This is a genomic window from Saccharibacillus sacchari (assembly GCF_037722395.1).
GTDB classification, from domain to species: Bacteria; Bacillota; Bacilli; order Paenibacillales; family Paenibacillaceae; genus Saccharibacillus; species Saccharibacillus sacchari_A.
Window position 1 is genome coordinate 115,344 of the sequence record NZ_JBBKAR010000045.1, and the last position, 57,671, is coordinate 173,014.

At 53.8% G+C, this 57,671-nt stretch carries 51 protein-coding genes and 1 pseudogene (2 of these 52 cut by a window edge); 14 read left to right on the forward strand and 38 right to left on the reverse strand.

The window, feature by feature from the left end:
- Positions 1-1,199, forward strand: the 3' portion of a protein-coding gene (locus tag WKI47_RS17250) for a putative bifunctional diguanylate cyclase/phosphodiesterase (RefSeq protein WP_340228404.1). Its footprint begins 1,123 nt before the window's first position; the window shows 1,199 of its 2,322 coding nt (coding positions 1,124-2,322); its start codon lies off the left edge, out of view; it ends in the stop codon at positions 1,197-1,199.
- Between the two features lie 451 nt (positions 1,200-1,650).
- Here WKI47_RS17250 and WKI47_RS17255 read toward each other — a convergent pair whose 3' ends face one another.
- Both WKI47_RS17255 and WKI47_RS17260 read right to left on the reverse strand, forming a co-directional pair.
- On the reverse strand, positions 1,651-2,193 hold the full coding sequence (locus WKI47_RS17255; RefSeq protein ID WP_340228405.1) for a GyrI-like domain-containing protein: 543 nt from the start codon (positions 2,191-2,193) through the stop codon (positions 1,651-1,653).
- A 107-nt stretch (positions 2,194-2,300) separates the two neighbouring features.
- Complete coding sequence (locus tag WKI47_RS17260; RefSeq protein ID WP_340228406.1) at positions 2,301-3,251, reverse strand: YafY family protein; 951 nt, start codon at positions 3,249-3,251, stop codon at positions 2,301-2,303.
- Between the two features lie 415 nt (positions 3,252-3,666).
- On the opposite strand from WKI47_RS17260, the gene WKI47_RS17265 reads away from it, so the two are divergent.
- The 3 genes from WKI47_RS17265 to WKI47_RS17275 all read left to right on the forward strand — a co-directional run bounded on the left by WKI47_RS17265 (position 3,667) and on the right by WKI47_RS17275 (position 5,862).
- Positions 3,667-4,290, forward strand: coding sequence for a DedA family protein (locus tag WKI47_RS17265; protein WP_340228407.1), 624 nt, complete (start codon positions 3,667-3,669; stop codon positions 4,288-4,290).
- A gap of 77 nt (positions 4,291-4,367) precedes the next feature.
- The gene (locus WKI47_RS17270; RefSeq protein WP_340228408.1) at positions 4,368-4,664 is read left to right on the forward strand and encodes a putative quinol monooxygenase; all 297 of its coding nucleotides are present in this window, start codon (positions 4,368-4,370) and stop codon (positions 4,662-4,664) included.
- A gap of 205 nt (positions 4,665-4,869) precedes the next feature.
- Positions 4,870-5,862 (forward strand): catalase family peroxidase, encoded by a 993-nt coding sequence (locus WKI47_RS17275; RefSeq protein WP_340228409.1) that lies wholly within the window; start codon positions 4,870-4,872, stop codon positions 5,860-5,862.
- A 520-nt stretch (positions 5,863-6,382) separates the two neighbouring features.
- Here WKI47_RS17275 and WKI47_RS17280 read toward each other — a convergent pair.
- From WKI47_RS17280 to WKI47_RS17295, 4 genes are read right to left on the reverse strand one after another with little or no spacing between them, the layout of a single operon-like run.
- On the reverse strand, positions 6,383-6,805 hold the full coding sequence (locus tag WKI47_RS17280) for a macro domain-containing protein (protein WP_340228410.1): 423 nt from the start codon (positions 6,803-6,805) through the stop codon (positions 6,383-6,385).
- A 52-nt stretch (positions 6,806-6,857) separates the two neighbouring features.
- Positions 6,858-7,748: a TIGR02452 family protein gene (locus WKI47_RS17285; protein ID WP_340228411.1), complete on the reverse strand. Its 891-nt coding sequence runs from the start codon at positions 7,746-7,748 to the stop codon at positions 6,858-6,860.
- Entirely contained in the window at positions 7,741-8,307 is a 567-nt protein-coding gene (locus WKI47_RS17290; RefSeq protein WP_340228412.1) for an NADAR family protein, read from the reverse strand. The genes WKI47_RS17285 and WKI47_RS17290 overlap by 8 nt, the downstream gene beginning before the upstream one ends.
- Positions 8,304-9,299, reverse strand: a complete 996-nt coding sequence (locus tag WKI47_RS17295) for an NUDIX hydrolase (protein ID WP_340228413.1) — start codon at positions 9,297-9,299, stop codon at positions 8,304-8,306. The genes WKI47_RS17290 and WKI47_RS17295 overlap by 4 nt, the downstream gene beginning before the upstream one ends.
- Positions 9,300-9,529: 230 nt before the next feature.
- On the opposite strand from WKI47_RS17295, the gene WKI47_RS17300 reads away from it, so the two are divergent.
- A complete protein-coding gene (locus tag WKI47_RS17300) occupies positions 9,530-10,372 on the forward strand; it encodes a YkgJ family cysteine cluster protein (protein ID WP_340228414.1) in 843 nt (280 codons plus the stop codon).
- 209 nt (positions 10,373-10,581) lie between these two features.
- Here the strand turns inward: WKI47_RS17300 and WKI47_RS17305 are convergent, their stop codons facing one another.
- Positions 10,582-10,743 (reverse strand): DUF3934 family protein, encoded by a 162-nt coding sequence (locus tag WKI47_RS17305; protein ID WP_340228415.1) that lies wholly within the window; start codon positions 10,741-10,743, stop codon positions 10,582-10,584.
- A gap of 190 nt (positions 10,744-10,933) precedes the next feature.
- Here WKI47_RS17305 and WKI47_RS17310 point away from each other — a divergent pair, with 190 nt between their 5' ends.
- Complete coding sequence (locus tag WKI47_RS17310; protein WP_340228416.1) at positions 10,934-12,571, forward strand: SEL1-like repeat protein; 1,638 nt, start codon at positions 10,934-10,936, stop codon at positions 12,569-12,571.
- A gap of 60 nt (positions 12,572-12,631) precedes the next feature.
- Here the strand turns inward: WKI47_RS17310 and WKI47_RS17315 are convergent, their stop codons facing one another.
- From WKI47_RS17315 to WKI47_RS17330, 4 genes are all read right to left on the reverse strand, one after another.
- Positions 12,632-13,624, reverse strand: coding sequence for a radical SAM protein (locus WKI47_RS17315; protein WP_340228417.1), 993 nt, complete (start codon positions 13,622-13,624; stop codon positions 12,632-12,634).
- A 196-nt stretch (positions 13,625-13,820) separates the two neighbouring features.
- Complete coding sequence (locus tag WKI47_RS17320) at positions 13,821-15,404, reverse strand: histidine kinase N-terminal 7TM domain-containing diguanylate cyclase (protein WP_340228418.1); 1,584 nt, start codon at positions 15,402-15,404, stop codon at positions 13,821-13,823.
- Positions 15,405-15,672: 268 nt separating this feature from the next.
- A complete protein-coding gene (locus WKI47_RS17325) occupies positions 15,673-16,689 on the reverse strand; it encodes an SDR family oxidoreductase (protein ID WP_340228419.1) in 1,017 nt (338 codons plus the stop codon).
- Positions 16,690-16,821: 132 nt separating this feature from the next.
- Entirely contained in the window at positions 16,822-17,409 is a 588-nt protein-coding gene (locus WKI47_RS17330; protein ID WP_340228420.1) for an NAD(P)H-dependent oxidoreductase, read from the reverse strand.
- A gap of 122 nt (positions 17,410-17,531) precedes the next feature.
- Between WKI47_RS17330 and WKI47_RS17335 the strand changes: the two genes are divergently transcribed.
- Positions 17,532-17,960 carry a MarR family winged helix-turn-helix transcriptional regulator gene (locus tag WKI47_RS17335; RefSeq protein WP_340228421.1) on the forward strand — a complete coding sequence of 143 codons (429 nt, stop codon included), beginning with the start codon at positions 17,532-17,534 and terminating at the stop codon, positions 17,958-17,960.
- Positions 17,961-18,027: 67 nt separating this feature from the next.
- On the opposite strand, the gene WKI47_RS17340 is transcribed toward WKI47_RS17335, so the two are convergent.
- The 6 genes from WKI47_RS17340 to WKI47_RS17365 form a co-directional block, all read right to left on the reverse strand.
- Positions 18,028-18,696 (reverse strand): Type 1 glutamine amidotransferase-like domain-containing protein, encoded by a 669-nt coding sequence (locus WKI47_RS17340; RefSeq protein ID WP_340228422.1) that lies wholly within the window; start codon positions 18,694-18,696, stop codon positions 18,028-18,030.
- A 73-nt stretch (positions 18,697-18,769) separates the two neighbouring features.
- Complete coding sequence (locus WKI47_RS17345) at positions 18,770-19,666, reverse strand: YafY family protein (RefSeq protein WP_340228423.1); 897 nt, start codon at positions 19,664-19,666, stop codon at positions 18,770-18,772.
- 181 nt (positions 19,667-19,847) lie between these two features.
- Positions 19,848-20,345 carry an SRPBCC domain-containing protein gene (locus WKI47_RS17350; RefSeq protein WP_340228424.1) on the reverse strand — a complete coding sequence of 166 codons (498 nt, stop codon included), beginning with the start codon at positions 20,343-20,345 and terminating at the stop codon, positions 19,848-19,850.
- A gap of 57 nt (positions 20,346-20,402) precedes the next feature.
- Positions 20,403-20,723 (reverse strand): metalloregulator ArsR/SmtB family transcription factor, encoded by a 321-nt coding sequence (locus WKI47_RS17355; protein WP_340228425.1) that lies wholly within the window; start codon positions 20,721-20,723, stop codon positions 20,403-20,405.
- Between the two features lie 582 nt (positions 20,724-21,305).
- Positions 21,306-22,370 carry an LLM class flavin-dependent oxidoreductase gene (locus WKI47_RS17360; protein ID WP_340228426.1) on the reverse strand — a complete coding sequence of 355 codons (1,065 nt, stop codon included), beginning with the start codon at positions 22,368-22,370 and terminating at the stop codon, positions 21,306-21,308.
- 136 nt (positions 22,371-22,506) lie between these two features.
- Positions 22,507-22,755, reverse strand: a complete 249-nt coding sequence (locus WKI47_RS17365) for a hypothetical protein (protein ID WP_340228427.1) — start codon at positions 22,753-22,755, stop codon at positions 22,507-22,509.
- A 291-nt stretch (positions 22,756-23,046) separates the two neighbouring features.
- On the opposite strand from WKI47_RS17365, the gene WKI47_RS17370 reads away from it, so the two are divergent.
- From WKI47_RS17370 to WKI47_RS17380, 3 genes are all read left to right on the forward strand, one after another.
- A complete protein-coding gene (locus WKI47_RS17370) occupies positions 23,047-23,691 on the forward strand; it encodes a helix-turn-helix domain-containing protein (protein ID WP_340228428.1) in 645 nt (214 codons plus the stop codon).
- The gene (locus tag WKI47_RS17375; protein WP_340228429.1) at positions 23,669-24,115 is read left to right on the forward strand and encodes a hypothetical protein; all 447 of its coding nucleotides are present in this window, start codon (positions 23,669-23,671) and stop codon (positions 24,113-24,115) included. The genes WKI47_RS17370 and WKI47_RS17375 overlap by 23 nt, the downstream gene beginning before the upstream one ends.
- A 158-nt stretch (positions 24,116-24,273) precedes the next feature.
- Positions 24,274-25,191 (forward strand): aldo/keto reductase family oxidoreductase, encoded by a 918-nt coding sequence (locus WKI47_RS17380; RefSeq protein WP_340228430.1) that lies wholly within the window; start codon positions 24,274-24,276, stop codon positions 25,189-25,191.
- Between the two features lie 191 nt (positions 25,192-25,382).
- Here WKI47_RS17380 and WKI47_RS26220 read toward each other — a convergent pair whose 3' ends face one another.
- From WKI47_RS26220 to WKI47_RS17410, 7 genes and pseudogenes are all read right to left on the reverse strand, one after another.
- Positions 25,383-25,682 carry a transposase gene (locus WKI47_RS26220; protein ID WP_425355478.1) on the reverse strand — a complete coding sequence of 100 codons (300 nt, stop codon included), beginning with the start codon at positions 25,680-25,682 and terminating at the stop codon, positions 25,383-25,385.
- Positions 25,683-25,845: 163 nt separating this feature from the next.
- Positions 25,846-26,085, reverse strand: a pseudogene (locus WKI47_RS17385) (LLM class flavin-dependent oxidoreductase); the annotation flags it as partial.
- A 299-nt stretch (positions 26,086-26,384) separates the two neighbouring features.
- Positions 26,385-27,029 (reverse strand): RloB family protein, encoded by a 645-nt coding sequence (locus tag WKI47_RS17390; protein ID WP_340228431.1) that lies wholly within the window; start codon positions 27,027-27,029, stop codon positions 26,385-26,387.
- Positions 27,019-28,314: an ATP-binding protein gene (locus WKI47_RS17395; RefSeq protein WP_340228432.1), complete on the reverse strand. Its 1,296-nt coding sequence runs from the start codon at positions 28,312-28,314 to the stop codon at positions 27,019-27,021. The genes WKI47_RS17390 and WKI47_RS17395 overlap by 11 nt, the downstream gene beginning before the upstream one ends.
- Positions 28,315-28,597: 283 nt before the next feature.
- The gene (locus tag WKI47_RS17400) at positions 28,598-29,641 is read right to left on the reverse strand and encodes a glycosyltransferase (protein ID WP_340228433.1); all 1,044 of its coding nucleotides are present in this window, start codon (positions 29,639-29,641) and stop codon (positions 28,598-28,600) included.
- 71 nt (positions 29,642-29,712) lie between these two features.
- On the reverse strand, positions 29,713-30,312 hold the full coding sequence (locus tag WKI47_RS17405; RefSeq protein WP_340228434.1) for a TVP38/TMEM64 family protein: 600 nt from the start codon (positions 30,310-30,312) through the stop codon (positions 29,713-29,715).
- 59 nt (positions 30,313-30,371) lie between these two features.
- The gene (locus WKI47_RS17410; RefSeq protein WP_340228435.1) at positions 30,372-31,571 is read right to left on the reverse strand and encodes a glycosyltransferase family 4 protein; all 1,200 of its coding nucleotides are present in this window, start codon (positions 31,569-31,571) and stop codon (positions 30,372-30,374) included.
- A gap of 396 nt (positions 31,572-31,967) precedes the next feature.
- On the opposite strand from WKI47_RS17410, the gene WKI47_RS17415 reads away from it, so the two are divergent.
- On the forward strand, positions 31,968-32,996 hold the full coding sequence (locus WKI47_RS17415) for a CdaR family transcriptional regulator (protein WP_340228436.1): 1,029 nt from the start codon (positions 31,968-31,970) through the stop codon (positions 32,994-32,996).
- Positions 32,997-33,092: 96 nt separating this feature from the next.
- Here the strand turns inward: WKI47_RS17415 and WKI47_RS17420 are convergent, their stop codons facing one another.
- The 6 genes from WKI47_RS17420 to WKI47_RS17445 form a co-directional block, all read right to left on the reverse strand.
- Entirely contained in the window at positions 33,093-34,241 is a 1,149-nt protein-coding gene (locus WKI47_RS17420; RefSeq protein WP_340228437.1) for a glycerate kinase, read from the reverse strand.
- Positions 34,242-34,272: 31 nt separating this feature from the next.
- Complete coding sequence (locus WKI47_RS17425; protein WP_340228438.1) at positions 34,273-35,568, reverse strand: GntP family permease; 1,296 nt, start codon at positions 35,566-35,568, stop codon at positions 34,273-34,275.
- A gap of 623 nt (positions 35,569-36,191) precedes the next feature.
- Positions 36,192-36,650 carry a GNAT family N-acetyltransferase gene (locus tag WKI47_RS17430; protein WP_340228439.1) on the reverse strand — a complete coding sequence of 153 codons (459 nt, stop codon included), beginning with the start codon at positions 36,648-36,650 and terminating at the stop codon, positions 36,192-36,194.
- Between the two features lie 32 nt (positions 36,651-36,682).
- On the reverse strand, positions 36,683-37,624 hold the full coding sequence (locus WKI47_RS17435; RefSeq protein WP_340228440.1) for a pentapeptide repeat-containing protein: 942 nt from the start codon (positions 37,622-37,624) through the stop codon (positions 36,683-36,685).
- Between the two features lie 361 nt (positions 37,625-37,985).
- Positions 37,986-38,330, reverse strand: coding sequence for a zinc ribbon domain-containing protein YjdM (locus WKI47_RS17440; RefSeq protein ID WP_340228441.1), 345 nt, complete (start codon positions 38,328-38,330; stop codon positions 37,986-37,988).
- A 125-nt stretch (positions 38,331-38,455) separates the two neighbouring features.
- On the reverse strand, positions 38,456-39,703 hold the full coding sequence (locus tag WKI47_RS17445) for a Zn-dependent hydrolase (protein ID WP_340228442.1): 1,248 nt from the start codon (positions 39,701-39,703) through the stop codon (positions 38,456-38,458).
- A 492-nt stretch (positions 39,704-40,195) separates the two neighbouring features.
- On the opposite strand from WKI47_RS17445, the gene WKI47_RS17450 reads away from it, so the two are divergent.
- Positions 40,196-41,098: a diacylglycerol kinase family protein gene (locus WKI47_RS17450; protein ID WP_340228443.1), complete on the forward strand. Its 903-nt coding sequence runs from the start codon at positions 40,196-40,198 to the stop codon at positions 41,096-41,098.
- Between the two features lie 278 nt (positions 41,099-41,376).
- Here WKI47_RS17450 and WKI47_RS17455 read toward each other — a convergent pair whose 3' ends face one another.
- From WKI47_RS17455 to WKI47_RS17490, 8 genes are all read right to left on the reverse strand, one after another.
- Positions 41,377-42,555, reverse strand: coding sequence for a hypothetical protein (locus tag WKI47_RS17455; RefSeq protein WP_340228444.1), 1,179 nt, complete (start codon positions 42,553-42,555; stop codon positions 41,377-41,379).
- A 105-nt stretch (positions 42,556-42,660) separates the two neighbouring features.
- Entirely contained in the window at positions 42,661-43,914 is a 1,254-nt protein-coding gene (locus tag WKI47_RS17460) for a VWA domain-containing protein (RefSeq protein ID WP_340228445.1), read from the reverse strand.
- Between the two features lies 1 nt (position 43,915).
- A complete protein-coding gene (locus WKI47_RS17465; RefSeq protein ID WP_340228446.1) occupies positions 43,916-46,417 on the reverse strand; it encodes a DUF5682 family protein in 2,502 nt (833 codons plus the stop codon).
- The gene (locus WKI47_RS17470; protein ID WP_340228447.1) at positions 46,414-47,511 is read right to left on the reverse strand and encodes an AAA family ATPase; all 1,098 of its coding nucleotides are present in this window, start codon (positions 47,509-47,511) and stop codon (positions 46,414-46,416) included. Before WKI47_RS17470 ends, WKI47_RS17465 begins: the two co-directional genes overlap by 4 nt.
- Before the next feature lie 51 nt (positions 47,512-47,562).
- On the reverse strand, positions 47,563-49,416 hold the full coding sequence (locus WKI47_RS17475; protein WP_340228448.1) for a HEAT repeat domain-containing protein: 1,854 nt from the start codon (positions 49,414-49,416) through the stop codon (positions 47,563-47,565).
- A 60-nt stretch (positions 49,417-49,476) separates the two neighbouring features.
- Positions 49,477-51,321 carry a hypothetical protein gene (locus tag WKI47_RS17480; RefSeq protein WP_340228449.1) on the reverse strand — a complete coding sequence of 615 codons (1,845 nt, stop codon included), beginning with the start codon at positions 51,319-51,321 and terminating at the stop codon, positions 49,477-49,479.
- Positions 51,322-51,346: 25 nt separating this feature from the next.
- Positions 51,347-52,786: an SWIM zinc finger family protein gene (locus WKI47_RS17485; protein WP_340228450.1), complete on the reverse strand. Its 1,440-nt coding sequence runs from the start codon at positions 52,784-52,786 to the stop codon at positions 51,347-51,349.
- A 1,061-nt stretch (positions 52,787-53,847) separates the two neighbouring features.
- Positions 53,848-56,232 (reverse strand): carbohydrate-binding domain-containing protein, encoded by a 2,385-nt coding sequence (locus tag WKI47_RS17490; RefSeq protein ID WP_340228451.1) that lies wholly within the window; start codon positions 56,230-56,232, stop codon positions 53,848-53,850.
- Between the two features lie 281 nt (positions 56,233-56,513).
- On the opposite strand from WKI47_RS17490, the gene WKI47_RS17495 reads away from it, so the two are divergent.
- Positions 56,514-57,350 (forward strand): AraC family transcriptional regulator, encoded by an 837-nt coding sequence (locus WKI47_RS17495; protein WP_340228452.1) that lies wholly within the window; start codon positions 56,514-56,516, stop codon positions 57,348-57,350.
- Positions 57,351-57,494: 144 nt separating this feature from the next.
- Positions 57,495-57,671: the 5' portion of a hypothetical protein gene (locus WKI47_RS17500; protein WP_340228453.1), read on the forward strand. Its footprint extends 18 nt past the window's final position; only the first 177 of its 195 coding nucleotides appear in the window; it begins with the start codon at positions 57,495-57,497; the stop codon falls past the right edge of the window.

The following is a 57,671-nucleotide window of genomic DNA, read 5'->3' on the forward strand; positions in this document are numbered from 1 at the left end:
TCGAAGAAACGTTCGCCGTCGCGTTTATCGACCTGGACCGTTTTAAAAACGTGAACGACACGCTGGGCCACGACGTGGGAGACCGGCTGCTTGTCGAAGTCGCAAAAAGACTGAAGCGCTGCATTCGCGAATCGGACTTCGTGGCCAGGCAGGGCGGCGATGAATTCACGCTGATTCTGCGCGATATCGGGGATCGGGAAGGAGCACGTGCCGCGGCGGAGCGGATTCTTCAAGTCTTGATTCCTTCGTATCGGGTCGACGGACATGAGATTTCCACGCCGCCCAGCATCGGATTATCCGTGTATCCAATCGACGACGATACGCCGGGCGGCCTGATGAAAAAAGCCGACATTGCGCTTTATCAGGTCAAGTATGGGGGCAAAAGCCACCACCGGATGTATTGCGAGACCGATCCGGCTTTTTCGCGCAAATTCACGCTTGAAAAAGATCTGGAAACGGCGCTCGAACAACAGCAATTGTTCCTGCATTACCAACCGCAGATCGATTCCGAAACGCTCCAACTGAATGGCGTCGAAGCGTTGATCCGTTGGAATCATCCGGAATTCGGCCTCGTGTCTCCCGCCGAATTCATTCCGATCGCGGAAGACAGCGGCCATATTCTGTCGATCGGCGAGTGGGTATTGCGGCAAGCCTGCTTGCAGGCCAAGTCGTGGAGCGATTCCGGTCGGCCAATCAAGGTCGGCGTCAATCTGTCGCCGACTCAGCTTCGAAAACCGGACGTGGTCGAACGGGTCCGGGAAATTTTGCAAGAAACGGGTCTGCCGCCGGAACTGCTGGATCTGGAGATCACGGAGTCCGCGGCGTTGAGCCAACCGGAACTGGTCCTTGAGAAGCTGCATGCTTTGAAAACGCTCGGTCTTACCCTCTCGATCGACGATTTCGGCACAGGCTACTCTTCGTTGTCCCATCTGGAGACGTTCCCGATCGATAAGCTGAAGATCGCCAGACAGTTCACCAGCAAACTGGAAGACCGCCAAGTGAACCGCAAGATCGTTTCCCATATCATCGACCTGGCCCGCACGCTGGAAATGAGCGTGATCGCCGAAGGGGTGGAGAGCGAGAATCAGGCTGCCATTCTTCGGGCGATCGAATGCGTGGAAATGCAAGGCTTCCTGTTCGGACGTCCGGTTCCGGCGACGGAGATTGATCGTCTTCTCACTTTGACGCCGTCGGAGTAAGGATGGCTGCGTGATCCTTGACTGCGCAGAGAAAGTCCTGTTCGGGGGGCGAAGCTGGGCGTTACGGGGGAAGTTTGTTTCGGTCGCGTGTTGAAATCGAGAAAATAGACTGAAACTATGTATAGGTTTTTCTCGATTTCAAAGGCGAACGCTAACGCTCCTACACTAAACTTCCCCCTCCACTCTTGCTTCGCTCAGCGAAAAGACTTTCGCTACAGATCAAGGATCGCTTGGCAATCCTGGGGGCTCCTTTTTTCGTTTTGTATAAAAAAACAAACAAGCCCTGCCAACTCCGGCAGGGCTTCTATTCCTTACAAAACTGAAGCGTGGTAGCGGAGGGAGAAATTCAGTTCGAAACGCTTTTGAACCCGGAAAGCCATTCTCCGAATCCTCGTCTCGCTTTCCAAGCGAGACAGCGTTTCGAACGGATTTTTCCCGCAGCGCCTCCGATTTACATCACCGCGATATAAATCGATACTTCGGCCGCTTCCGGGTCGAAATCGCGGGTATCGTACAGTTCGAAATCGCCGCTATAGGCCCGGCGTTCGGACGATTGCTCGTAGTACGCCCAGATCTCGCCCCAGGTCTCGGCCACGACTTCGGAGATCGGGCCTTTCCGGGTGCGGAAAATGCGGTAGCGGCTGTCCGGCACCAGAGCGCGCAAACGTTCGGTCTCGTCTTCGGAGAAGCGTCGGCGTTCGATCGGCGTCGGGCCGTCGGCGGCCGCGGATTCGTGGCCGATGACCAGCGTGTAGGCGCCGGAAGCGTCGCTTTCGTAATCGGTGTACAGCGCATAGATCAGATGCGGCTTGCGGATCGAGGAATCCAGCGGCAAGCCGCTCTGGTAATACGTACGCCACAGTTCCGGGATTTTGCCGTACGGTCCGAACTCGGCCGCGTTGGTCGTGCGCGCCGCGAAGCCCGTCAAGGCGAAAGCCGGCCGATAAGTGAAAATCTGCGATTCGTGGTCGGGCAGGAATTTGGCGATGCTCACGGAAATCTTCCTCTCTAGCGTTCGTTTTCCGTTATCATACGCTTATAACGCGGACACCCCCATGTCCACGTTGTTACACGATTCCGACCGATCGCCGTCGGCCGAATTCAAGATCGAAGCGGCATCTCCGCCGCCTGCGCGTAAGCTTCGACGATCCGTTTCGCCCGGTTCACCAGTTCGTCCGCCACTTGCCGCGGCGATTCGACCGCGACCCGATCCCCGTAACTGAGCAGCATTCCGTAAAACCATTCGTCCGCCGTGAAATTCCCGACGATCCGCACGCTTCCGTCTTCCAGTTCATGTACCAGCGACGGTTCGAATCCGTCCGTCACCCGCAGCCGAACCTCCGCGCAAAAGCGCAGCGAGACTTCCGTTCTCGGCGCATTGTCCCAGTCGTCTCTCCATTCGTACGTGTCGATCACCGGCGCGACCTTCGGCACGAACGGCTCGCCCGTCTCGCGCAGCTCCAGCATGCGGGACAAGCGGAAGATGCGGAACTCCCCGCGCAGCAGGCAGTACGCCTGCAAATACCAGATGCCGCCTTTCATCAACAGCATGGCCGGCTCCAACACGCGCCGGCTTTCTTGTCCGTTCATGTTCAGATAACGCACCTCTACCCGCCGCGCTTCGCGGGCGGCTTCTCTCAGGCATTCGACCCGGTCGCGAGTCGACGCATGGCCGCTCCACGCATTCAGATCGAAGATCACCCCCGGCCCTCGCGCTTCCTTTCCTCCGCCAAGCAGGGCCTGCACCTTGTCCGCCAGATCGGCAAAGGTCGGATCGTCCAGCACGCTCGCCGCCCCTTTTACCGCAGCCCTCAACGCTTCGATCTCGCCCGGACTCAGCATCTGACGACCGATCGTATACCGTTCCATCAGTTCAAACCCGCCGCTCATCCCCTGATGCGAGACGATCGGAATCCCGGCGCGGCACAGCGTCTCAATATCGCGATAAATCGTCTTGGTCGATACTTCGAACCGCTCCGCTAACGCGCCTGCGTTAATTCGTTCCCGATTCAATAACAAAATGGTCATCGCGAGCAATCGATCGATTTTCATCGGGCAGGCTCTCCTTTCGCAAAAGTACAAGTTTTTCCTATGACCTCTATTATAAAGCAAACAAGCGTTCGCTAAAAGCGTAAAATAGAGCGGCTTCTCCATTTTACGGGTAGTGGGAGCCTCCAAACTTGCAACCGCCTTCTCGCATCCTTTAAGATCATGAGGAGGACATCGCGGCGGGTACCGGGCCCCCTGCCCTCAAGCGCCTTCTCGTACGCAGAATTGAAAATTTCGTTCTTTTTCTGAAAATATATCGATATTTACATATTCATACGAGATGCCGAAACCGACACCAAAGCCTGCACGACCGCCAAACGCCTGAGCCGTGTTTCGCCTAACTACGCTCTATAGCGTGACGGCATGCAAGTCCGGGAGCCGGAATCCCGTCAAATTCGAAAGTCGAGGTGAACAGAACGTGGAAAATTGGATTACCGACTTTATGAACGACTGGGGTTACTTCGGCATCTTTTTGCTGATTGCTCTGGAAAATATTTTCCCGCCTATTCCGTCCGAAGTCATTCTGACGTTTGGCGGCTTTATGACCACGCAGACGGATATGAGCATCTGGGGCGTTATCGTCGCGTCTACGTTGGGATCGGTCGCCGGTGCTGCCGTCTTGTACGCGATCGGCGCCGTCATGAAGCAGGAACGCATGGAGCGCCTGATCGAGAAATACGGCAAATGGCTTCGCTTGAAAAAAGAAGATGTTGGCAAAGCCTACGGCTGGTTCGACCGATTCGGCAAATGGGCGGTCTTCCTGTGCCGCCTTGTACCGCTCGTGCGCAGCCTGATCTCTATCCCGGCAGGCAGCGTGCGCATGAATCTGTTTTCCTTCTTGCTGCTGACGACGGTCGGCTCGCTGCTGTGGAACACGATCTTGACCTACATCGGCAGCGCCGTAGGCGAGTCGTGGGAAAGCGTCGTCGGACAAATGGACGTCTTCTCCAACGTCGTCTATGTCATCATCGGCGTGCTGGTAATCGGGGGCACGGCGTTCTTTTTCTGGAAAAGAAGCAAAAGCGTCAAAAGCGGCTCCTGAGTCAATCCCGCTCGATCGAGTTAATGGCTTAGAAGAACGCGCAAGCGACAATTTCTTCATAAACGGAGGAGAATTCGATGGAAGCGATCACTGTAACCGCCATTATCAAAGCCAAGCCGGGTCGGGCCCATGACCTGCGCGGCGAGCTGATCAAAGTCGTTGGCTTGAGCCGCGCCGAACCGGGCTGTCTGGAATACGTGCTGAACGAGTCGCTCGAAGATTCGCATACGTTCGTTTTTTACGAGCGTTGGGAAAATACAGAAGCCGCGCAAGCGCATCTGGACAGCGACCATTACAAAGAATATCGGAGCGCAACGGAAAAGATGGTCGCAAACCGCGAGGTCTACCGGATGCAGCCGATCACGGCGCCGTAAACGTTCAACGATCAGACAATATCCGAACCGCCCTTTGCCGATTTCGGCGAAGGGCGGTTTACGTTTACAGAGTTACCGGGTATAGAGAGAATAACTCTGTGTGTGCAGAGCGGCCATTTCCATCATCAAGTCCTTTGTCACGTCCCGATCGGAGGTTTGCGTTGACGAAGGACCAGCGATAGCAAACGAGAGGAGAAATACCGCGATGTTCAACGATTCCGAATCCGAATATGCAAAATCTTCGTCCGGCGGCAAAGCCGCTTCGTTCGATAAAAACGATCAATTATACGTCACGGAGGCGGAAGCCGCGGTCGACGAGCTGGAGCGCGTATCCGGCGTACATCCCGGTTACCGGCGCGCCCATGCCGGCGGCTTCTGCTGCCGGGCTTCGTTTCTTCCCAGCGGCAAAGCCGCTCCGTTCACCACGGCTCCGCATCTGCAAGAACGCGAAATCAAAGCGGTCGTACGCTTTTCCGGCAGCTCGACCGATCCGGCGCTGGCCGACCTGCTTTCGCCCGCCAAAGGCATGGCTGTTCAGTTCAAGCTTCCCGCGGGCGGCGTGACCAATATGGTCGGCGTCACCGTTCCTGTCTTTTTTGCCCGGACGCCCAAATCGTTTATGGATATGCTGACGACGCTCAACCGCACCAAAGCGGGCAAAATGCCCAAAGCGGAAGCGTTGCGCAAATTTGCCCGTTATTTCGGCGAAAGCCGGCAAAGCCTGCTCGCGCTCAAACGGCTGAAGCCGCCCGCAAGCTATGCCACCAATCTGTATTACTGCATCCATGTGTATATGCTCGTCGATGCGGAAGGCCGTCGGCGTCCGGTCAAATTCGAATGGATTCCCGATCTCGGCGTGCATACGCTGTCCGTTCATGACGCGGCGGCCATGCCTGACGATTATTTGGAACGCGAGCTTGAGCTGCGTATGCTGTCCCAACCGCCTTCGTTCAAGCTGAACATCGTGTTCGGCGAAGAAGGCGACCCGACCGACGATCCGACCAAGCGCTGGCCGAGCGACCGCGTGCGCATCAACGCCGGACGCCTGGTTCTGCTCGAACCGATCGCGGAACCGCGCGGATTGATCATGGACCCGACCGCCGTTCCCGAAGGCATCGCGCTATCCGACGATCCGATCCTGAATTTCCGCCGCGACACTTACGCCGAGTCGATGAAACGGCGCAGCGGCGGGCATTGAGCATAACCGATGCAGCCGACATTATCGACGCCGACGATCGGCTCGATCTGGTCAAGCTATTTCTTCCAACAAATCAAACCGAGTCTAAAAAAACAAGGCTGCCCAAAAAGCCCCCTTATTCCGTATCGTACGGAACAAGGGGGCTTTTTGGGCAGCTCGCTTGTGAAATAAATGCGTATATGTATTTATTTTTTGCCAATCGTCCGTTTTTGGCAAAATAAGTGCGCAAATGTAATTATTCCGGTGAAAAAAATCGAGATAGCGAGCAAAAGTGGAAATTAAGTGCATATGCGCACCTATTTGAGCAAAACGCCGAATTTTCCGCGGAATAAGTGTATATACGCACTTATTTCGCACGGCTCGGAATTTTTAAGTGCGCAGATTTTGGACGAACGCGTACGGACTATGTACAGGTGCGCAAGGACTTTGGACCGACGTGTAGAGGCTTTGCGGCAACGTGCGCGGAACGTTCTACAGGTCATACGAAGTTGGCCGATCGTATTCTATTCTGGTCGTACGTCTACAAAAAACAGACAACAATCTCGATCTCGGTATCGGCAAACTCGCACTTTACGATCTCACGTACCTTTTCCCAGCGCAGTCGATCCAGTCCGCTGCCGATCCGCGGCATCGCCAATTGGGTGAGGCCGGCGGATTCGCAAGCTTCTCGCAAGGAATGAACGGCCTGCGTCAACGAAGCATAAGTCGGCTTGTTGAAATATTTCGCTTTCGTCACCAGGTTCATCACCCGGCCTGCCCGATAACAGACGCCGATCTCAAGCGGCTGCGCGGTGGCCTGTTTTTGCAGCGGTTCCAGCTCGAATCTCCGCACGAACTCCGCAGCGATGCCTTTGCCCATTTTCGCGTCGGCCGAAATGCAATGTGCCAACACATAGTCAGCCGGCAACGCAAACAAATCGCCTTCGATCTCTTCAAAACGCATCCGGTATCCCTCCTTTCTTATTGCTCGTAAGCGCGCAGTCTCTCAAGCCGATTTACAACGCGCGTCCCCAAATTCGTTCAAACGGACGCAGCGTAGCGGTATCCTTCGAACGGTCCAACACGGCAAAAACGATATGATCAAAGTGCGTCGCCCAGCCTTCGCCGTCCAGCAAACGCCGCCACCAGGACGCTACTTCGGCCGGATCGTTACGGAACACGCCGCAGCCGTAAGCGCCCAACACGAGCGTACGGTCGCCTTGTTCCGCAAAGATCGCGAGCGCCAGTCTCATTCTTTCCAGCATCACGGTCTTGGCTTGCGCCGCGTCTTCGCCTTTGAGCAGCACCTGTCCATAGTTCACGGCAGGCAATGTCAGTACGGAAGCATACGCCGGAGGCGCCGCCAATTCAAAACGTTCATCGCGGAAAAAAACGACATCCGGCGAATAAATGGCATGGTGGGTGTACATCATCGTTCCGCTGGCCCGATTCGCTTCGTAATAACCGGAGTGGCGCAGTTGGGACGGATACAATCCGCTGGTCGCGGCCAGATTTTCTTCTTGGGCATTCGCGCCGTTCAGGAAGCCGCCGCCCGCGTTTTTCGCGCTGGCGAAGTTCAATACGCCGATGGATGCCGCTCCGCTCGCCGCCAGATCGTGAACCGTCTTCACCGCCGATTCGTTGACCACCCGGTAGTCGGTACGCGAGCTATCGCTTGCAGGGCGCCCGGGCGCGGTCCGCTGCACGATCTCGGCTCCCCGATGGGGCGTAATCAGCAGACTGTCGTTTTCGGAATGCCGCTGCGCTTCGCCGATCTCGATCGTTTCTCCCCGGTACACGTAAGAGCCGCGCTTGGCGATCTCGACCGTCTCGGCCGCGATTCGGCGCATCCGGTCGCGTACCGCTTCGCGGTAGCCTGCCGTTAGATTGTTCATTTGCTTATTCATTCGAAGCTTCCTCCTTCCGCAGGTTATCCCGCGCTTCGCCCAAAGCAAAACCGAGCAGATTGGTTCCGCGCCATTTGAACGGATTTTCGATATTGGGGTCCTGCTTGTCCAGGCCGATGCCCCAGATCCGATCGACCGGACTTGCTTCGACCAGAACGCGATTTTTGGTGTTCGACAGAAATCCCCACAACTCGCGATTTTGCCGGAATTTTTCTTCGCTCGCCCGTCGTACAATGCCGTAAGCTTCCTTTTTCCACACTTGATCGTCGAAGCCCCGTACTTCGCGGCCGAAAGCTTTCATCTGCTTGGGATGCTTGGCTTGCAAAATGTTGCGGCGCGCTTCTTCATCGCGGAACAGCCGTGCTTTTTCGGCCATCATATACTGCTCGGCACAACTGTACTCGATGCCTTCGACCGTAAATCGACTCGGCCACCATTGACTCAGACAACTGGCATCGATTTCGCTTTCCGTTTTCGCCGTATGTCCCCAGAAAAACAAATATTTGATCCGCTGCCCGGCGCTATGCGCCTGACGCAGTTGTTCCAAACTATAGATCACCGATAATCTCCCCATTCTTCGCGGCTTCGCCGATACAATCTCGAAGGGCGATGCCCCGCGTTTTCCGTATATTGATCCGTTTTCTCCACGAGCGGTTCCGCTTTGCGGCGGAAAGCCGCTTTGAGCAGTTCGCGATCCAGAATCGCTTCGTAAGCCTGTTGCAATTCGGTTAGCGTAAAAAGTTCCGGCATCAGATGCAGCGCCAGATCATGATCTTCCACGCGTCCGCGTAGCCGTTCGATCGCCATGCCGATAATCTTCGCATGGTCGAAAGCCAGATCTCCGCGATCGGCGACCCGATACTCCTCGATCGACGCCCGGCTCGTTCGCGTTACCCGATGCTCGACGGTCGCGGTCAGCTCCAGCTTTCCCGCCGCATTTTTCATAGAGTCCGTATTCGCCCCGTTCCGATCAACCTCCGGCGACTCTGCCGTAAGTTTCAATTCGTAACGCCGAACATGCAGCATGCCGCCTTCCTCCAGCCGTTCCCGGCTTTCGCTGTTCAACCGGTACGAAAGCTCGAACCACGCGGCCCGATCGGCATCGTCGCCTGCCTGCACCTGTAAGCCGCGACTGTCGACCAGCGCCATATAGGAGCAACTGACCACCCAGGTACGCGGATCGCGTCCGACGTCACTGAACGTATGCAGCTGTTCCAGATAGACGCGATCGACGCCCGTTTCCTCCCGCAATTCTCTCGCCGCCGCCTGATCCGCCGTTTCGTCGGGACGCACGAATCCGCCCGGTAGCGCCCAATGCCCCAAAAAGGGATGCCCGGCGCGCCGGATCAACAGCACGCGCAGCGACTGCTTCGGCAGCTTGCGGTAATTGTCTTCCTTTTCGCCCGCCACCGTAAAAATCACCATGTCCGTCGCAATAGAAGGCCGTTCGTAATCCCCCGCGTCGTACCCGGCAAGAAACTCCTCTTCGGTCAATCCGCTCGCGTCGCGAAGCGGCTTTGGTTGATTGGGTTCGTTTCGGTTCTCCTGCATCTTCAACTCCGTTCTCCGTCAAACGCGCAGATCGCTAGTCGCCAAAACCAAGCAAAAGCTTATCCCGTTGGACGGTATCGTTATTTTCTTTTTGTTATTATCTAAATGTTACTATCAAAGATAATGCTTTTCTTTTGCTCTTGTCAAGCCTCGTATCTTATCCGTATTCGATTAACCCAAACCCGAAGCGTATAATGGGAACAGAATCCAACTTCGAGGAAGTGAACCCCATGCCGAACACGCCCGAGGCGAAGACGCACAGCCTGACGGACGGCAACGAGCCCTGCTTCTGCGGCAGCGGGCGCAAGATGAGACTTTGCCATAAGACCGCCTCGCCCGACAGCCGCGCCGCGCATGTGGTGCGACTGTATCGGGACGTCGAGCAGACGATCGGCGATTACCGGGCGCATAGCCTCAAGCAGCCGCCGTGCCGGGAAGGGTGCAGCAATTGCTGCTCCGACTATTTCCCCGTTTCCCAGGTGGAGTTCGAGCTGCTGCTTGTTTATATGGAACGCCATTGGAGCAAGGCCGAGATTACCGAAGCGTTCGATCGCGCGGAAGAAAATCTGCTGCTTTTGGAAAAAGAAAACCCGGATATGCACGCTTCGCTCACGCACAATATCGACCGCAAAGGCGAGCTGGACGCGGTGCGCCGCCATGCGGGACGCAACAGCTTTCCTTGCCCGCTGCTCGACCGGGAAAACGGGCGCTGCCGGGTGTATCCGGCTCGCCCGTTCCTGTGCCGGACGCACGGCAGCTCGCATACGTTTTACGGCGGCTGGCGCGAACGTTTGCAGCCCGGGCAAGTGTGCGAATATATCGACGGCGGGCGGGCGCATCGCAAGATCACGCCGAATATCGCGGATTACTGGCCGCTTTACGAAGAACTGGCCGATGTGCGCGTAGGCAAAGAACGTCGCCTGCTGCGTCAGTATCCGATCTTTTACTGGCTGGTGCTGTACGGACGCCACGGCGGCGGCAAAACGACCGAGCTGGGCAGCCGCGACAACTTCGACCTGCCGCTGGCCGAGCATAATGCGAGAATGGCGGCGCATGGATCATCGGCGAATTGAACAATGAAGCACCCCCTCGTTGCGTACAAATCCGGCGATGCTTCGAGTACCTTCCGACCTGACAACGGATCTTTTGCCTGCCTTTTCCCTATCAAAAAAAGACCGATTCTCCTCTATCTTGAAGATAGCGACGGAATACGGTCTTTTTGGGTTTCTTGCATGCGAATAATGCCGACTCTATATCCATCGGCCACGTACGGGGGACCGCTTTATGGCTTGTCCGTTCCGCAGTCTCCGGATTTACTTTCGGTGTCTTTACCTTTGCTTTTATACGGTTTGGGTGCGTTCTTTTTGCGGTTCTCCGCTTTTTGCCAACGGTTCCATCCTTTTTTGCCGGTTCCGCGGCCCGTACCGCCTTTTTTGCTGGCCATGCTTCGTTCGCCTCGCTTTCGCGTCCCTCGCCTTCCGTCGCGGCTAAACCGGCCGGTTCGATGCGCATGGACGTCTGTCGTTCTATCCTACGCGATGAAGCGGTCCCGGCACAAGAAAAATCGCCGGATTAGAGAAGATTAAGCAAACGGATTTTGAGGTAAAGTCAGAAAAAGGATCGTATTCGGGAGCTTGAGGGAGGCCAGTCATCTGCGTACGTTCGAAAAACAGGAAAAGTTTATCCGCATCGGTTGGGCGCGGATCGAAAAGGGACAGTTTAAACGTGCTTTGCGTGCCTTCAACCGAGCCAACCGCCCTCCCAATGCCGAAGCGCTGCTTTTTATCGGATATGTACAGGAGCTGTTGAACGAAGCAGAAGCAGCGGAAAAGGCGTACCGGAGGGCGGCAGAGAACGGAGATCCCGAAGGCTGGACTGCTTTGGCTGCCGTGCTGGTTCGTACCGAGCGGCGAGATCAGGCTTTTGAGATTTTGGAAAAAGCAACCGCGCAGCAAGTCCCTTCCGCGTTTTTGCTGCGTGCCGGTCTCTACAGCGAAGACGCAAAAACGAACGAAGCGCGGATCGATTATTTGCGTGCGGCCGAGCTGGGATTGACGGAAGGGTGGAACGGATTGGCTTTGCACGAATTTAATCAGGGGCATATCGAGGAAGCGCTATCCTGCTGCCGGGAAGCCGATCGTCTGGGAAATCTGAACGCCGCGCACAATATGGGCTTGCTGCTACTGAATCAAGACAGGACTGAGGAAGCGAAAACGTGGCTAATAAAGTCGGCTGAGAGCGGCATGGCGAATGCCATGTATCTGCTCGGCGAGCTGGCGCGAGACGACGGCATGTGGAATGAAGCCAGAAGCTGGCATAGCCAAGCCGCCGAACGCGGACACTTCGACGCGCGTTACGGCCTGGAAGGCACGTATACAGACAAATTCGATCGCAAAATCCGCCGAGTGCTGGAACAGCGTTGGACCTGGGACAAACAATCCGCCGAACAGCTGGGCATTTTATACATGAACAACAACCAGCTCGAAAAAGCGCTGGCGATTTGGAACGCTTTTGCGGATTACGGCGATCCTATCGGACATTACAATCTAGGGGTCATTTACCAGCGGAAAAACCAAATCGAAAAAGCGCTGGAACATTATCGGCTGGCGGCAGCGGAAGGGAATACGGAAGCCGCTTATAATTTGGGCGTCCATTATCAGCAAATCGCGCAAAATCCCCAGCTTGCCAAACATTGGTACGAACGCGCGGCCTCGGCAGGACATCTATATGCGGCATACAATCTGGGCAATATCTACTCCGAAGAAAAACGATTGGATTACGCGAAAGAAATGTATGAAAAAGCAGCGGATCGAGGATTTGTTAAAGCTCAAAACAATCTGGCGGGCGTATTTTTGGAAGAAGCCGAAATGCGTTACGAAGAACGATTGAAGCAGCAGGAAAAAGGCGTGCCCTCAATTCCTTTATTCGGCGCGAACGGATTGGCCCGCCGTCTCGAAGCCGTTCCGCAGCCGGAGCGAGACTTGATCGAACAGGCCGAAAATTTATATCGGAAGGCAGCCGATAAAGACTTGGATATCGCTTCCATGAATCTAGCTTCTCTTCTGCATGATCTGGACAAGCTGGAAGAATCCGAGCACTGGTATAAGATTGCAGTCAAGCAAAACGACCCGGAAGCCCAATTCGGTTACGCCGAGCTTCTCGTTGAGCTAGGCCGGGAAGCTGAAGCTTTGCGCCTGTATCAAGCTTCGGCCGATCAAGGCTGGCAACAAAGCGTTGAGCATGTACAAAAGTACGCTCAAAAAAAGACGTAAGCGCAGATTTTCGCGTTTTACGTCTTTTTGCATTTTGATTCCATCAACGAATAGGTCGAATTACAACTCCGTGGAAGAATGAAGCTCTTCGTCCGCCGGGAACAGCGCGTCGTAAGCCGGACAAGGCAACTTTTCCAAAAACTCGTCCAGCGCTTTCGGCCGATTGGCGTAGATCGTGCGCAGATCCGTTCCTTCGTACACGTTCCCAATGATCTCCGGGCGGCACAGCTCGCAGATCAGAATATCGCCGTTGCCGTGCAGATGAAGCTGCTTTTTGCCGTCCACGCAATTCGAGAAGTACACGCCCGGTTCTTCCTTGAAGCCCAATTTGTCCAGAAAGCGGTCCATGCACGTCAGATACAGATCGGTGTCCGGGCGGCGGTTCGCGATCAATTCCCGCACCGAACGCACCAGCGATTCGCGCGACGCGACGGCGTTCCAGCCCGGCCGCTCGGCATGATCCATGACGATGCTGTTCTGAATCTCGTGGATGCGCACGCCCAGATCATGCACCATCGCGCTGATCGCCGGCATATTTTCCTGGGTCGGGCCGAACAGCAACGTCTCCAGCACCGTTTCCAGACCCAGCTCCACGCACAGACGGATATTCTCGATCACTTTTTTGTACACGCGCGGGTCCATCCCGTAATACGCCGCAAACGACTCCGCATCGGTAAAGTTAAACGACAGATGGATATTCGACAGCCCGGCTTCTTTCAAACGGCGAATACGCTCCGGGCTGAGCAGGCTCCCGTTCGTATTAAGCTGCGTCGCGATTCCATTCTCCGTGCAGTAAGCCACGATCTTCACGCAATCCTCGAAACGCATCGTCACTTCCCCGCCGGACAAGCGCACGCGCTTCAATGTCGGAAGTTCGCGAATCAAGCGAATCGCTTCTTCCGCGCTCAATTTCGATCCGTCGTTCCGGCGGTACGCGCAGCAATAATCGCATTTGAAATTGCAATTCGACGTCACGCCGATCTCCAATCCTTCAAGTTCGTACAGCCCCGGCGTCTCCAATTCGAGCGCCTTGTATTTGTTTTCCGTTAGCAATGCCGTCAACCTCTTCCGTCCGAATTTTCCGCGGCTTCGCAAGCCCGGAATCCTTCGCTATTATAACGAACGGCTTGCCGTTTCCGGTGTGACAAAGCTAACGTCCGGCATCGCGCAAAAAAGCCGAATCCGCCGTCGAAGTTCCGCTATTCCCGCGAAAGTCCGACCGATTCGGCTTGCGTCCGTTCGTCCCGCATCAATTCGCTTCGAGCGACTCGCTTTCTTCGTCCCGATACAGGCTTGCCTGGTTGCGGCCCAGCTTTTTGGACTGGTACAGCGCATGGTCGGCGCGCCGCATCAGCAATTGCATTTCCGGCGCGCCGTATTGAAGATGCGGGGAAGGCGTCAGATGCGAAACCCCGAAGCTGGACGTGGCGCGAACGGCGCGGCCTTCCACCGTGATCTCCATCCGCTCCACGCCGGCGCGAATGTCTTCCGCGGCGATCCGCCCTTGTTCGGCGCACGTTTGCGGCAAGCAAAGCACGAATTCGTCTCCGCCGTACCGTCCCGCGATGCCGCGCCCGTCCAACACGCGACGAATCACGTCGGAGACTCCGGCCAGTACGCGGTCGCCCGCTTCGTGCCCGAACGTGTCGTTGACCTTTTTGAAATGATCCACGTCGAACATGATGACCGAGACGCCGGGCCCGCCCGGCGCCAGTTCGCGCAAAGCCTGCTCGGACTTTTCGATTAACGCGTTTTTATTGAACAAGCCCGTCAAGCCATCGGTGCTGGCGAGCTTTTTGAGCTTTTCTTCCAAAACGACGCGTTCCGTGATGTCGATAAACGTCACGATACGCCCGGAGCGGCGGGAGTCGCGGTCGCGAATCGGCGCAAACCGCGCGTGCACGTAAAAAGGATGCACGGTATCCAACTTCAGATCGTGCTCGCTGCCCAGTCTTACGCATTCCGCTATCGTCGGATGCGACGCAAGCACTTCCGACGCGCCGCGCCCGATACTGCTTTTGCTCAATTCCGGCACGAGTCGCAACATCGCCGGATTGTAATCCACGACGAAGTCTTGTTCGTTCAGCACCAGCACGCCGTCGCCCATGCTTTCGAACACGATCTCGCGCGCGATCGGCGCCACGTTAAACATGCGGAACCGGAAGATCGCCATGCTGTGAAAAACAAACGACACGCTGATAAACACCGGTCCCAGATCGATCCCGTACGGACTTTTGCCGGCCAGATAATACAGGTTGCCGGCCACCGGCACCAGCATGCCCGCCGTCATGGCGAGCATCTGCAACCGGAAACGCTGGCGCGCTTTGAGCATCCGCATAAGCAGCACGGAGATCGATACCGCCAAGCAGCCGTACAGATACACCGTATGCACGAGATACCACGGCCCTTTTCCCAACTCGACTACCGGGAACGGCGCGTCCGCCCGCAGGCCGACCGACGTGTAGTACAAATGATGGAACTCGTTCGTATGCTGCAACACGAACGTCAGCATGGGGATAATGAACAGCGCCCGTCTTTTCCACGGACCGAGACGCATATCCGTATATTCCAGACACATGAGCAGCGTGAACACGGGCAAAAAAGGCAGCGAAAAATATTCGATCCCGATCCAGAATTTGATCTGGTTCAGGTCGCCGCTCGTCAATTCGAACGCGTACCCGAACGCCAGAATCGAAGCCATGAGCGCGGCCAAAATATAATAACGCCCACCCGGAGCATTGCGGAAACGAAGCATGGCGTACATCGCCAGAAAAAGGCTCAGCGCTCCCCCTATCAGAATGACCGACACGTATACGAGTAATTGCTGAGACATTTTCACCTACTCCATCCGATAATGATCCAAGTTTTAGACATCAGAACCGACGTTGCCTGTAAGCCGATTCGTTTCCGGCGCAGGCCTCGGTCTTCTTAACCATTTCCTGTCTATACATATCATACGTATTATAAAGCAATTTAGCTTACATTAACCAAAAAGATATTGCGGATTGCTTGTCATTTCGTCGTCAAAACGTCGAAAACCGCTTCGCATTCGATGCAAAGCGGTTGAGTATCGCCTATAAACCAGACCGGATTTCGATCAATCAGCCTTTGATCTCCGCGATCGCCCGATCCAGAGCGGCCGCGATGCGATCGCACAATGCGTCGAATTCCGGGTCTTCTTTTTGCGCTTCCGGGTTCGCCAACGCATATTCGACGGCTTCCCGCAGTCCTTGATCGCCGCGCGTCGTCGCGACGAAGTCAGGCACCAGCCGCTTCAGCTTCGCGTTATCGAACACGACGGTATTCGCTTTGTCGCCGAGCAGGCTGCCGCGATAATCCTCGTCGCTGACCGCGTCCAGGAAAGTCGACGGCACGTATAGCGGGTTCAGCTTCACGCCCAGCGCCGACGCGATGATCTCGTGAATCTGATTCCAGGTCAACGATTCGTCCGACATGATCTGCACGGCTTCGCCGATCGCGCGGATATTGCCCATCAGTCCGACGAAGCCTTTGGCGAAGTCGCGGCTATGCGTGATCGTCCAAAGCGACGTGCCGTCGCCGTGGATCACGACCGGTTTGTTTTCCAGCATTCTTTTCAACACGACCCAGGAGCCGTTCCCGCCGTGCACGCCGACCGGGACCGAACGCTCGCTGTACGTATGGCTCGGGCGCACGATCGTCACCGGGAAGCCTTGTTCGCGATACTGCTTCAGCAGATAGTCTTCGCAGGCGATCTTGTTGCGGGAATATTCCCAGAACGGATTCGCGAGCGGCGTGCCTTCGTTGATCCGGTAATCCGCCGGCGGCGACTGGTAAGCCGAAGCGGAGCTGATAAAGATATATTGTTTCGTTTTATCCTTGAACAGACGGTAATCCCGTTCCACCTGCTCCGGCGTGAACGCGATAAACTCGGCGACCACGTCGAACTCCAGATCGGCGATCAGTTCCGCCACCTTGGCTTCGTCGTTGATATCGCCCGTCAAGATCTTCGCGCCTTCCGGCAGCCCTTCGTTGCGATTGCCCCGGTTCAACAGATACAATTCATGCCCCTGCGTCAGCAGCAGCTTGGTAATCTCCGTACTGATGGTGCCCGTTCCCCCGATAAACAGTGCTTTCATAAATGATTCGCCTCCGCTTAAGTAAGTTGGACAGTCCGGCCTGTTGGCCTTCCGTTTTACCTTAGCACGCAGCTACCTCGAATACAAACCGGAGGGGTAGGATTTACGGGTTTAAAACAAAGCCGTATCGACTCAGTTCGTAACCGCCCGGAAATACCGATACACCTTGTCCAGCTTTTGCCCATGCTTGCCTTTCGGGCTTTCCATATTGCCGAATTCGAAAAACTTCACTTTCTTGATTCCGACGTAGTTGAACAGCGCTTTGCGCATCAGAATGCGATGGGCATTGCCCAGCCACAATTGCAGGTAGCCGGTCGGCCCTTTCATCACGGACACGCAGACGACCGATTTGCCTTTGAGCAGGCCTTCCGGCAGCAGGCCGCCTTTGTCTCGGTACGCAAAATTCGAAGCGAACATTTTGTCGATAAAGCCCATCAGCATCGCGGGCGGACGTCCCCACCAGATCGGATAGACGAACACGATCTTATCTGCCCATAACATCAGCTCGCGGTGACGTGTCAGCTCGGGATCGGCGTGCATGTCCCGTCTTCTTTTTTCCTCGTTGAACATCAGTACCGGGTCAAAGCCTTCTTCGTACAAGTCGAGCACTCGGGTTTCTTTGACTTCTCTATTCTCGTCCGCGCCGCGCAGCACCTGCTGCATAAACGAATAACTCAAGCTTTTATGGTTGGGATGTGCATAGATCAACAATAGGTTCATAGGGAAGTTCTCCTTTTACTTATCTTTTGATAACAAAAAGGTAGCACGTACGAACTATAGTTGTCAAATGATAATTGTATATGGATAAGTTTTTTGCTATGTTGGACGCAAGAGGTGAGAACATGGATCATGGTGCTTTATTTCAAAAATTCGTTGCGTTTACGGCAGACGTGCATGAAGTCAGCCATGAATTGACCCGGGGCGTGAAAAGCGAAGACGTAACGCCTGCTCAATATAAAATTTTGGAACATATGATGGTCAGTCAGCCCGTAACGCCGAGCGAGATCGCGGATTGCGTGGATCTGTCGCTGCCGAACACAAGCCGTGAATTACGCAAGCTGATGGAAAAAGAACTCTGTGAAAAAGCCACGGATGACGCCGACCGGCGCCGCCAGCTTTTTCGGCTCTCGGCAGACGGACAGGCGATGATGGGACGCGTGTTCGCGCAAGCCCAGCAAGGGTTTGAGCAGCGTATCGCGGGGTTGACGGAGCAAGAGTTGAAGGAGTTGGAAGCGGCGCTTGAGCTGCTTCAGAGGAAAGTTTTTCGTTAAAAAAAGCGCAGGTTCATCCCGAAGTCTTTTCACTTCGACACGAATCTGCGCTGTTGGCCTGTCCTCGTCAGAGCGTTTCCGACAACTTCTGAATATTCGAGCGCGAAATGAAATATACGGAACCCAGGACGTCTATTTTGCCGTTTTTTACACGAATCGCACTCTCTTGTTCTGCCGCATAAATGCCGATCTTTTCGGACAACGGGAACAGATAGCCTTGGGCAAATGTAGCATGGTCGCGCTTGGCATGGGTTTCGTAGGCAAAACGATCCAAGCCGATTCCTTCGTAAAGAGTTTGTGCTGCCGCTTCGTCTTCGGGGTCTTCCGTTCTTAACCATGCTGCGGACAGGTTCAACGATCCGGCGCTGGCCGCCATAATCACCGCCTCGCTTTTTTGGATCGCGCCGGGCAAATCATATTCCGCCAAAAAATCATGTTGCCGAACCGGATCGCCGCCGCATAAAAAGACGACGGAAGCTTCCGCAATCAATCGCGCGGCTTCTTCTTTTTGCGTCCGGTAATCGATAAAATGGCATTCCTCAAAAATAAGATCCGCTTGAGTCAGCCACGTCAACTCCGAAATATCCGCATAGTCGACTTGGTCGCCTGCGTAATCGGAAGGTTGAGCGCTGATCAGAACCAACGATTTTCGGCCTTGTATGTCTTCATGCAGACTCCGGACCAGCTTCTCGGGCAAAAAACCATAAAACCAACTGAAATAATATCGGGTACTCAAACTTAATCCTCTCCATTCTTTGCGGCTTGCTTGGATGCTTTCACTATAAAGCACAATGACTGACACCAGGGCGTCAGTCATTGTAAAAGACAAGCATATTTTGCATATAGCGCCGCAACTCTGCACGCAGTTGGGGAGGTTCCAGCAGCTCGCATTCTTTGCCGAAGCTTAAAACGAACTTCAACAGACCTTCTTCATGAGGAAAAGCATCCGCGACGAGGAAGAATCCTTCTTCATCCCGGCTGATCTTTTCTCCCCGGAAATATTCGGTAAGCCGCGCCCCGATTTGCGGAGTGAATCTTAAGAGGACCGGAATATCGCGCCGCAAATAGCTCTGCTCGATCACCTCCGCGATTCGTGCTTCCGACAGCTCTCTTTTCACGAACGGCGGCCCTTGTTCCAATCGCTTGATGCGCACGAGCTTGAATCTGCGGTAGTCTTTTCGAATCCGGCAAAAGCCGATCACGTACCAATGGCCTTCACGAAAGTCGATCCGGCTCGGTTCTACGGTTCGCTCCATGCTTTCCATATTCCTGTTGACGTAGTCGAACACCAACAGCCTGTTATTGCAGATGGATTCGCTGATGATCCCGAGATAATCTTTGATCTCCTGCTCCATGCTGAAATGCGACAGATCCAGCGTCCACTTGTCCGTATTCGGTTTTTGCTTATAAAGATGTTCGACCTTCAGCGCTACATCGCCGAAAATTTCGCGCCGCCCGAACAATCCATGCAAATTTCTCATGACGGCTGCAAACGCATAAGCTTCGTCCCGGTTCAAAAAAAGACTGCTTACGTTATAGCCGTCCATGATGTAATATCCGCCGCCTTTGCCGCTGGACGACGCGATCGGGATACCCGCTTCGCTTATTTTCTCGATATCCCGGTAAACCGTGCGCAAGGACACTTCGAAGTGCTCGGCAAGCTCCTTGCCCGTTACCGTGCCTTTACCGGAAATCATCAACAGCATCGAGAGCAATCGCTCTACTCGCATAATCGTGTGTGACGTGGGGTAACGTCTTCTCCTTCGTATTGAATGTATGGCTTATCTCGCCGAAATCCATCATACTGCACAAAACATCTTTTCTCGAAGTACGTACTCAAAAGCCGCAAGCATAATCGCCTACGGCTTCAGTCGTTTGGGAAGCTATTTATCCCAGATACTCGTCCAGACGATCCCAAGTCTCGCGAATGCCCTGCTCCATGCCCATTTCGATAACCGTCTTGAGCGACTCTTCCGAATCGTACAAGGTACGGGAGACGACTTTGGTTCCGCCTTCGAATTCTTCAAAAACGAGCGTAGTATCGGATGGAGGCAGATCTTCGTTGATCGTACCTTCGGCATCGGAAAAATAATCCGTATAGACGATAGAATTCGGTGCATCGATTGCCCGATAAACGGCCTTGCCCCAGGACTCCATGCCGAAAAATTCGCCCTGCGACTCATCTTTGCATGTCATGCAGTAGTGCCAGGCCCCTTCCGGACGGAAGTCGAGATTGCACGCCGTAAGCTCCCAACCGCGCGGTCCCCACCAATGCTTCAGATGCTCACATTCGGTAAAGGCAGCAAACACCTTGCCTTGCGGTGCGTTAAACACGCGTTCCATTGCGAATTCCAGTCCTTCGGCCTTGATTGTCATTTCTCCCATGTCGAAATCCTCCCCGAAATCATGAATGTACAGCTATTGGTGCTTCCCTATAATCCGTCAGTCCGGCATTTGCTTCAAATAGTCATCCAGCCTGTCGAAGCGCTCGTTCCATAATTCCCGATAACCGGTCAGCCAAATCTCCAGCTCTTGAAAAGGTTCCGCCCGAAGTCGATAATGCCTGCGATTCGCTTCCGCCTCGACTTCGACGACGCCTGCCTGCTGAAGCACCTTGAGATGCTTCGAAGCCTGCGGCTGGCGAATCTGCAACCGCTGCGCGATCTCGCCCACGCTCAGCGGTCCGCCGCGCAGCAAAGACACGATCCGCATCCGGCTCGGTTCAGCCAAAGCAGCGAATAAAGCGGTATTCTGTTCATCCATATGGGTGCTGCGCAGCTTTGCAACTCGTAGCTTGGTCAATCTTACCTTGAGCGTTGAGATAGTACTGGGCGGCAACTCTTTCGTCACGCCTGCTGAGCCTGCGCAAGATCGCCTCTTTTCGCGTTTTGGCTTGTGATAGGTGTACTATAACCGAGTTGAATATTCCTGTAAAGGAATATTCGAAACGTTCAACGTCATGACTCGCCGCGGCTCAAACCCGTTTACGGATTTCTAGCGGACTGTACGCTTCGTAGTTCGAATTCGAAAAGGCATGGCTATGCAAACATCAGCCTTCCTCCCGGTCTTCTTGCGAAGCAACAAAAAAGCCCGCGATTCGAGATCGCGGGCCGGTCTGCTTTTTCAAAATCACGACCAATCAAAATAACAGCAGATCTACAGGTAAACGGATACCGTTCAGCTTAATTCATCAAATAAATGCGGATATCCAGTTATTTCGAGCGAAAAACCGGAATCGGCTCATGAAGGCTTTCTTTAAATGGAGATATGCAGGTATTGGCGCGTCGGCCCTGGCCGATCCGGGATTCCGCCGGATCGACGACGGTCGACAGGGTTGCGCTCGCCTCAATCCGCCGGTTGCCCGGCCGCTTCCCATGCCGCGATCTCTTCGCGCACGATCGGAGCCACTTTCGTACCGAGCAGTTCCACCGAACGCAGCACGTCGTCGTGATTTTTCATCGTGCCGACCGGCGTGTGCAGCATGAAGCGGGTGATGCCCACCTTTTTACGCAGATCAATGATTTTTTGGGCGACCGTCTCCGGGCTGCCGACGTACAAAGCGCCTTCCCGACCGCGCAGCACGTCATATCCCTGACGGGTGTACGGGCCCCAGCCGCGTTCTTTGCCGAGCACGTTCATCGCATATTGCATCGAAGGGAAGAACTTGTCCGCCGCTTCGTCGTCCGTATCCCCAACCAGGCCGTGCGAATGGGAAGCGACCGGAAGCAGCGAAGCATCATGCCCACCGTGCTCGGCTGCCCGTTTGTACAGGTCGACCAGCGGGGCAAATTGTACGGGACGTCCGCCGATAATCGCCAACACGAGCGGAAGATTCAACAGGCCCGCGCGCACAACCGATTCCTGATTGCCGCCGCTGCCGATCCAGATCGGGAGCTTTTCCTGTACCGGACGCGGATATACGCCACGGCTTTTGATCGCAGGGCGGTGGCCGCCTTTCCAATCCACGATCTCCGACTCCTGAATCTTGAGCAGCAGCTCCAGCTTCTCGTCGAACAGCTCGTCGTAATCGTTCAGGTCGTAGCCAAACAGCGGGAACGATTCGATAAACGATCCACGCCCAGCCATAATTTCCGCACGGCCGTTCGAGATCGCGTCTACGGTCGAAAAGTCTTGGAACACCCGCACCGGATCTGCCGAAGACAGTACCGTTACCGCGCTGGTCAGTCGGATTTTTTCCGTACGCGCCGCGGCCGCAGCCAAAATGACTGCCGGAGCCGAAGCCGCGTAGTCTACGCGGTGATGCTCGCCTACGCCGAATACGTCGAGACCGACTTTGTCCGCAAGCACGATCTCTTCGACGACTTGGCGGATGCGCTCCGCGTGGCTGATCGTAGGTCCGTTCCCGTCCGCCGGGGTTGTTTCTACAAAGGTGCTGATACCGATTTCCATGATTGAATCTCCTTTTCGATAAGCCGACTTTTGAGTATCGGACGTTTATATTAAATAAAGTAAGTAACTATAATTATTTTATATACTCATTATCGGCTTTTTCGTCGGAGATTTCAAGTGTTGTTTTTGGGCACGGCTATTCGAACAAATGAGACAGCGACGGCATCGACGCGAAAAAGAGAATCAGAATGATTCCGGCGATCACCAAAGCGGTTCCCGCCGCCAACTCGGCCGTGCGCCCGCGCGAAACGGCGCCGCCCGTTTTCCAGTCTTCGGATTTGCGATACGGCTCCGGCCTCGGAAGGAATCCTCGACGCAAATACAAAACACCCAACAGAATTAAGGCGATGCCCGCAAGCAACAGCCCGTAAGCCCCTATCGGCATATCGATCACTCCTTTTTGAGTTGTACTTCATATTTAACCCAAAATAAGGAAAGATATATGAGCGTACTTAATCAAGAGCTACGTGCACATTCGATCTTCGCGTTTTCTACGTCTTGAAGACCTATTGAATTTCTTGAACACGGAGACTGATTTCCAATATATATAAAAACGTTGATTCAAAAAACAACCATTGAAATAGAATAGTCTCTTTCGCTTACTTTCTGTTTTCTTTCTGTTTGTTGACTAGAATTTCTTAGCCTCTTATACTGAAAACAGGAGGTGAGGATTATTATGCGTCCAACAGCTATCGAAAGAGGCTTGTTAACCGGAGAACCTGCTCGTAATTATGTAAAAAAGATGATCGAAACAGATCGTGTGCTGACTGCAGCTCTTTTTAAAAACCTAACGTTTGCCGTAAGAGGTGCCGAGCCGTACGATCTTTCTTTGAGTGAAGAAGATTTAATGAACGAAGAAGTATTATTGGATGTCACATCCAAACTTTTTCGACATATTTCCGAAGAGTCGAATCAAGAAAACAAAATTACGTTCTCTACAACCGATGTTGCTAAATATATAGGAGTATCTCCTCAAACCATAAATACTTGGCTACGCGAAGGGAAAATTATCGGTGCAGAAAAAGACGGGAAAAAGTGGTCCAGAATTCCGGAGGATGCCGAAGTCATTTTTGCCGCCGGCAAAAGAGTATCTGTTTCTGTATTGAAAGCTAATTGGGAAATGGAAAATCTGCAGCCTGAAATCGATGAAGTTTCTTATCTAAAAGAAAGTCTCCATAAACTCGAAGAAAAATATGGAGGAACTTTTGAAGAGGTTTTCGGAGGTAAAACAGTAAAAGAATTGACTACTGAAGATACGGATGCTTCAGTTTGGTGGTCGTACAAAGCGAGGCTGGAACATGCAAAAACTTCTGGGGATTAATAAAACAACCTTCTCTAACTTGGAGTATATGCATAACGCTATTTTTTCAGTGCGCTATACAGAAACCGGAAAAGAACATCTGAATCACACAAAAGGAAGAGAAATAAACGCAAAAATTATTTTTCATCATTACGATGGCTATCTAAGTTGCAAAGAGATTTTTGATGGCATCCATCTTATTGAATATTATTATGATTGGTATGCGGGGAACGGGCAGATTCTGCAAAAGTTTCACGCCCATTATCATCCCGCAGATACGCCGGAAGAAATCAAAGAGTTCGACCCTTGGCATTGGCATGTCCCACTGAATCTTGAAGATAGGGATGGACATCGCGTCAAAGGACCCGAAAACTTTACGATTCATAACGTTATTTCTGAACATATACTTCCGTATATTCTACGAGTTAGAAGGTCTCAAATCTGATTTGATTCATGCAACGCTAAACAAGACGAAGAGCCGGCTCTTTGTCTTGTTTAAAGGGTTGTTAATAAAGGAAGCGGGTCCGTTCATCTTGAAACCGTTTTACTTTTATGTGAAAATGACTATGTCTTGTTGAAGATCCAATAAGGAGGAATGAAACCATGCGAACAATCAAGCTCGGAACAAGCAACCTCGACGTACCGGTGGTCGCTGTCGGCTGTATGCGCATCAACTCGCTGGAGAAAAAGGAAGCGGAAGCGTTCGTGCAAGCCGCGTTGGATGAAGGAGCGAACTTTTTCGATCATGCGGATATCTACGGCGGAGGCCAATGCGAGGAGATTTTTGCCGAAGCGGTACATATGAGTCCAACCGTACGCGAGAAGCTGATCCTCCAGTCCAAGTGCGGCATTCGCCAAGGACAATTCGACTTTTCCAAAGAACACATTCTGTCCTCCGTCGACGGAATTCTGAAGCGCTTGAACACGGAATATCTCGACGTTCTGCTGCTGCATCGCCCGGACGCTCTCGTAGAGCCGGAAGAAGTCGCGGAAGCGTTCGACCAACTGGAAGCGTCCGGTAAGGTCCGTCATTTCGGCGTATCCAACCAGAAGCCGATGCAGATCGAGTTGTTGAAAAAACACGTGAAGCAGCCGCTCGTCGCCAACCAGTTGCAACTGAGCATCACCAACGCCAACATGATCTCCAACGGCGTGAACGTGAATATGCTGATCGACGAGTCCGTGGATCGCGACGGAAGCATTCTCGACTACTGCCGTCTGCATGATATCACGATCCAACCGTGGTCGCCGTTCCAATACGGATTTTTCGAAGGCGTCTTCCTGGACAACGATAAATTCCCTGAACTCAACGCCGAAATCAACAAAGTTGCCGAAGCGCACGGCGTGAGCAACACGACGATCGCGATCGCGTGGCTGCTGCGTCACCCGGCGAACATGCAGCCGGTGACCGGCACAACGAACATTCAGCGGATCAAAGACTGCATCAAAGCAAGCGAAGTGAAGCTGTCCCGCGAAGAATGGTACGGCATCTACCGTGCGGCGGGGAATCAACTGCCTTAATCTTTGTTTGAAACCAATCGGCGTCGAACCGTTGAGAGCCGTATTGCAGCGATCAATTTGTCTATAAAAAAGAACCCCGTTCGCCCCGCGACCCGCTTATCCGAAGATAAGTAGGCCGCGGTGGCGACAAGGGTTCTTTTTTACCTATTATAAAATGACCTAGTACACGATAACGCCAAGAAGTAAACAGATTAAATTTCCAACAACTTGGGACTCGATTTTTTAGGGATGACTTTTGGGACAGCCCCTTTGAAAGGTTTGGCCAAGTGCATGTGGTAGTCGTCAATAAATTGGGCGATACGCGTTTCCAGCTCCTCTCGCGAAGTAAAGCTCGAACGTTTGTTGAGCAGACGACGAACAAGAATCGAAAACCAGCACTCGATCCGATTGAACCACGAACAGTGTTTGGGCGTATAGACAAAATAAATGGAATGCCAAGAATCTTGCAAAAATGCTTCGCGCGTGGCCAAGCTTTTCAAAATGCCAGTCATCTCGTCACAAGAATGGACATGGACGCCAGCTTCCAATAAGGTTGGAGCCACTTGGTACACCTCACAGCCTTGACTACCCTCTTGACGGGACGAAATGGAACAGATTCGTCTATACTTTGTTTATTTATTAGCGCTATTATGTACTAGCTAACGATCGCTGAACTTAATCCGTCGGCTGTCCAGCCGCTTCCCATACCGCAATCTCTTCACGTACGAACGGAGCTATTTTCGTGCCGAGCAGTTCCACCGAACGCAGCACATCGTCGTGATTCTTCGTGCCAACCGATGCGTAAAACATGAAGCGGGTGATGCACACCTTTTTACGCAGATCGATGATTTTCTTGGTAACGGTCTCAGGACTCCCTACATACAGAGCGCCTTTTACTCCGCGCACGGCATCGTAGCGAAAAAACAACCCTGATGTCCGGCCGGAGAACTGCAAAGCAACGAGTTACAGCAGCCCATGCACTGGCACATTACGGCTCCTTCATAGCTTGCCTCATTTTCTTGATACGACGCCGATCTGGTTCGCTTGTGACGACTTCCAACGAATTCCTCTCCTCTTTTTTCAAAAATGGTTTCAGCTACACAGTACAATGCTTATCGAATGCGATCTGGAAAAAGTCAAGTATGTGGTAAGAACCGCAAAGGAAAAATAAGAATTTAAAAACCGCTCCTTATGATAAAGGAGCGGCAGATCTTTCATTTTTTGTATTTTAGCAGTTCTTCAACCAGAACATGCACTCGAGTGGATGGCTTATTACTTTCTGGATCAATAGGGTCGTACAGCTTCAGAAGATTCTTAGCATTATTAATCGCTTGCGTCTGACTCCCCCCACTTCTCAACAACAGTTCGTGAATGTTCTTCTCATTTTTTTCATACTTAACACCGAGAAGCTTGTTAAGCTTGGTCATATAATCTTGCCTATTCACGCCTGTATTCAGATACTCAAAGTGAAGAATATACCACAATTCAAAGGCTTCGTTAGAATAAGCTACCTGAATGTCATTTCGACCCGCTTTAGCGATCGCTTCATTAAAATTATCTTTTGGAAAACTGTCTCGATCAAATACACACCATACTTGGTCGTAAGCGATTCGACTTCTCTTTCTCTTACTCTTGTTGATTTCATTTATTGCACAATCGACTACAGTTAGAGGCGAACCGCCAACACCGACCATATGTGTATTACTCAGACCAAACCCTTGAAAATACTGAGGCTCGCTTTTTGTTCCTTCACACACAATCAGAAATAGATCTCGGTCTTTCCCCTTCTGTTCAGTGTCACGCTTATAAGAAGCAGCATCGCGAAGTTTTCTCTTTTTGAAAAGATCATCACTCCCCATCTAAAGAAGTCTCTCCTTCTTCGGTAAAATGAAACTCTCCAATAAATGGAATGGATCCGTATTTACCGAGTAAATAGTCTTTTTCATAAGAAGCATCACTTCTTACTTTAAAATCAGATAAAGAGTACAAATCTGTAGCCCCGTAACGATCCTTCTCTGCAAACCAAATCTGATCTCTTCTAAAGTGATCTCTATGAAGTAAGTTCGTATCATGTGAATTAAAAATCAACTGAGCCTCATGAGGGTTGTGAATATTAGAATTAAATAAGCTAATAATAAACTGAGTGAGGATTGGATGCAGTTTGGCATCTAACTCATCTACGACTAGAACTTTCCCTTGTTTCAAAGTATCCATAATCGGTGCCAATAACGAGAACAACTTTCTAGTGCCTTCGGATTCTTCCTCCATAAGTTTGAACTCTTCATAACTTACGAAACGATCTTCGACATCAAACTTTTTATGGAAAGTTTTGATTTCCTCATTTTTGATTTCTTTGACACTCGCACGATCCAATCCTCTTAAACTTTCTCCTAGCTTAAAGATCGCATCTAATACCTCTCCCGGTACTTCTTCTTCAAAAAGATCGATATCTTCAAAACCAAGATCAACATTTCGAAGCATATCTAAAAGTTCTTTTTTAAACTCTTTGTTTTTCAAATGCCGATGGAGCATCGGAAAGTTTGCATTAACCAGACCCGAAACAATGTTAAAAGAACGAAACCAACTCAAGACTTTATTAGAGATATCTCCTTTGAAGTTCGCTGCCACTGATAAAAACAATGCATTATTACGAGTAAGATCTGTTAGCATTTTTCCTTCAGCAAACAACTCACTAACTTCAAAATCCTCTTTCTCTCGATCAAACAGCAGTTGTTCTTTGTTTTTTTTCATTTGAAACAACCATTCACTCACCACTTCTTGGCAATTCACTTCAAAACCGTAACGATAAATTCGATCTTCTTTGATAAAAACAATCTCAAAAAAACTAGGTAGCTGCTCATTATACGTATTTAATTTAAACGGAACGACCTCAATTTCTTCTCCAGCCTGACTTTCCTTCGATGAATTCCGTACCATTTGGCTCATAAAAGTCATAGCTTTAAACAAGTTACTTTTCCCACTTGCGTTAGCTCCATACAAAACAGAACTCTTCAACAAATCAATATTATTAATCGCATTAAAAGTATGTGTGTCCCGATGTTCCCTAATCGAAGAAGCAACCATCTTGAACGTCACTTTATCTTTGAACGACAGAAAGTTCCCAACCGTAAACTCCATTAGCATAAAATCACCTCTTAATACGTAATATACTATGTAAAAGAGCCGAAAACTACTTTTTTTCTTATGTTTTTGGGGTTTTCGGAGATTTTTTCTCCAAAAAGTGGATTGTAAAACGAATTGCAACACCTTGAATGAAAATAAAAAACTCAGGCTCTTCACCACAAAATGACCTAGTCCCTTATCAACTCTTAATCATAGGATGATGTTCGCTGAAACCTCACACGCCTTAGGTAGTTTTTCGTTTCGGACGAGCGCAACCTTACCTTCATCGGGTACAGAGTACTCATTAAGCTTCCGGCCGCACCACCTGCGCCTTCAGCTTTTCCGTTCCGCTATGTAACGTCGAACTGTAAAGCTCAACCAATCGCCGCCCGACCGCATCCAGATCCAGCCCGAACGCAAGTTCTCGGCCATTCCCGGTCAGATCAGGCAACATGCGTTCCGTAATTCCCCGAATCCCGCGTTCAAAAGTCTCCAGATCCCGGGCCTTATACACGGTGCCCCCATCTTCCAGCCATTCCGCATAGATCGGCAAGTCGCGCACAAGCACAGGAATTCCCGCAGCCAGCGCTTCCAGCAGCACAATCCCTTCCGTCTCCTCGTGTGTGGCGAACAGGAACAGATCGCTGCCGCAATAGGCGTCCCGCAGCTCCTCCCGATTCACGTAGCCGGGAAAATGCAGGTTCGGCAGCTTCGTCTCAACCGCTTCGCGAATCTTGGCAGGCACCATATAAAGCGGCGTAAAGCCGAACCAATAAAACTCGTGATCCGGCATCCGACGCGCCAATTCGACGAAGTCCAATACCCCTTTGCGCTCGATATAGTGTCCGACGGAGATGACGACTTTCGCCTCGCCTGACAACCCGTGCTTATGACGGAAACGTTGACCTGCTTGTGCATCCGGCGCGAAAAAAGCACTATCTACGCCATTCGACAGACTTACGATTGGCGGGATTTTTCCGTAGGCTTGAATCAGACCTTTGGAATATTCGGTTGGAGTAATCAGCAAGTCAGCACTGCGATAGCAACGCAAAATCCACTGCTTGAACAGCGGCGCAGCCAGGTTCGAACCGATGAATGAATTACGAAAATCCTCCATGGTGGAGTGCGCATGGTAAACGACTTTTTTGCCTTTGCGTTTGGCTTTGCGCGCCATGCGCAGCGAATCCGGGAAAATGGTATTCAGATGCACAAGGTCGTAATCGTCTTGCTCGTCCATCGTATAATCGACGCCAAGCCGTTCCATTGCCTCGCGCTGATGACGGATCGCTTCGCCCACGCCGCTGCGACTCACCGTTTTTAGCGAGCCGGCATACAGCAATATTTTCATCAAAATTCCTTCCCTTCCGAAGCGTGACGCTACAGGGGATCGAGGAAGCCGCTACAACTCCTGCTCTCCCCTTATACAATGCCAAGCAGTCTTGCAAAATAAGTAATCGCCGTACTCAGGCCGAAGCTGTAAGCCGCGATTGCCAAAGGCTTGCCGAGCAGGATGATCGTGGTAAAACGACGGAACGTCATCTTCGTTGTCCCCGCCAGATAGCACAGGAAATCGTCCGGCGCGACCGGCATGAAGATCGCCACGGCAAACAGGTTATTGAAGCGGCGCCCTTCCGTCCAGTGATTATATTTGGCCCGAAGCTTCGGACTGAACATGCTTTCGATAATCGGTTGGCCGTATTTACGTGCCAATAAGAACGCCGCAAGGGAACCGAGGCAGATGCCGACGTAATTGTAGATAAACCCGGCCAGCGGTCCGAAGACCAATATGCCCGCCACGCAGCCGATGCCTCCCGGCAGAATCGGAATGACCACCTGTACAGCCTGGAACACCACGAAGATCAGCGGCGCCCACACACCGAAGCCTTCCAGAAATGCGCCCAGCGCCTCCTGTGAACGAAAGATTCCCGTATAGAAGCCGTAGACCGCAAGAGCCGCGCAAGCCGCAAGACCCGCAGCGGTCGAGGCATTCATCATGATTCGAAGCGAAAAGGGCTTCATAGTCGGTTCCTCCGATTCGTGAAATGGAGCCGGATACCCGGGAGTCCCGAATATCCTTCTTATTTAATCGCCGCTTTCGTAGCGGCAGGCAGTAGCAAACGACTTGGAACGGGCCGATAAGCCGCAATCGCCCGAACATAGATCTGCTCGGCGCTTTCGGCAAACGCCGAGGATGAATATTTGCCCAGTGCCGTATGGCGAGCCTGCTGGCCTAGCTCGATCAGCCGTTCACGGCTGTTCAAGACTGAAGAAAGAGCTTCATTGAACTGCTCAAACGATTCATATTGCCAACCGTTCGCCCCGGTATCGACAACGCCCTTCAAGCAATCGTCGCGGCGGCATAGTACAGGTAGCCCCGAAGCCATTGCTTCAATATAGGTGAGCCCCTGCGTCTCGCTGTTGGAGGCGCTGACGAACAAGTTCCCCAGCCGGTAATAATCGGCAACTTCATGCGGCTGAACCATCCCCGCAAACACGATTCGATTCCCCAAGCCCAACTCTGCCGCATAACGTTCCAGCGAAGAACGATGCGGGCCATCGCCAACGACCAGCAACTTGACTCCCGGGTGTTGATACTCCGACGTGAATCGAAGGATTTCTTCCAGATTCTTTTCCTTGGCTAACCGCCCGACAGAAACCAGTACAACATCTTTTTCGGTCAGCCCAAGCTTCTTTCTTAGAAGAGAGCGACGTTCGTCAGACAATTTGGCTTGGAACTGGCCCAGATCGACACCCGTAGGTACGATCTGAATATCCCCGGGTACGCCGTAGCCGGTAAGCAGGCCATGTACCTTTTCCGTCGGCGCCACTACGCACTGTACATGCCGCAACGTATTGCGCGAGAACCAGGCCACTGCTGCTTTTCCCCAGGTCTGACTCGGCGAGAAGTAATGGGTATAGTCCTCGTACACCGTATGGTACGTATGGACAATCGGGATATGAAGCTTTCCCGCTATGTATCTAGCCATGCGGAATGTGCTGAATTCGCATTGCGAATGAACCACGTCCGGCTTCCAGTCGATTAGCGACCGAAGCTCTCTGCGGTGTACACGTAGTGCTGTACGCACACCGGGATACAGTGCCGCCACAGAACCTATATAAGTAACGCCGTCTTGCTCGAACGAACGCGCATCCGGAGACAGCGTTAAGATCCGGACCTCATGCCCGTTCTTCTCCAGCTCGCTTTGCAGATTGACCACCGAGGTGACGACTCCGTTGATGATTGGCCGGTAGCATTCGGTTGTAATCAAAATTTTCATACCTGTCCCTCGATTTCGATAGAATTTGGGCGGTCGGGAATACCTTTTATGATATCTTATATGTTTAAAATACATTCGAATGGCGGATTAAACAATCCTAAACAATTGTTAACATTCATTTTAAACTCCGAGCTATTCGCTTGACCAAGCTTAATTGCCCTAAATCCCGACGATGATCGGCGTTTACGGGTCATGTCTTACGACGATTCACGACAGATCCGCCCCTGCATGGCATATCGGGCAAACCCAAATCAAATCGCCTACTACAGCTACGTTCCTGCTTCTATTATGTTCCAAAATTATACAACTCATTCACCAAAAAGTCATGGGAAATCCGTATAAAAACAGTTATAATCATTGTTCGAACGCACAATCGGAAAAGGAAGCGTGATCGGCATGTTTCAACTCTCTGAAAAACAAGCGCAAGAGATCGTAGACAAAATGATGCGGGATATTCCCTACAATATAAACATCATGAACGACCGCGGCGTTATCGTGGGCAGCGGAAATCGTGAGCGGATCGGCACGGTTCATGATGCAGCCGTACGCGCGCTTGCCACGGGACGCATGGTTGAAGTATTGGAAGACGGCAAATACGAGAAAAAAGGCACCAACGAGCCGATTGTAATCGGTGATCAAAGGGTGGGCGTGATCGGAATCAGCGGCGAGCCGGATGAAGTGCGTCCTTTCTGCAATATCGTGCGCACGACCGTCTCGTTACTGGTCGAGCAAAAAACAGCCCTCGAAACGTTAGCCCATGAAGAAAATCGCCGCTCTGCGTTTATCCGCATGCTGCTCGAACATCGCGGGGCCTATACGCAAAAGATCAAAAAAGAAGCCGCCAGTTACGGACTCGACCTCGCGCTCCGAACCCAGGTGCTGTACCTGACAGGCTTTAAAGCGGCAAAAGAAACTTCGGCGCTGCTGCTGCGTTTTCCTACGTTTCGGCTGGAAGAAGACGTTCATCTGGTACTCGTGCAAGAAGAATCCGCTGCGGAAAAGCTCGCCGAATCGCTGCTGCATGGACAGCCGCGGGCGCGAATCGCGATCGGCAGACAAGAGGAATGGATCGCAGACAGCTTTCTTCAAGCGCGCGCTGCCCTGCATGTTCAAGCCGCGCTCAAGCCTTCCGGCAGCCTGACCGCTTTTCACGAAGTGGCTTTTCTAGCCGAACTCGCCCGGATGGATATCAGCCCTCGACTTCGTGCAACCGCCAAACTTGTCGATCACCCCGACCTGCTGAACACTCTTCGGATTTTCGTGGAGCAAGACGGCAATATGTCGGGAACCGCCGAGTACCTTAACATTCACCGAAACACCCTCCAATATCGCTTAAAACGGATCGCCGAGCTGACCGGACGCGATCCTCGCAAAGTACTGGATTTATTCCAGCTTGTGCATGATTTGTTGGCGGAGTATCGCTGAGCCGAGCATAACCAGAGTAAAAAACAGCAGACCTGGACAGCAAAAAAGGCCGGCTTCTCCATAAAGAGAAACCGGCTGCTTTTATCAACGACACGTTTATACCCTATCCGCAAACTTCAGTACGCGTGCAATATTCTCGCAAGTCCGCGCCACATTTTCGGGACCTGCTTCCAGCAGCTTCGGCAGCTCGCCCGCTCCCGGCACGATGCCGAAGATCGCGTCGATTCCTTCGTCGTACAGCGTCTCGATCCCGTCGCCGACATACCCGGCGACCGCGATGACCTTTTTCCCGGCGCGTTTGGCTGCGGCCGCGACGCCGTAAGGCGTTTTGCCGAATTTCGTTTGGAAGTCGATGCCGCCTTCGCCCGTGAATACGATATCCGCTTCGCCGGCCTTGCGCTCAAGCTCCGTATAATCCAGCACGATCTCTACGCCTTTGCGCAGCTCGGAAGTCGTGAACACCAACAGTCCCGCACCCAATCCGCCAGCCGCGCCTGCTCCCGGCACATCGCGAACGTCACGGCCGAGCTGCTCGGTAATCACGTCGGCATAATGGGCCAGATTGGCATCGAGCGTCCGCACCATGTCCGGAGTTGCTCCTTTTTGCGGCCCGAACACAGCCGATGCCCCGTGTTCGCCGCAAAGCGGATTGGTCACGTCGCAAGCCACCACGATCTCTACGTTTTGCAAACGAGCATCCAATCCCGAAGTGTCGATCTGCGACAACCGAGCCAATCCCCCGCCGCCGCGCGGTATCGCCTGACCTTTTTCATCCCAAAATTTCGCTCCGAGCGCTTCGGCCATCCCGGCTCCTCCGTCGTTGGTGGCGCTGCCTCCGATACCGATCAGAATCTTTTTCACGCCGCGATCCAGACATTCCCGAATCAATTCGCCGGTTCCGTAGGTGGTCGTCAGCAGCGGATTTTTCGTTTCCTTCGTCACGAAATGAATCCCGCTCGCCGAAGCCATCTCGATCGCCGCCGTTTCTCCGTCGCCCAATAATCCGAAGCTCGCCGTCACCGGAAGACCCAGCGGCCCCGTCACTTCCTTCGTATGCAGACTGCCGCCCGACGCGTCGACCAGCGACTGCACCGTGCCTTCGCCTCCGTCCGCCATCGGCACGTGAATAAAACGAGCTTCGGGATAGACGCGGCTCAGTCCTTTTTCCATCGCGATACAGACTTCTTTGGCCGTCATGCTCTCCTTGAACGAATCCGGTGCCAACAGAAAAGTTTTCCTGCTCATCAAACCGCTCCTTTTTCCTTAACTTTATCGACTATAAAATAAAGCCGTACAGCAGCGTTGCTACAATCATCATCGTGCCGCCCACGATCGCCTCGTACGGGATGAGCCCCATCCGTTGACGGATCGTCATCTTCATCGCGTCGGCGGTCACGTGGAAATAGTTGCCCTGCGGCAGCGAATCGATCACGGTTGCGCCGGTGTGAACCATCACGGCGGCCGCCAGCGGAGCCGTGCCCATATTCAGAATCGCTTCCCCGAACGAACCTGTCGCCAAAATCACGCCGGTCGACGTCGAAGCGGTCGCCGCCGCCATCAGGATACCGGAGATCGGCGCCAGGAACGTGCCCGAGATGCCGGACGCGTCGATCAAAGCCACTACCTGCGTCGACAGATCGGAAGCCGAGATCAGTCCCGCGATACCGCCCGCGCCGATCAAGATCAGTACGGTGGCGGTCATTTTGTTCAAGCCGGAAGCCGTGTATTGCAAAATTTTGTTACCCTGCTTCATGGCGAGCATCCCGATGATGCCGGCCAGCGGCAAAATGTACATCGCGTCCACTTTGAAATTCGCCAGTGCTTCGATCCCGGAGATCGAACCGATCGGATTGATCATCAATAGCACAACGGCGACCAGCGGCGCGACGATTGCACGGCCGAGCGGCGGATACTTCGACATATCGACTTCGCCGCCCGGAACCTCGTCGTCCGCGACTTTGATGCCTTTGTTTTTCAGCAGGGAAGCCACCCATACCGTCATCAGCAAGCCGCATACGGCAGGAACGAACCCGCCCAGCATGACCTGGCTCAGATCCAGATCGAAGCCGCGTGCCGCCGCGATCGTATTGGGGTTCGGCGAAATGATATTGCCCGCTTTGCCGCCGCCCGACAGAGCCAGCAGCAACGCCACTTTGGAAATGCCCATTTTGTTGCCGACCGACAGCGCGATCGGCGCTACGATCAGCACCGCGACCGGGATAAACACACCGACCGCCGTAATGATCATCGTGGCGAGCGCCAGCGCCAGAATCGCCCGGCTGCCGCCGAATTTGCGCACGATCGCCTGGGCGATCGTTTCCGCCGCGCCCGATTCCATCATCACGCCAGCCAACACGCCCGCCGCCAGCACCCGCAGCACCGTGCCCATGACACTTTGCGTGCCGCCGACCAGAACGTTAACCGTTTCTTCCAGATTCGCGCCTCCGATTAAAGCGCCTACAATTGCACCCAAAAACAAAGCATATACCGGATTAAGCTTACGCAGGATCAGAATAATCGCCAGCGCCAAACCTACCAACGCCCCGATCCAGCTGATTGTCAGTCCATCCATTCGATATCCTCCCAAACGCCACGGCTATTGTTGAACACGCTTTCAGTATAGGCTTTCACGAACGGGAAAAGATATTGATGAAAAGACGAAATCTATTGGGCATTTGCACAATAATTCATTGAATCAATATGAATTTTCGGACGGGCTATCCGATAGCAAATCGGTATGCAAAAGGAAACATCGCCAAAAAGCCGATCTTAAAAAGATCGGCTTCCGGAAAAATTGCCCATATAGGCTTCCAACCTGCATTTCTTCGAAAAGCTTGAGGTCACGTGTTAAAATAAGTGCTCAAATACACTTATTTCATTCCGTTTGCTTTCCATTCTTCGAATAAGTGCGAATATACACCTATTAGAAGAAAAAACACGTAAACGGTCGATAGGCGGATCAATTAAGTGTATATCCGCATCTATTTTCTTCAAAAAGAAGAATTCGAAGAAATTAAGTGTATAATCGCATTTATTCTCGAAATTTCAAAAAAAACGGCAAGCACATCGTCAATCCAACCACTATACGGCACAAGGCAAAAGACCCGCCGGAGCGAAAAGGCTTGCCAATCTTGTCCAGTTGCGCCGACGATCACGGTCGAAACGGACGCACGGCAAACCTTCCTCTAAGAAATATTAGGATTTAGGACGCAGAATCATGAAGACGTCGATCTCGTCTTCGCTTTCCGTCTCGAATCCGAAGCGCTCGTATAAGCGGCGTGCCGCGCTTCCTTGCAGCACGTTCAGGCGAATACAGGCTGTCGGATCAGCCGAAGCGACTTCCGCCAGCACACGGCCAAGCACCTCGGCACCGACTCCGCCGCCCCTCGTTTCCTGCCGCAGGTAAAAATGCTCAAGCAGATATCCGTCATCCGCAGGCTTGAGCGCAATGCAGCCTGCGAACTCGCCTTCGGTCTCAATGATCCGCGTAAAAGCAGGATCAAAAGAACGATGGAACCGCTCGCGTACCCCCTGCTCGCTGTAGCGTCCCAATTGATTCAAGGATTCAAATAACGCCTCTGCCCGAAGCTCGGCGAGACGGTCGGCATCTGAAGGCTCGGCAGCCAATAGACGAATAGATTCTGACAGCTTCATCTTCATGTCCTCTTTTCGAGTAAAGTTAGGAATTAACAGGCTACGCTCCAATGTCCCGGACGTTCAAGGCCGGGCGGCAAGATCGTGTGGGTGTCACCTTTGGCTGCATTCAATTGAACTTGAGTCAGGAACAGTGCGCCTGCCAGATTCGCTCCGCGCAGATCCGTATCCCGGAAGTCTGCACCTATCAAATCAGCTTCGCGCAGGTCGGCGCCGCTTAAGTTGGCGGCGATAAGGTAAGCCCCGCGCAGGTTGGCGGCGCGCAGATCCTCGCCGCGCAGATCAGCGCCCACAAGGTCGGCGCCCCGACCGATCACCGGCTTGCGGCTGGCTTTGCCGCCTTTGCCGTGGTTGCGGCCGCGCGGGTTCTGTTTCCCGCGCGGTGCTTCCTGGCTGCCCGAAGCATGGCGGCGCTTCGCTTCGGCGCGAACAAGCTCGCTGCCTTCCAGCAGCAGCCCGTTCACTTTCGCGCGTTGCGCGGAGACGCTCAGCTTCCGCAGCGCTTCAGGCTCAAGCCGCGTGAGGCGCCCGACTTCCGTCAGCTCCTCCCGCAGTGCCGCATGGAGCACCGAGGCCGCCTGGCGGCCGAGCAGCTCCTCCATGTACAACATCAGCTCGTGAAGCTGCCATACGATCGGCAGCACCTCGAACATGGCGCGCGCCGTCTCCGGCCGCTCGCGCCAACTCACCCCTTTGAACGTCTCCTGCGAGACTTTCTGTCCCGCTCCGTAACAATCATATACCGTGCAGCCGCGGAAGCCGCTGTCCCGAAGCTTAGTATGAATCCCGCAGCGGAAGTCTTCGCGCAGGTTCCGGCATGGCTCGCCTGCCGCTTTGTCGATCGCGAAATCGACAGACACCGAGAACGGAAGCGCTGCGCAGCACAGACCGAAGCAATTCTCGCAGTCGCCGCGGTATTGATGCCGGTAGGACACCGTTTCGCTTGACGTCAGTCCTTTTGAATCTCCAACCATAGTCAGACCCTCCACATGCAAAATCGCGTTCTGTACGTTTTTCTGTTTATTCTAACGCCAATCGCTTGCAAGCCACAAACTTTTTCCTTCATAACACTGTCCCGCCTCGAATGTTGGGTTCACGTTCGTCTAGGGCGTGTACGCAAACTCCGCCGGGAGCAGATTGAGCTGGATTTTCGTTCTCAGCAAGGAATTTTTCTGAAGGTGTGCCGGGGCACATCAAAGGAAAATGACGCCGAAGAGGGCGAAAAGACAGCTCAAGATGTACGTCGTTGAGTTTGCGTACACGCCCTAGGACATCTACCCCTGCGACGGCAAAAACCCGATTCTCCGAAAAGAACCGGGGTCGCCTGTCTTCTGGCTATGCTTTCCGAACAAACTCCGACTTCAACTTCATCGCGCCGAATCCGTCAATTTTGCAGTCGATATCATGGTCTCCGTCAACCAGACGAATGTTTTTGACTTTGGTGCCGATCTTCAGAACGGAAGAACTTCCTTTGACCTTCAGATCCTTGATCACCGTTACGGAATCCCCGTCGCGAAGCTCGTTTCCGTTCGCATCGCGGACCATTTTCGTCTCTTCTCCGTTATCGCTAACGTCCGCTCCCGGCGTCCACTCATGCGCACATTCCGGGCATACGAGCAGATTCCCGTCCTCGTAGGTATAAGCGGAGTTGCAGGCCGGGCAGTTTGGCAATTCATTCATTGTGTTCATTCCTCGTTTCTTCAATATCCATCACGCATTCTCTTCATGGTGCCATAAGCAAGCCTGTAGGTTCAAGCCTAACTCCGACAATCTTTTGACAAATGACCATAGACATGCCGTTCCACTTACGCGTCGGTTAACTTTTGGGCTGCCTCGTAAAAAATCCGGACCGCACGCTCAATGTCTGCCGCATCCGACCATTCTTCCGGGCAATGACTGAGTCCGCCCCGGCTCGGAATGAACAGCATCCCCACATCCGTAAAGTCCGAAAAGATCATCGCATCGTGCCCGGCTCCGCTGTTCAGCGGACGCCGGGGAATGCCGAGCGCATCGCTGCCTGCTTCAAGCAAGCCTTTGACCTTTTCGCTCATCCGTTTGGGCTGGATATACAGTTGGCGTTCAATCTCTGCTTGAATGCCCGGCCCCTCTACCGAACGTGCCAGTGCTTCTGCTTTGGCCAGCACTTCTTGCACGTCTTCTTCGCGGCCTGCACGCAGATCGGCGGTGAAGACTACTTTGTCGGGAATGACATTCGCCCCGTTCGGAAAAACGTTCAGCCGTCCTACTGTCGCCACCGTCCCGTTTCCTTGCTCAAGCGCCAGTTCCGGCAATGCAGCCACGATCTTCGACGCCGCAACCAGCGCATCGCTCCGACGATCCATCGGCGTGGTTCCCGCATGTCCGGCATGGCCCCGCACCGTAACCTGAATCTGCGTCAGACCGACAATCGCTTCCACGATCCCAACCGGAATGCCTTCTTCCTCCAAAATAGGCCCCTGCTCGATATGTAATTCCAAAAAGGCTTTGATATCCGACTTGTCCCGCTTACCCGGCAGCGATGGATCGAGTCCGATCGCCTGCATCGCTTCGACCGTGGCGATGCCGTCTTTGTCGGTCGTCGCCGCAAACTCTTCGGCGCTCAACACTCCGAGCATCGCGCGCGAGCCGAGCAGCCCTCCGATAAAGCGTCCGCCTTCTTCTTCGATCATGGCCACCGCTTCAAGCGGATATTTGGGCTTCAAGCCGTTATCCCGGAACAATCTGGCTACTTCCAGCCCAGCCACGACGCCAGCCGGACCATCATAGGAGCCTCCATGGGGCACGGAATCGAAATGCGAGCCGATCAGCACCGCCGGAGCGTTCGGGATGCTGCCTTCCATTTTGCCGAAAATATTACCGAAGCCGTCCTCCCGAACCTTCAGACCGTACTCCGCCATAACACCCTTGATATAGTCTCGCGCCTGTCGATCCTGCTGGCTGTACGTCAGTCGCGTCGTCCCTTGTCCAGGCGTGGACGTGAATTGGCCGATCGCTTCAATATGATGTTCGATCCGCTGCTGTAATTCACTTTTGGGTAAAATCTTTTCACTCATAATAGCTTCGCCTCCATCTTGGATAATCGGGGAATTTTGCTGTTATCGTTTATTGTACCCGATCATCTGAATTCTTTCGCGACGAGCTACGATTTTCTGGGTAAAAAGAAATAGCAAGCCGCCCTAAAAACAAGTCGCTTCAGCTGAACCTAGTAGCTTGTCTTGCTTTAATCTGAGGTTTGCGCTTGCCTAAAACGTGCATGGTTCTAGGGCATGTCTTCAAACCTCGACGGAAGCAGATTTTGCCGAATTTTCGTGCTGACCAAGGAACTTTTCTGAAGGCGTGCCGGGGCACGTCAAGGGAAAGTGACGTAGGGCAGGGCGAAAAGGCGGTAAAAGATGCACGTTGGTAGGTTTGAAGACACGCCCTAGTACGTTTTAGGCAAGTGTAACTTTACATTAATCCAAGACAAGCTACCTGAAAATCTTCGCGAAGCTGTACATGAATTACATATCGGATCTGCAATCACACATCGAATGGAGGCATATACGATGAAAAAGGCCATGATTATCATGAACCCTTCTTCCGGCAAAGAGAAAGCGCTTGAATATGTTCGCAAGGTCGAGGACACGCTGCGCAACGAGGTAGGCTACGACGTTGTCGTAATGGAAACAACGCAAGAACTGGACGCGACTAAATTCTGCATTTCCGCCTGTGAGGATGAATTCGATCTGGTCGTCTCTGTAGGCGGTGACGGGACGCTGCATGAGACGATCAACGGACTGCTCGATCAAAAGCACAGACCGAAACTCGGCGTTATTCCGCTCGGAACGGTCAACGATTTCGCCCGTGCGCTGCATATTCCGCTGAATCCGGATGAAGCGATCCGCACATTGACGTCTTCGAAGCTGCGTCAGGTCGATATGGCTCGCATCAACGATCAGCTTTTCGCGAATGTCGTCGCCGCCGGATCGTTGGCCGATACGCTGTCTTCCGTTTCTTCCGAAGAAAAGTCCAAGCTGGGCGCGTTCGCGTATTTCAAAGAAGGCGTCAAAGAACTGCTCGGCGGTTCAGCAGCGCACCTGGTGATCGAGCATGACGGCGGCACATGGGAAGGTCCTGCGCCGATCTTTATCGCGGCTCTGACCAATTCGGTCGGCGGATTTGAAAATCTGGCGCCGGACGCTTCGGTCGACGACGGCTTGCTGCACGGTTTTATCGTCCATAACCTTAACTTCCTCAATACGTTGACGGCAGGCTTCTCGTTGCTGCTCGGCAATCTCAAAGACCATAAAGACGTCGAGTATTTCACTTCGCGCAGCATCCGTGTATCTTCGACGGAGCCGGTGAAAACGAACGTGGACGGCGAACCGGGACCGGCGCTTCCGATCGAGATGCACATTTTGCCGGCTCATGTTCAGGTGATTGTGCCGGAGGAGAGCGCTGAAAGCTGACTGTGATTGAGTTGAAAAAGAAAAGCGGCCTGTGAGGGCCGCTCAGTATGTCGAAAAAGTCACGTGTACGTAGGAAGGGAGAAGGCTGCGAGAAAAATTCGTTCAAAACGCTGTCTCACTCGGAAAGATGGATTGGATTTTAAGAAGGAATCTTTCCGAGTTCAAAGGCGTTTTTCACTGGATTTTTCTCTCCGTCCGCTCCCTTCCAGCTACGTTAGACTTTCTCGACATGTTGAGCGACCTCTTAAGGCCGCTTTTCTTTTTGCTTTTTTGGCTTATTAACGATGAACCAATTCGCCGCCTCGTGCCTGTAGCAGGCTCTCCAGCTTTAAACAGTCTTCGCTTCCGCGTTCGGCTTTGCTGCCGGATAGGCGTACCCATTTTAATGCGGGCAGGTCAAGCAATAGCTTGGGATCGGAGAAAGATGTTTTGCTGAGATCGAGGCGTTCCAAGCTGGTCAGAGTGAGCAGAAAATCCCAGGCTTTAGGCTTGAGCAGGGTGACGTCGAGATTTTTCAGGTGGGTCATGCCTTCGAGCGGACGTAGATCTTTTACTTTTGTGCCCCAGATCCATAGCAGTTCGAGTTTGGGAAATTGCTCGCGAATGCCTTCGATAGATTCCAGCTTTGTTTTTTCCGCATACAGGATTTGAAGCTCCGGGCAGCGTCCCATCTCTCTAAAGCTTCGAATCTGCGAACCGCGCAGGCGAAGGTCGTGAATCGAAGGATGGTTATGGAAGCCGCCGAGATCGGAGACTTGGCAGAAGTTTGCATCCAGAATTCGCAGCCGCGTCAGCTCCGCCACATGATCGAGATTCGTCAACCGCTTGGGTGAAAGCAGTCGGATTTCTTCGATGTTCGGAAATACGCGAAGCGAACCCAAGTCTTCCAATCCGCAGGTCTGTGCGCCTAAAGATACTTTGCGCACGGAAGGTGCCGACGCATAAGGCGGAACACGCTCCACTTCGGAAAAGCTTAGGGACAGCTCTTCCAGCGCAGGAGGCAGCTCGTTTGGGCTTTGGTAATTGAAGCGGGACAAGCCGAGTTGCCGCAGGCTTTTTAAAGGGGTCAGCAGGTCCGGCGGAAGCGGCTGGACGAGCTGTCGAAGCTGCAAGGTCTCCAGCCGTCGTAACTCCGCTATGGCCTCAATGCCTTCGGTAACTGTAGTCTTCGAGACGAATCCCAGGCTTTTCAGATAGACCGCCGCCTCCAATCCGGCCAGGGTCGGCACGGTCATTTTGGAATCGGTTGTGCCGAACTCCAAGCGCTCCAACCGGGTAAACTCTTTTAACGGTGCGTAGGTGGAGATGGAACGAGGCTGCATGATCTTAAGCACTTCCAACTCTTCCGGTGAACCCGGCACTTGAAAATACGCATATTGCCGCTGCTTGGCTATGTAAGCTTCGGCTTCTTTTACCAGTGCTTGCCTCGACTTATTATATGGCTCGGACTTCTTCATGACGGATCACCGTCCTCTACAGTCATATCTACCGCTCAAGCCGCCTATCGGCGCAGATCGCAACAATACGAAGACTGGGCCGACAGCGTGCCTGAATATGCGGGATTACCCTTTTTGGGCTGTCAGTTTGTCTGCTAGTGCCGTCATGTCCTGACCTTGCAAAGCTCCCGCTACAAGCTGTGGCAGCATGGCAGGCGTACAGGCAAAACATGGCGTGCCATCTCGCGCAAGCTGTCTGGCCAGACGCTCGTCATAGAACGGACGACCGCTGTCGGACAACGCCAATAGACAAAGCGTACGGACCCCGGACTCGCGCATTTCGCGCATTCGACGCACAAGCGCGGATTGATTGCCGCCTTCATACAAGTCGGTAATCATGATAAACAGTGTCTTTTTCGGGTCTTCAATATATTGCTCGCAATAAGCGACAGACTTATTGATATCCGTCCCGCCGCCGAGCTGAATGCCGAACAACATATCGACAGGATCGTCGGCACACTGCTCGGTCAGATCGACCACTTCCGTATCAAACACGACAACCCGCGTATCCAATGCCGGCATGCTGGCGAAGATCGCGCCCGTTACCGAGGCCCAGATCACCGACTCCGCCATCGAGCCGCTTTGGTCGATATCGAGGATCACGGTCCATTCTTTGCTGCGCCGCGCCCGGTCGAAGTAATAAAAGCGCTCGGGAATCAGCAGCTTGCGCTCGGTATCGTAATGTTTCAGATTGCGTTGAATGGTCCGTTTCCAATCCAGGCCGCTGAGCGAAGGAAGCGGCGTATGCTGCCGTCTGTTCAGCGCGCCTGTCACGGCACGCTGCATATCTTCCTTCATGCGGGCCATCAATTCGTCCACGACCGCCTTCACCAGCATGCGGGCCGTGTCTTTCGTTTTCTCGGGAATTTTGCCGCGCAGCGACATTAACGTGCCGACCATCTGGATATCCGGCTTGACCGAGGCCAGCAGTTCCGGCTCGAACAGCAATTGCTTCCAGCCGCGCCGCTCGATCGCGTCATTCTGAATGATCGACACGACATCTTCCGAGAACAGATTACGCACGTCGCCGAGCCAGCGGGACAAGTTGACGGACCCTCTACCGTTGCCTGCTCCACGGCCCCCCGATCCACCGCCCGAACCAGAGCCGGAACCGCCTGCCGAGGGGGTACCGCTCTCGGTATCATTGTAGATGGCGGCAAGTGCCGAATCCATAATCGCTTCTTCTTCCGTCAATCGCAGACCGCCCGGACCGTTCATTCCCTCCAGCTTATTCTGGGCGGCTTCACCCAGAATAAGCCGCCAACGAGAGACTGAATTTTCCTGCTTCGTATCGTTGCCGTTATCCGCTGTATTTGTCATATTAAAAGTCCCCAAAGTCGAAATCGTTCAATTCATCCAGCATTTTGTCCTCTTCCTCCTTCAGTTCCCCGGTCAAAATTTCCGCTGCTTGTTCCGCATTGACTCCCCATAGCTCGCCAAGCGTCTCTGCGATCATGGTCTTTTCGTGAGCCGAGAATGAACTGAATGCCCGGCGCAGAAAGACTAACGCGCGCTTGAACTCTTCGTCGCCCAGCGAATTGATGTAGTCATTCAACTGCACCCACAGGCTCATTCTCGACAGGAGCGCGTAACGGTTGCGCATGGACAAGCCTTCGAACCAGCCAGCGCCCAGATCGGATGGAATACCCGGCGATAAGCGCCGGGATACTTCGGCCGCGCACTGCTCCGCGTCCATCTCGCCCCGTTCTAGCAGCAGCGCGCAGGCAAAGCCGGATAGCTTCGGATTGCGGTCATCCCGCTCTGACAGAACGTTCAGCTCCTGTGTCCATAGCGGTACGTCGACGGTATCGTCATGCTCTTGGGCAATCTTATTCAGTTCGCTTATCGCAGATACCATGCCGTAAGCTGCTTCATCGTTGCAATTGGCCGCGTCGGACAGATAAAGACAGCCGCGGAAAAATAATTGCTCCAACAGCGGTACGAGCGGAGCGGTATCGGCACGCCGGATATCGCCGTAAGCGATAATGCCGGATAAGCGCGATGCCGCGCCCGAGATCTGCGCCACATCGCGGCTATCCGCTGCCAACGCTTGAAGCACCCGTCGACCGTCTTCCATCTGCGCGGTCATCCCGCAGCGAACCGATACGCCGATCAATGCGGAGGCTTCCGGGATCGACGTGCACGCTTCCAACTTCTCGCGAAGGCGATGCGCGCAAGCGATCTCGATCGTCTCGCCGAGCAGCGTCGATTCGACGACCCGAATCTCGGCTTCCGGCGTCCATTGAATAATCCAATCTTCTGCCCATACTGCACGATCCGCATTCGTAGGCCGGGATCGAACAAACGGAATATCCAATAGCTCCAGGCGATGGAACAGGAACGAACGATTCAAGTCGAGGAAAGCGGCTTCCTGTGACGAGACGCGCCGATTTTCTCTCAAATCAAGCGACAGGTCGGTTGCGACAGCCGTCTTGTACTTGGTCAGCTTAAGTCGCTTCAATTCCCGGTTCAAGTCATCTTGAAGCGGCGTCTGGCTGACCCCTTCGGCCAGGCTGCCGATCTCGGTGCCTACATCGACCCGAGCCAGCGCTTCGGCAACGACGGACAACTCGCCACGTCCGAGCAGCGTCTGCGCCGCATCGCGAAGCTCCAGCAGCGTCGGCGCGCTTCCGCCGTGCAGTGAAGCCAGTCCTTCGGCCATGCGTACGGCCTCGATGACTTCCGCTGTCGAGCGATGCGTGCCGGATGCCCGCAACGCCCGCGCTGCCGTGGATAGATAAACGCGCGGCAAGTCTTCCGGATGACCGGACTCCATCGCTTCCCACATCATTTGGAAATAGTGAGGCGCGTTGTTGCCTGCACCGTAGCCGGACAAGCTAGACAATCGATAATACGAATAGGGCATCAGCGTCAGCTTGGAACTGCGGGAGGGCATCGCTGCCAACTCTTCGTCGTTCATCGCGCCTTGTACCGGATACTCCAAAGCAGCAGCGTGATAAGCACCGCAAACGACCACAATCTTTGACGGATCATGTCCGGCTTCGATCGCTTTGAGGATCTGCCGCTGCATATAAGCCTCGCGGACATGATTATACGCATGTTCTTCCGGCTGATTGGAACGTTCCCGATCTTCGCCGAGCGAACGCATTTCGGCCGAGAAAGCCAGAATCGAATCCCGGTACGTCCCCGGATTTTCATTATGCTCGTAATGGCGCTCCCAATACGTATCGTAGTTATGCTCGTCCGCAAGTTCGGCGATTCGCTCGTAGATCGAGAGCCCGGCAGCTTCGGCTTCCAACTCCTCAACACCTTCAGGATCAATAGGAGACGATTCTTCTGAAGCAGGTAATCCGCCCGGAAGTGGATTGGACACATCACCGGACGGGTCAGAAGCGATCTTTACTTGTTCGGCCGCATCGTTGCCTACGTCGGGATTTGCTTGCGTTTCCGGTTCGAGTTCAGCTTCGGTGTCCGGGACAGCTTTTCGTACGTCCTTCTTTTCTTCCGTTCGCCGCCTTAAATCCTGAAGTGCCAGCGCCGAGCCGGAAGGCAGATCGATCATCTCGCATAAGGCCTTGTTTTTCGCCGCCCAGCGCATCGCCTGAAGCTCCGGCGAATAGATCGCAAACGGCCAGAGCGCGGTCCGCACCGGCATCTCGTCCGTGAACGCCAGCACCGCGACCGGAGGCACGGTGGAAGGATGAACCAGATCGCGAATCATGCTTGTGGCATCGGACGGACCTTCGATCAGCACCGCGGTCGGGCGAACCTGATCCAGATATTGCAGCAGATGGCGGGCACCGCCGGGGGACAAGTGCCGGACGCCGAAGACGGAGACTTTGACGTCCGCCGCCGTCTTCACTCGTTCATCTCCCTGCACGCCTGATACAGTCCGCGCCACTCCGATCCCCGTTTCTTCATGACGTTATCCAGATATTCTTTCCAGACCAGCTTGTCTTTATCGTCGTCCTTCACGATCGCGCCCTGCAATCCGGCTGCCAGGTCTTCGTCCGTCATCTCTCCGCTGCCAAAGCTCGCGGCCAACGCCATGCTGTTCGTCAGCAGCGAGATAGCTTCGGCCGTCGAGATCACGCCCGCCGGCGATTTCAGCTTTTCTTTGCGGTCCAGCGTCATGCCGCTGCGTAGCTCGCGGAAGATCGTCACGACTTTGAGCAGCGCTTCGTCCGCAGGCGGCGAAGCCTTCAGTTCGTACGATGCCGCAATCTCGCTCACCCGCTTTTTAACGATTGACAGCTCGGTTTCCAGATCCGACGGAGCAGGCAGCACGATGATGTTGAAGCGGCGCTTCAATGCGGCAGACATCTCGTTAACGCCGCGGTCGCGCGTATTCGCTGTGGCGATGATCGAGAAGCCTTTGCGAGCGCTGGTCTCGTTGCCGAGTTCCGGCACCGAGACGGTCTTCTCGGACAGAATCGAAATCAGCGCATCCTGAACTTCCGAAGCGCAACGCGAGATTTCTTCGAACCGGGCTACGCTTCCGCCTTCCATTGCGCGCATGATCGGACTGCGAACCAGCGCTTCGGGTGTCGGGCCGTTGGCCAGCAGCATCGCATAGTTCCACGAATAACGTACCTGCTCTTCGCTTGTTCCGGCGGTACCTTGCACGACAAGACCGGAATTTCCGCTTACCGCGGCCGTCAAATTCTCCGACAACCACGACTTTGCCGTTCCCGGTTCGCCGATCAACAGCAATGCACGGTCCGTAACGAGCGTCGCGATCGCCATTTCGACCAAACGGCGATTGCCGATATATTTAGGCGTAATATCGAGCTTCCCGGCTTTGCCTCCGGTGATGTAGGTCAACACGGCGCGAGGCGACATTTGCCAGCCCGGCGGAACCGCTCCCTTGTCTTCCTTTTTCAGCGCTTCGATCTCCTGTTGGTACAGAAGCTCAGCGGGTAAACGCATCGTATCCTGCGTATTGGCTGCGGCCATTGATTATTCTCCTCTCGGTTTACGATTCAAAGTATAGGCAATGCCCAACGATCAAGCGTTCGATTCGGCAGCGCGACGACGAAGCGTATGAATGATCTCCTGCGCCTCTTCTTTGATATTTTCAAAACGCGTTTCTTGGATCAACGGCTCCAAACGGTCTGCGGCTTCGCCCGCGAAACGAACCGGCACTTCCAGCAAACGGCGAGCTTCGTCATGGTAAATGCTGTAGATCTTTTTCCATTGTTTGTTCTCCATCCAGCGCATCAATAGCTCGTACTTCGTCTCTTCATCGAAGCCGGCTTCATCAAGCGCGAGGAAAACATAATAGCCTTGGTAGTTATTTTCGGACTTCTCGACTTGCTTCTCCAAATATTTCAGCAGCTTCGGATTGTTCGGGTTGGCAGGTGCGGCCAGCGCCGAAACCAGTTGCAGATCGTCGCGGTCGATCAGCCAACCCAACCAGCGAGGGTCCCATTCCGCGATGATTTTTTCCGACGGCAGCCGATTGCGCACATAACCTTCATAGGCATACACTTCGTCGCGCAGCGTCTCGATCAGCTTGCTTTGCCGTGCCTGTGCTTTTTTCGTGACCGCTGCGCGAAGCAGAGCAACGCCCGATCCGGCATAACGTTCATACAGCTCGGCTGGCGTACGCAGACGCTTCGTGGCATGGAACGCGTAAGACAGATAGTTGAAGTCGCGTTCTTCCAGACCTTGCAGCGCGGCCAACGCTTCTTCGGTATTCGTATTTTCCAGATATTTGGCCGCTTGGCTCATCACACGCAGATTTTCGGAAAAATCGAGGCGTCCTGTGGCTGGATATTTCGTTTCGTCAGAGATCAAATCCAGGAACAGCCGTTCCAATTCCGGGTGTTGGGCTTGCCGGAACGCAATGGTAAACGGTTCGATCGTTTTCCATAACTTGTCCTTGCTCTTCTGGTCGTTGTCTCCAAAAATCTCCTGGCTCAAGCGTTCTTCGTATAAAGGAATCAGGCGTTCCAGCATCTCTTTTTTCGGAGACGCTTCGATCGCCTGGGCCGCCGGAAGGGCGTCTTTGCCGACAAACGCTTCGTACAGCCGATCGCGCGCCGTCTCCGAATTGCGAACCGCCAAAGCCGCGAGCGCGCCTTCGCGTACCGGCTTCTTTTTGTCCAGCGACCATTCGATCAGTTTGTCTTCAAAGTCCGGATGCAAGCCCAGGCAAGCAATCGCCGCAGCGCGCACCTTGTCCGAGCCTTCTTCCGCCGCGTGCACCAATACATGCAGCGACTTCCGATCGTCCGAATCGACGCCGAGCTTACGTACGACTTCCAAACGACGTTCTTCTTCGCGGCCGCCCTGAATATTCATATCCGCGAGCAGATACGGCACAATCACCGGACCGTATGACGGTAAAATATGTCGAACCGCATAGTCTGCCAGCTCCGAATACGGATCGCCCAATGCCTTCATCGCAAACGGGAATAGCCGCAGATCGCGGAAAAGGCCGTTCCGATGCGCTTCCAACACGATTTCGTACCGACCGCCGCCCGATGTGGACAGCGCGTTTTGCACCTCCGCAAGCTGGCGATACGAATGAACGGTCGTCAGTCCGGTCAAGCCGCTGTCTGCCGTACTTTCGTTCGAAAGATTGCTTTCCGCCGCGGTTGCGCCCTGTGTGGACAGCACTGAGTTCAATAGCAGCGATACGTCCTGCAAGCGCGCTGCGCGCGCTTCCGCTTCGGAAGGCCCTGTCAGTGCGGCGACGCCTTCCGCCATTTTTTTGAATACCGGTGCTCGCTCCCCAAGCTGGGCCAGCTTGGGTTGTATTCGATTCAAGCGAAAATCGTCAGCCGCGAGGTCGCTGCCTGCGATATAAAGGCGACGCAGCTCACCCTGAAGCTCCTGCAACAAAGTCGTACTCATATTCATCTCTCCTCCCGGTATTCGCTGTATGGAACAAGCTTACGATTTGCGACGCGGTGGCTATTTTCCCGATTCGGCTTGTGCCGCCGCTTGTCGGGTTCGAAGCTTCTCCGCCGTGTCTTGCAGCCTTCTTTTATAATCCGTTCGTTCGATTCCCGCCATAATCGCTTCGATACGCCGCACGGCCTCGCCGATTTGCGGGACGGGAACCCTGCTCACCTCGCCTACAATCGCGAATTCGCCGTAAGCGGTAGTGGGAGGACGATTCCAGTCTCGGGATTCCAACAACTGCATCAGCAACTCAAACCGCGTCTCTCCGTCAAAAGGTACGTTTCGCACAGCTTCCAGCACGGTATATCTGTCGTTTTCGATGGTCGGCGAAGCATGATTGCGAATCGCCTGTTTCAAATAAGGAAGAAGCCTGTCGTTGCCGAGCCTGGCAAGCCCTGCGACCACGGATAAACGGTCATGGTCGATCGCCCAGTCCAGCCAGCGCGGGTCCCAATCCGCTTCGATCTCTGCTTGGGGACGTCTTGGGTCGTTCACGCCTACCCTGTTGTACAGCGCTTGACGAAACACCATGAATAACAAGTCGCCCGACATTCGGGTTTTTCCCGATTCCGAACCTGAGTAACGCTCGTAGACTTCGGCCGGGCTTAGCACGCGTCTAGCCAACGGAACGGCATAATGGACCAACAGCGTCGGAGATGCTTTTGCCATTCGCTCGATCGGTTCAAGCGCTTCAATCGTGTTCGATCTGACGAAATAATCAGCTGCGGCGCCGATAATCCAGCCGCTTTCCCGTTTGTCCAACCGCTGCAATACCGGGTAGGCCGACAAATCCTGCGACAGCTCCATATAAAGCCGCTCCAGCAAAGGATGACGCACTTTCCCGAGCGCAGTCAGCAAAGGATGCAGGTCTTTGATCGAATTGACCTTTTTTTCCGCGCGGTCTTGCAGCTTTTCTTCGTACAGCTTGACCAGGCTTTCCGCCAAAGTCTGCGAGATCGAAAATTGGATAGCTTCGGAAGCTATCCCCGCGTCCTTGCCCGTCAGCGCTTCGTACAGACGATCTCGCGCGGCTTCCGAATCGAGTACGGACAGTGCAAAATAAGCACTTTCGCGCACCGTTTTTTTGGCATCGTGGGACCAGTCCAGCAGCCGTTGCTCACATTCCGGATCTGTGCCCAGACATGCGACCGCCGCCGGAACGATCTTCGCCCCGCCTTCCTCCGCAGCTAAAATCAGCTTGTTCAGCGAAACCCGATCGTCCGGGTTTACACCGACCTGTTTGACGACTTGTAATCGGCGTTCATGCTCCCGACCTCCTTGAATATCAAGGTCTTTCAGCAGATAAGCCGCAATAGCCGTTCCGTAGCCCGGCACAATCTTGTTCACTGCCAAATCGGCAATCTCCGAATACGAATCACCGAGCGCATGAACCGCCATAGGCAGCATGCGCAAATCATCGAAAAGCCCGCGTTCGTAAGCGGAAAGCACCACCTCGTAACGCCCACTGCCCGATGAGGACAGTGCCTGCCGAACTTCGCCGAGTTCCCTTGAAGAATGATCCGTTGTCAGATCCGGCAGTCCGTAACTTGGAATAGCCAAATCGGTCCGTATGTCTTGAACGGTTCCCTCGGCGGCTGTCCGGCCTTGCGTCGCCAACACCGAATTCAGCAACGTCGATACGTCCTGCAAACGCGCAGCGCGCTCGAAAGGCTCCGCGGAATCGACCAAAGCGGCCGTGCCTTCGGCGATTCGCTTGAATACAGGGGCTCGTTCGCCCAGCGCACCCAGCTTTGGCTCCAGCTTTTTCAAGCGAAAATCATCGGCTGCCAAATCACTGCCTGCGATATAAAGACGTCTTAATTCGCCATGAAGCTCTTGCAATAACGTGCTCAATCGACCTCATCTCCCGAAAAAAGGATCAGTACAACAGTCTCGCGATCCGTTCACCCTGAATCAACGTCAGCGGCTGTGCCACCAATTTCCCTGTATCCATCTGATGCTCGAACATCGCCAACACCGCACAATTTTCCAGCAAGGAAGGATCAACCAGTGACAGCAGCGTCGTCGTAGACTGCGGCAGTCGATAAACGTCTCCCAATTCAAGCGTATTGCCGGCTTCGTCAACCAGCGCAAACGTCCCGTTCTCCGTTTGGGCAATGCGGGCAGCCTTCAGCAGCACCACCGGAGCGCGGTCGGCCAGCGGATCTTTCAGTTGATTCTTCACTTCCTTCACCGCATCGGGAATCGAAGCGGCCGCAGCAGCATGAATGCCGCCGTAATCGGCATCATTCACCTGACGAGGGATCATGCCTTCAAAACGTACCCGTGCATTGAGGCCGCCCGGATAGCGATAGAGTTCCGATATTTGAGCGACGCTGAAGAAGCTGTCCTCTTCCTTCATGTACTTCACGGCTTTGAACGGACGGTACTGAACGGTGCGGTGAACGGTACTTTCGCCAAGTTGCAGCCAAAAGCCCGTATCCACGAATTCTTTGCGCGCCTCGTCCCGGTACGTGTAGAACGCCAATTGCAGCAATTCGACGTTCTCGCTTACCCGTCCGGCTTCTTTCAGCTCGGCCAACTGCCAGGCATGGCCCAACCATTCTTCGATCGTCGATTCGGAATCGGGCGCAAGCTCGGGGTCTTCCTGCTTCGCTTGCAGATACGCGCGCCCTTTTTTGATAAAAGCGTTCAACAGCGTGAGCTGCTCGGCCGCGTATGTATAGCCGCTTTCGCGGTCGTCCTGTTCCAGCAGCAGCGCCAGTCGGCGAAGTTCGTTCTCCGCTCCGGTCAGGTAACTGCTGCCGAGCCGCTTGGCATGGTCGTTCAGATCCTTCACGGTTCGGGCATTGGCTGTTCCCAGCCCACCGCGCACCAGCGACAGCACGATCTTTTCCAATTCGTCCAGCGCTTCGAGTTGTTGGGCGATTTTCTTTTTGAGCGCGGTCTTGTTTACTTTTTTCGGCTTGGCGGGCGGCAGATCGCCGCTTTCGCGCTTCGCCTTCGTCTCTTCTCGCTTCTCGGCTTTGTCGCGCTTGGACGAGATGTCTTCCGGCAACGCCGCTTGCTCGAATGTCAACCCGTCGGCGTACGCGTACATCAGACCGAGCGCGTGCTTGCACGGGAACTGGCGGCTCGGGCAATTGCAGCGCGAGACCGGATTTTCTTTGTTGACGAAATCGACGGAACATATGTAATTCGATTTGCCGCTGCCGGAACATTCGCCGAACAGCAGGTCTCCTTCTTCGGACACATTCAGTTTCACGAACTTGTTTTTCTGAACCAGCCCTCGGCCGTTTTTGACGGCTGCGGCGTTCGGGGCGAGCGAATCGATATAAGATGCGGTCAATTCAAGCATTGAAGCGCCTCCTCGCTTTATGAGTAAATAAGAGTTGCTAAGATTATACTGGAAACGGCGGCAAATCTCACGTCGGGGAGCTTTATGTAGGGTCTGGGAAGTTGGGGTTAGCGAATAATAGGAACTTGTGTTCTCTTTTTTCGAAATATATCATACTTTTCTGCGAGATACAAATGTACGGCGTTTTCGCGGCTTTTTTTGCAGGTTTCGATCGCCGGATGAAGGTTTTCTCGCCCGAGATTCGGACCCGGCGCCCGTTTCGCGGACGATAAAGGCTTCACCAACATATAAACACCAAAAAGTAGCGCCTAAGCGCCCTTTTCGGGATCGGTTTGTCGAGAAAGTCATGCAGGTGTGGCACCCAATTATAGGGCATGAGCAGACTCCGAGAAAAACTCGTTGACGCAGGCTTGCGAAATGCTGTTCTCCGCAGGGTCAAGTCGCGTATCGAAAGCCGGAAAAAAGATGCCGGAGTTAAGGAAGTTTCTTGATTTCTTGATTTCTTGGAAAAGGCTCTTTTCGCGCCGGCTCCGCTGTGAGCGAGATTCGAACGCTAGTTGAGCGAGACGAGAACAGTTGAAATAAGTGCTCAAATACACTTATTCCGTTCGATTTGCTTCCGATTTTTCAAATAAGTGCGGATATGCAATTATTCGAATAAAAAACGAGCAAAAGAGCAGGATACGGAAGAATTAAGTGCAGATTCGCATCTATTCTCTCCAAACGGAAAAATTCGGACAAATTAAGTGCAGATCCGCACTTATTTTCAAATTTCCGTTCCCGGCTTGTCCGGATTCGAACTGTTTGGACCGGGCTTGATTCCCATCTCCGCGATCCGTATAGGAAATTTGCCTGTCCGCGCATCGGACGGCGATATCCTCGACTACGGCATCGGGTAACGCTCAGCTTCAATATCAGCATCAACAAACAGCGAAAAGGAGCGCCTAAGCGCTCCTTTTCGCTGTTAGATTCCGAATTTTCGATCCCAGTTCCAATTTTTCGATCCCAGTTCCGACTTTTCGATCCTGATTCCGAATCTTTCGATCTTACCTGTTCTTAGCTTAGCGTCCGCCGCCGCCCATCATGCCGCCCGTGTTCGCGGTCGTGATGCCGGATTCGTTGACCCAGGTGGTGACGCTGCCCGAGATCGTGAAGGTGACGATGTCGCTGCCACCGGACGATACGGTGTAGGTGCCGCCGTCTTCCAGATCGGCCGAGCTGACCACCACGGTACGGAATTCTTTGGAAGGCGTGACCGTCGCGACGGTGTTGCCTTCGCTGTCTTTGATATCGACCTGCGTGCCCGCCGCTTGCGTATCGGTGAAGGTCATCGCGATCGACAGTTGCGAAGAACTGTCGCTCGGCGCTTGCGCCATGCCCGAGCTGCCGGCCGCGATCAGCGTGCCGCCCGTGATATCGAACGTGCCGTCGTAGTCGAGCGAACCGTTGCCGTCTCCGGTCGGACCGTATACCGTCACCGTGCCGCCGGTCATCGTGATCGAACCGTTGGCGTCGAGACCGTCGCCTTCGGCATTGACCGTCAGCGTGCCGCCGTTAATCGTCAACTGCGCGTTGCCTGCGCTCATGCCGCCCATTCCGCCGCCGCCGAAGCCGCCACCTTGTTGAGTATTCGCCGAGGTATCGGTCGTCGCGTCCTCGGACGTATCCGTCGAAGTCGCGCTTGCCGTCGTTACGGAAGCCGTCGAGTTTGCTGAAGCCGAAGCGGTCGTCACGGCTGTCGCGTCAGTTGTCGCCGCGCTTGCTGTCGTCGTGTCCGTGCCGGTCGAAGCCGTCGTATCGGTCGTCGTGGTCGTCGAAGCTTCCGAAGCGTTCACGCCGTCGTCGCTTGCCACGACGTTGATATCGCCGCCGTCGATCGTGATATTTTGCGCTTCCAGACCTTCGTAGCTGGCTTGGATATCGATCGTGCCCGACGTGATCGTCAGATCGGTCTCGCCGTGGATCGCGTCGTCGCCGGTCGAGATTTGCAGATCGCCGCCCGTTACTTCCGTCGCGCCGTTGCTGTGCAGGGCGTCGTCGGCCGAGTCGATCGTGAACGTGCCGCCGTTGACCGTCAACGTCACGCCCGCTTTGATGCCTTTCATGCTGTCGGATTCGGTCTCGGTCGTCGTGGAAGTTGTCGTATCCGTAGGCGTCGTACCGGAAACGGTGCCCGAATTATCGGTCGTGGTGCCGGTCGTACCTGTCGTGTCGGTCGAGTTGCCCGGCATCGCCGGAGGCGTTCCGCCTTCGGTCGGCTGCGCGCCGTCCGGAAGCGCCGGAGGACCGTCTGTCGTGCTTGTCGTGCCGGAAGCCGCTCCGCTGCTGTCGACGGTAGGCCCTTGTCCGGTGCCCGGATCTCCCGTTCCGCCGGGACCGCCGCTGCCGCCTTCAGGGCGTTGTCCGCCCATTCCGCCGCCGAAGCCGCCTCCAAAGCCTCCGCCCATTTCTTCGGTATGCTCCGGTCCGTTTTCGTGCCCGCCGCCGGTCACGATGTTGAATGTGCCGCCGTCCACGACCACGTCGGTTTCGCCTTGAATGCCGTCGTTGCCTGCCGTGATGTCGAACGTGCCGTCTTTGATGGCGACGAAGCCTTTTTCCGTATCTTCGTCATTGGTCGATTTGATGCCGTCGCCTTCCGAATTGATCGTGATCGTGCCGTTTTCGATATAGACGCGGTCTTTGCCGACCAGGCCGTCGTCCGCCGCTTTGACGTCGATCGTGCCGCTTACGATGTTCAGGTCATCTTTGCTCGCGATGCCGTCGTTATAGTTCGCGGTCACGGTCAGGCTGCCTGTTCCGTTGATGGTCAGATCGGCTTTGCTGAAGATCGCCGCGCTCGGTTCTTCATCCGTGTTCAGCGTGTAAGTCGCGCCGTCGGTAACCGTGTTGACCGTGCCTTCCGCCAGCGTCAGGATGACTTTTTCTGCCGCTTTGACGTAAATCGGAGCGCTGTCGCTGTCCGTCAGGTCCACGCCGTTCAAAATGATATGCACCGAATCGGTATCCGCCGTATCGACGATGATCTGTCCGTCGGTCAGCGATCCGCTGATAACGTAAGTGCCTGCCGCGGTGATCGTGACCGATCCATCCGCCGCTTCGGCGCCCGTGCCGTCAACGGTAGCGCTCGTGCCGGCCAACGTGATCGTCGTCGCGTCCGTGCCGGCTTCCGTCACGTAGTCTTCGTCGTCCAGCGTCACCAGGCTTGCGGCGGTCAGCCCGCTTAAGCTTGCGGACGCGGTAGTGACGGAAGTGGAAGAAGAAGTCGAAGTCGTTTGCGCCGATGTCGAAGCGGTCGTCGTCGTGGTGGCTGCCGCCGTCGAAGCGGTATCGGCTGCCGAGCTGCACGCGGAGAGCGTGAGCATCGCGCCGAGGAAAATCACGAGGCCGGTACGCTTTTTCGCCTGGAATCTTTTCGTCTTTTCGATCTTGGTTGTCTTTTTCATCTATAATCGTTCCCTTCTTGTCGAAAGTTTGGGGTGTTGCGGATAAGGTGTCTTGTGTTCTTGGCTTTATATTAGAGCGTGAAGCTTTAGCTAATCTTAAAGTTTTAACAAAGTTTCCGGACCTGCCGAAAAAGTTCGGAGCCGGATAAGACCGAGCCCCCGAAGCGCCGGAGAATCCATTGTACGCGGCGGGCTTGTTGGGTAAGATAACTTTAAAGAAAAGAAATAAATCTGAAGGTTAACGATAGGCGGAGCAATCCCAGGGGAAAGGTCGCGGAGAGATGGAAAACAAAGACTCGCAAGTGATGGTGAGTATCGAACGGTTCAAGCCGCACACGTTCAGTTTCGAGACGGGCGAAGGATTGTTCATGTCGCATTCGCACGGGTACGACGAACTGACGCTTATTCTCGAAGGGCAGGGCTATTACAGTTCGCCGGAGCAAAATATCAAAGTCAGCGCGGGAGATCTCGTGCTGATTCCGCCTGGACTGCATCACGGGTTCGTATGCACGGTGCCGTGGCAAGGGATTTCGGTGCATTTTTACCAGGATCGGTTGCCGGTGCATAGTCGGTATCCGCTGGGCGGGACCGAGCATGAGCCGGAACGGATTCGGCACGCGGGACTGGAAGGCGAAGAATTGCGGTGGGCGGAGATCAGCTTGTCGAGACTGGAACACGAATGGAAATCGGGACGCGAAAACGCGGACGCCCGGCATCTGATCCAGCTTGCGCTGGAGACGACGCTGTTGTTGTTCCAACGCAGCCATGACGCGCAGTCTCCTTACGGCTCCAGCGATTCCGGGGTCGTTCAGGAAGTGCTCAAAGAAATCCACGCCAGCTATTACACGGGCATCACGATCGGCGAGTTGGCTGCGAAGCACTTTTTGTCGGAAAGCAATTTGCGCAAAAAGTTCGCCGAAGCGATGGGCATATCCCCGAAGCAGTACATTATCAACCTGCGGCTGATGGAGGCCAAGCGGCTGCTGCAACAGACCGACAAAGCGATCGAAAGCATCTCGTCCGAAGTCGGCTTCACGTCTTCGAGCCGCTTTTACGAGTTTTTCGTCAAATCCGCCGGGATCACGCCGCTCGAATGGCGAACCCGGCAACAGGAGTAAGATCAGTAGTTTTGTCGAAGTCGGTTTTGATTATCTGCATTCTGGGTCAAGACGGGATGGACGAGCCTGAGATTTTCAATGCGGTGTCTTCATTCGAAAGGATCTCGTCCACCACGCCTCCCACTTTCATTTTAGGCGGGAGCCATGACCATATCGTCCCTGTTTCGATCGTCGAAGAATATTACGAACGGTTGCAAGCCGACGGGAATCGATACGGACTATATCCAACTTCCGTTTGCCGATCACGCCACAAATACGGTCTATCCGAACGGCGTCGGTTACGAAATGCTCGGCCAGCTTACTCTGCGTTGGTTCAACAAG

Excerpts from the sequence above, each read along its gene's own strand:
- WKI47_RS17335 (WP_340228421.1), top strand. The coding sequence starts at position 17,532 with ATGGATCATGGTGCTTTATTTCAAAAATTCGTTGCGTTTACGGCAGAC.
- WKI47_RS17270 (WP_340228408.1), top strand. The coding sequence starts at position 4,368 with ATGGAAGCGATCACTGTAACCGCCATTATCAAAGCCAAGCCGGGTCGG.
- WKI47_RS17415 (WP_340228436.1), top strand. The coding sequence starts at position 31,968 with ATGTTTCAACTCTCTGAAAAACAAGCGCAAGAGATCGTAGACAAAATG.
- WKI47_RS17365 (WP_340228427.1), bottom strand. The coding sequence starts at position 22,755 with ATGCCGATAGGGGCTTACGGGCTGTTGCTTGCGGGCATCGCCTTAATT.
- WKI47_RS17430 (WP_340228439.1), bottom strand. The coding sequence starts at position 36,650 with ATGAAGCTGTCAGAATCTATTCGTCTATTGGCTGCCGAGCCTTCAGAT.
- WKI47_RS17295 (WP_340228413.1), bottom strand. The coding sequence starts at position 9,299 with ATGCAGGAGAACCGAAACGAACCCAATCAACCAAAGCCGCTTCGCGAC.
- WKI47_RS17405 (WP_340228434.1), bottom strand. The coding sequence starts at position 30,312 with ATGAAGCCCTTTTCGCTTCGAATCATGATGAATGCCTCGACCGCTGCG.
- WKI47_RS17355 (WP_340228425.1), bottom strand. The coding sequence starts at position 20,723 with ATGGATGAACAGAATACCGCTTTATTCGCTGCTTTGGCTGAACCGAGC.
- WKI47_RS17305 (WP_340228415.1), bottom strand. The coding sequence starts at position 10,743 with ATGGCCAGCAAAAAAGGCGGTACGGGCCGCGGAACCGGCAAAAAAGGA.
- WKI47_RS17395 (WP_340228432.1), bottom strand. The coding sequence starts at position 28,314 with ATGCTAATGGAGTTTACGGTTGGGAACTTTCTGTCGTTCAAAGATAAA.
- WKI47_RS17495 (WP_340228452.1), top strand. The coding sequence starts at position 56,514 with ATGGAAAACAAAGACTCGCAAGTGATGGTGAGTATCGAACGGTTCAAG.
- WKI47_RS17420 (WP_340228437.1), bottom strand. The coding sequence starts at position 34,241 with ATGAGCAGGAAAACTTTTCTGTTGGCACCGGATTCGTTCAAGGAGAGC.
- WKI47_RS17300 (WP_340228414.1), top strand. The coding sequence starts at position 9,530 with ATGCCGAACACGCCCGAGGCGAAGACGCACAGCCTGACGGACGGCAAC.
- WKI47_RS17475 (WP_340228448.1), bottom strand. The coding sequence starts at position 49,416 with ATGAGTACGACTTTGTTGCAGGAGCTTCAGGGTGAGCTGCGTCGCCTT.
- WKI47_RS17410 (WP_340228435.1), bottom strand. The coding sequence starts at position 31,571 with ATGAAAATTTTGATTACAACCGAATGCTACCGGCCAATCATCAACGGA.
- WKI47_RS17350 (WP_340228424.1), bottom strand. The coding sequence starts at position 20,345 with ATGGGAGAAATGACAATCAAGGCCGAAGGACTGGAATTCGCAATGGAA.
- WKI47_RS17435 (WP_340228440.1), bottom strand. The coding sequence starts at position 37,624 with ATGGTTGGAGATTCAAAAGGACTGACGTCAAGCGAAACGGTGTCCTAC.
- WKI47_RS17470 (WP_340228447.1), bottom strand. The coding sequence starts at position 47,511 with ATGGCCGCAGCCAATACGCAGGATACGATGCGTTTACCCGCTGAGCTT.
- WKI47_RS17390 (WP_340228431.1), bottom strand. The coding sequence starts at position 27,029 with ATGGGGAGTGATGATCTTTTCAAAAAGAGAAAACTTCGCGATGCTGCT.
- WKI47_RS17320 (WP_340228418.1), bottom strand. The coding sequence starts at position 15,404 with ATGTCTCAGCAATTACTCGTATACGTGTCGGTCATTCTGATAGGGGGA.
- WKI47_RS17345 (WP_340228423.1), bottom strand. The coding sequence starts at position 19,666 with ATGCTGTTGATGATTTCCGGTAAAGGCACGGTAACGGGCAAGGAGCTT.
- WKI47_RS17275 (WP_340228409.1), top strand. The coding sequence starts at position 4,870 with ATGTTCAACGATTCCGAATCCGAATATGCAAAATCTTCGTCCGGCGGC.
- WKI47_RS17445 (WP_340228442.1), bottom strand. The coding sequence starts at position 39,703 with ATGAGTGAAAAGATTTTACCCAAAAGTGAATTACAGCAGCGGATCGAA.
- WKI47_RS17440 (WP_340228441.1), bottom strand. The coding sequence starts at position 38,330 with ATGAATGAATTGCCAAACTGCCCGGCCTGCAACTCCGCTTATACCTAC.
- WKI47_RS17490 (WP_340228451.1), bottom strand. The coding sequence starts at position 56,232 with ATGAAAAAGACAACCAAGATCGAAAAGACGAAAAGATTCCAGGCGAAA.
- WKI47_RS17285 (WP_340228411.1), bottom strand. The coding sequence starts at position 7,748 with ATGAATAAGCAAATGAACAATCTAACGGCAGGCTACCGCGAAGCGGTA.
- WKI47_RS17325 (WP_340228419.1), bottom strand. The coding sequence starts at position 16,689 with ATGAAAGCACTGTTTATCGGGGGAACGGGCACCATCAGTACGGAGATT.
- WKI47_RS17485 (WP_340228450.1), bottom strand. The coding sequence starts at position 52,786 with ATGCTTGAATTGACCGCATCTTATATCGATTCGCTCGCCCCGAACGCC.
- WKI47_RS17360 (WP_340228426.1), bottom strand. The coding sequence starts at position 22,370 with ATGGAAATCGGTATCAGCACCTTTGTAGAAACAACCCCGGCGGACGGG.
- WKI47_RS17375 (WP_340228429.1), top strand. The coding sequence starts at position 23,669 with ATGCAAAAACTTCTGGGGATTAATAAAACAACCTTCTCTAACTTGGAG.
- WKI47_RS17400 (WP_340228433.1), bottom strand. The coding sequence starts at position 29,641 with ATGAAAATATTGCTGTATGCCGGCTCGCTAAAAACGGTGAGTCGCAGC.
- WKI47_RS26220 (WP_425355478.1), bottom strand. The coding sequence starts at position 25,682 with ATGACTGGCATTTTGAAAAGCTTGGCCACGCGCGAAGCATTTTTGCAA.
- WKI47_RS17330 (WP_340228420.1), bottom strand. The coding sequence starts at position 17,409 with ATGAACCTATTGTTGATCTATGCACATCCCAACCATAAAAGCTTGAGT.
- WKI47_RS17450 (WP_340228443.1), top strand. The coding sequence starts at position 40,196 with ATGAAAAAGGCCATGATTATCATGAACCCTTCTTCCGGCAAAGAGAAA.
- WKI47_RS17280 (WP_340228410.1), bottom strand. The coding sequence starts at position 6,805 with ATGCGTTTTGAAGAGATCGAAGGCGATTTGTTTGCGTTGCCGGCTGAC.
- WKI47_RS17460 (WP_340228445.1), bottom strand. The coding sequence starts at position 43,914 with ATGACAAATACAGCGGATAACGGCAACGATACGAAGCAGGAAAATTCA.
- WKI47_RS17425 (WP_340228438.1), bottom strand. The coding sequence starts at position 35,568 with ATGGATGGACTGACAATCAGCTGGATCGGGGCGTTGGTAGGTTTGGCG.
- WKI47_RS17370 (WP_340228428.1), top strand. The coding sequence starts at position 23,047 with ATGCGTCCAACAGCTATCGAAAGAGGCTTGTTAACCGGAGAACCTGCT.
- WKI47_RS17380 (WP_340228430.1), top strand. The coding sequence starts at position 24,274 with ATGCGAACAATCAAGCTCGGAACAAGCAACCTCGACGTACCGGTGGTC.
- WKI47_RS17260 (WP_340228406.1), bottom strand. The coding sequence starts at position 3,251 with ATGAAAATCGATCGATTGCTCGCGATGACCATTTTGTTATTGAATCGG.
- WKI47_RS17455 (WP_340228444.1), bottom strand. The coding sequence starts at position 42,555 with ATGAAGAAGTCCGAGCCATATAATAAGTCGAGGCAAGCACTGGTAAAA.